Source organism: Wohlfahrtiimonas chitiniclastica DSM 18708 (assembly GCF_000375345.1).
Lineage (GTDB): Bacteria > Pseudomonadota > Gammaproteobacteria > Cardiobacteriales > Wohlfahrtiimonadaceae > Wohlfahrtiimonas > Wohlfahrtiimonas chitiniclastica.
The window spans coordinates 1-57,671 of the sequence record NZ_AQXD01000001.1 but is presented as its reverse complement, the minus strand read 5'-3'; the positions used below and the strand labels follow the sequence as shown (position 1 = coordinate 57,671).

Below are 57,671 nucleotides of genomic sequence, written 5' to 3'. Positions count from 1 at the left end.
GCAATTGCCCTTCAATGTAGACCAAAGAGCCTTTACGCAAATATTGTCCTGCAATGTCTGCCAATTTACCGAAGATCACCACACGGTGCCATTCGGTGCGTTCTTGTGGCTGACCTGAGTTGCGATCTTTCCAGCTCTCAGATGTTGCAATTGTCATGTTCGCAACTGCATTGCCATTTGGCATATATTTTACTTCAGGATCACGACCTAAATGACCTAACAAAATGACCTTATTAATTCCGCGCGCCATAATCTTTCCTTCACTCTGAAAACTAATTGACTACTATACTTGATTTTGTGCTAAATCTCACGTTGCTTTGATTTATTTTACTTCAAAGTAACTGATCTTTAATGACCCTAAACGCTCTTTAATCGCATTCAATTCCTTATCTGAAAAGGGACCTAAATGCACACGATAAACGGTTTTTTGGGCATTGTTTTTGCCTTGAATGATGCGAGGGGCAAAGCCATACTGCGACAATTTTGCTTGCTGTTTTTCCGCCTCTTTTTGAGAAATGAAACTACCAATTTGCAAAATACGCGTTTTCTTTGCCGTTTGCTGTGGGGTAGGTTTTTCTTGACGCACACTCACTTTTTGTGTGCTCTCTAGCACCAAAGGCGCCATTTTAACAGGCTGATTATTTTTAGGTGACTCTGGCTTGAGTGCCACTTTCGTATCTGTTTTTGTGGGCTGCACCACACTCTCTAACTGCAACTGCGGTGGTTTATTGACATTATCAATCATGATGCCGCCAAACTTATCTTCCGCCCGCAAATTCAGGGAGCGCTCTTCAAGCTGCGTATAAAAGTTATACTCTTTTGCCCCTTCAAAATCTTCATCCGATAAAGGCTTGATCACCTTTTTCTTGGCGGCTTTTTGCTCTTTAAGCAGTTGAGCTGCCGCTTCTTTGGCCTGTTTTTTCTCAGCACGATGCGCCTGCCAAGCTGAAAATCCCCCCGGACCTAACGTCATCGCGGCAAGGATCACTGTGACAATAATCAAGCGTCGATTCGCCTGCGCCCGTGGACTTTTCTCCCCGGGCGAAAGCGGATTGTGACTCAGTTTTTCAGCTTGTTTTTTCACGTTGAACATCGCAAAACTACATTTTATGAGGCGCTGTTAATCCTAATAGGTGTAAACCATTGGCAATCACTTGTTTTGCCGAGGATAAAAGGTAAAGCTTCGCATCTTGCAATGCTTGATCATCCGTTAAAATACGGATCGCTTTGCCCTCTTCATCTTTTGCATTGTAATAACTGTGCACAGCACCTGCCAATTCTTGCAAATAAGCAGCAATTAAATGCGGTGCATTGTTATTGTTTGCAGAGATCACCATTTCAGGGAAACGAGAAATCACGCGCATCAATTCATAATCTAATTCAGTGTCTAAACGATCAACATGCGCTTTGGCACTGTTGGCATCAAACGCTTGTTGTTTAGAACGCTCATCTAACAATGAACAGATGCGAGCATGAGCATATTGAATGTAGTACACAGGGTTTTCCGAAGATTGGCTGCGGGCTAAATCAATGTCAAACTGCAATTGTGAATCGGGTTTACGCGCCACTAAGAAGTAACGGGTGGCATCTTTGCCCACTTCATCGATCAAATCACGAAGTGTCACATAGCTGCCGGCACGTTTAGAGATTTTCACCTCTTGACCATCACGCATCACAAGCACCATTTGGTGCAATACGTAATCTGGCCAACCTTTTGGCACACCGATTTCTAAGGCTTGTAAACCTGCGCGAACGCGAGCAATCGTACCGTGATGGTCCGCGCCTTGTTCATTGACCACACGTTTAAAGCCGCGTTCCCATTTATTGCGATGGTATGCCACGTCTGGCACAAAGTAGGTGTATCCACCCTCTTTTTTACGCATGACTCGGTCTTTATCATCCCCAAAGTCTGTGGTTCTTAACCACAATGCGCCATCTTGCTCATAGGTAAAGCCATTGTTTGTCAATTCTGTCACTGTTTTTTCAACAGAACCATCTTTATACAAAGAGGATTCTAAGAAAAAGACATCAAAATTCACATCAAAGGCTTTTAAATCCAAATCTTGCTCATGACGCAAATACGCCACGGCAAATTCACGGATGTTTGCTAAATCTTCTTTATCACCAGTTGCTACGATGCTGCGATCATCTGCTTGCACAGTTTTTTTCGCAAGAAAATCGTTGGCAATGTCCATGATGTAATCACCGCGATAACCATCGGCTGGCCAGGATTCATCTTCAGGCGTTTGACCATCGATGCGTGCTTTTACAGACAACGTTAAGTTATCAATTTGTGCACCGGCATCATTGTAGTAAAACTCTTTGGTCACCTCATAACCATTGGCCGCCATAATGCGCGCTAAGGAGTCACCCACAGCGGCACCACGACCGTGCCCAACATGCAAAGGACCGGTGGGATTTGCAGAGACGAACTCCACTTGTACTTTATCCCCTTGCCCAATGGTGTTGTGGCCATAGCGATCTGTCTTAGCATGGACCTCGTTCAATTCATTGAAGTAAGCTTGTTTTGCCAATGTAAAGTTCATAAAGCCTGCGCCAGCGACCGCTACGTTTTCAATCATCGGATTGCTTGGCAATGCGGCAATTAACATATCCGCGATTTGTCGTGGTGACTTTTTAAGGTCACGAGCGAGCATCATGGCTAAGTTACTGGCAAAGTCACCATGCGCCACATCACGTGTGCGCTCGATGCTTAAAGCAATTTTTTCAGAAGGAATGTTGAGATTTTCAGTGCTGTTTAATGTCTCCACAGCACTGTGTAACGCGGATTCTATGATAGTTTTCATTGGTTCTTAATTAATGCTGATTGAATTTAGATAAAAGGCTTTGCATCTTCTCATCGAGATTTTGCGGTGCAGCCTTACTCTCTTCTTGAGCTTTAGGGGCTTTAAACTCTTTTTTCACAAAAGGTTTAGCAGCGCCTTGAGGTTTTGCTCTGTGTCTTGGTTTTTGCGTATTCGCTTGCTTTTTCTCAGCGATTTGCGCTTTCTTTTCAGACAAGCGTTTGGCCTTCTCAGGCTTATTTTTCGCTAACCAAGCTTCGATTTTTGCAATTTCTGCACGCGCCGCTTCTTTTTGCTCTTCGGTGATCTCTTCGGCTTGTGTGCCATCTAAGTTCAAACGATGAGATGCAAACACCAAGGCGTTTTGATAACGCAATTGACGCGTGTAGTTGAACATCGCTGCGCGCAAGGTCATGGAGTTAAAGCCCCATTCAGCCACAATCGGTTGCAATACTTTATGCATACCAATGGCTAAAGGCACCGCTCGACCTTGCCCAGCTTTCGGGAAAATGGCTGGATATTCTGCGGACAAACGCGCTAACAACTCATTCACAGCTTGTTGCTTTTGTTTGAGTTTTTCACGCTTTAATTGCGCTTGATTATCAACTGCCTCTGTTGGCAATTCTACAGCTTCAGTTGTATCCATTAAGTTTTGTTTTTCTTCTGTCATGACATTAAACGATTGTTAAATATAGTAAAAAGTAGATTAAAAAAGGCGTCGTCACGCCCATGCCCCGCCATTTTATAGTATCTATGAAATAATTGCATTACTATTCCATAATTCCTTAGTATAATTATTCGTATTTATCTTATTTCAAACCATAATTAGAAGGATTTTGTATGGCACGTAAAAAGCTGTCGGTCTTATTGCCCTTGTCGCTATTATGCTTCTCTTCCTTTGCAACGATGTCACATGCACAAAAATCAAATACACAATACACAGATCAAATTGCATTAGTGGTTGATAACCAAGCCATCACCCGCAAAGAGTTCAATTCAGCATTAGCACAAGCACGCGCAGAGTTCCGCGGCATGGGGTTAAGTGAGCAAGCCATTAAAGATGAAGTGGTCAAAACCCTTGCCATCAATAAGATCATGGAAAGCATTGCAAACAACGCAGGGATCGAAATTTCGGACATGATGGTGGATGATGCCATCCGCGACATTGCCTCTCGAAATGGCGCAACCGTTGCAGACCTTAAAGCCTATTTGCAATATCAAGGCATTCCTTTTAATCAATTTAGAGAAAACATCCGCAAACAAATCATGTCTGCTGAGCTTCGCAATCAAATGATGCGCTCCATTCGCGTCACGGATGATGAAGTGGACATTTACATGCGCTCTGATGAATTTAAACAATTACAAAAGCAGCTCGCAAACAGCAAAACGCCCAACGTGAAAGTGCGCCACATTTTAGTGCGTGTCGATAACGACACCACTGAAAAAGAGGCCAAATTGCGCATTGATCGCTTACATGAACGTTTAGCGGCAGGCGAAGGTTTTGAAGAGATCGCTAAAGCGCAATCCCAAGATCCTGTGTCTGCGGCTAAAGGTGGTGAAATTGGTTGGGTTGCGCCCGGTCAATTGGTGCCAGAATTTGAAAAAACGATGCTTGCCCTAAAAGTGGGCGAAACCAGTAAACCTGTGCGCACGCCGTTTGGTTATCACATCATTCGCGTTGAGGACAAAAAAGTGGGTTTACCGGATGAATCGCAAATCAAAAACATTGCCAGAGATTATTACTACCGCAAAAAAGCCGGTCAGCAATACAGCCTATGGCAAGACAAAATGCTATCCGACGTATACATAGAGAGACGTTTCTAACCGTGACAAATGAATATCTACAACTTGTGCGCCATCATCAGGCGCGCAAACGTTTTGGTCAAAACTTTTTAATTGACTATCCTTTAATCATCCAATTGTTTCAAAGCATCCGCGCAGAACCTAATGACCATCTCATCGAGATTGGCCCAGGTTTAGGCGCCTTGACGCGCCCTTTATTGACCGTGCTCAATGAACTCACCGTCATCGAACTTGACCGCAATTTGATTCCCATTTTATCTGAGCTCGACAAACTCAACATCATCCATCAAGATGTATTGACGGTGGATTTTCGCACCCTCAAAACCGATGAGCGTAAACTCAGAATTGTGGGCAACTTGCCTTACAATATCTCAACGCCCATCATTTTCCATCTCTTAGCGGTTGCTGATGTCATTCAAGACATGCATTTTATGCTACAAAAAGAGGTGATCGATCGCATGGCCGCCACGCCAGATGACAGTGAATATGGCCGTCTTTCTGTGATGGTGCAGCGTTATTGTCAAGTGATTCCACTTTTGACCATTCCACCAACGGCATTTAACCCTGCCCCAAAAGTGATGAGTCAATTTGTGCGCTTAGTGCCGTATGAAAAAGATCCTTATGGCATTGAGTCGGATGAGTGTTTTTATGATGTGGTCAAATGCGCCTTCACCATGAAGCGCAAAACCCTTCGCAATACTTTAAAGCCGCTCTTTACCCAAGAAGAGATCGAAGCGTGTGGCATTGATGCCTCTTTACGCGCTGAGAAACTCTCTGTGGCAGATTTTGCAACACTCTCTAACCATCTCTTTCATAAACAATCGCAGTCATAATCTATTAAAGGATCGAATATGGATGAAAAAATTTTGGGGGTTGTGGATTTAGGCTCAAACAGTTTTCATTTAGCCATCGTGCAGGAAGATAACGGCCGCTTAGTGGTGATCGACCGCATGAAAAGCATGGTGCAACTGGCTTATGGTTTAACACCCGAGAAATTGATTCATCCAAATACGCGTGAAAAAGCCCTCACTTGTCTTGCTCAATTTGGCGAGCGTTTGGCGGAAATTGATCGCAAAAATATTCGTGTGGTGGGCACAAATACTTTACGCCAACTCAAAGATCCTTCATTCATGCGTGAAGCGGAAGCCGCCCTTGGCGTACCGATTGAGATCATCTCTGGTAAAGAAGAGGCGCGCCTCATCTATCTTGGCGTGATTCAATATGTGGATCTGCATGATCAGCTTGCCCTTGTCATTGACATTGGCGGCGGCAGTACGGAGCTTGTGCTCGGTGATAAAGATAAATTATTGCGCTCTTCAAGCTTAGAAGTGGGCTGTGTTCGCCTGGCTAAGCAGTTCTTTTTTGATGATAAAATCTCCAAAAAACAGGTGCATGCTGCAGCGTTGTATCTCGAAACGGAGTTGCAGCCGCTGCATCCTCATTTAACCTCTGATCCTTGCCAATATTTTGGGGCCTCTGGCACCATTCGCACCCTGCGCGAAATGATTGAGCAAGAAAACTTAGGCGAAGAGGAGATCACAGCCACAGCGCTCAAAAAGCTACTAAAAATCCTCTTATCTCTTGGCACAGTGCGCGCGATCGAACGCCGCTTTGATCTGACCACAGAGCGCGCCCGCGTCATTTGTTCTGGCTTATTAATCCTCAAAGCCGTGATGGAAAAATTCAATTTAGAAGTGGTTCAACCTGTGGATACTGCCCTTCGTGAAGGCATGGTGCTCGATTTACTTGGGCGCATTCATAAAGAAGACATGCGGGATTTAACCATCGAAAGCTTGGTGCACCGCTTTGGCGCGAACATTGAGCAGGCTAAACGCGTTGAAGCCACATCCCTTTATATGGTGGATAAAATTGAGCTAAGTGCGCCCTATTTAACCAGTCCGCGCCGTTATTTAGGCTGGGCATCATTATTGCATGAAATTGGGCTCGCGATCTCTTACCATCGCCATTATAAGCACAGCGCCTATTTGGTGGAACATGCTGATTTAGATGGCTTTAGCCGCACGGATCAAAAGATTTTGGCGGCCATTTTATACAATCATAAGCGCCGCTTTAATCCAGATGATTTTGAGTATCTGCCAGATTTCACCATTCCATTGACGCTGATTTTGCGCATCTCTGTCCTTTTACACCGCAGCCGTGAGCCACAGCCGATGCCAGAGTTTGATTTTCAATATGCTAAAAAGAAAATCACCCTCACCTTCCCACCCCATTGGTTAGATGAGCATCCGCTCATTCAGCAAGATTTACAGCTTGAGCGCGATTGGCTCAAAGAGGCTGGCATTAAGATTGAGTGGGAATAAGAAACCCCAATCCATGATTGGGGCTCGTGATTTATGCAACTTTTTCTAGGCGTATCGGAATGTTTTTATAAGCAGGAATGCCAGATTGTTCATCGATGCTTTCAATCGGTAATAAATTATTAGCCTCAGGAAAATAGGTCGCGGCACAACGATCAGAAATGGCATGAATCACCACTTCTAAATGATCTAACCTGCGATCGGTCGCCTGACCATTAACATCTAACGCAATCACATTGACGCGATCCCCTGCTTTTAGCCCCTGAACTTCTACTTCATGGGCACTTAAAAACAGTACATCCCGCGTACCAAAAACACCGCGATAACGATCATTGTAACTATAAATCGTTGTATTGTATTGATCATGGCTGCGCACTGTTGCCAGCACCAACTCACTGTTAAAGGCAGATTTTGGATCCTCAATGATGCCATCGGTGGGAATAAAGTTCGCTTTACCACTTTTGGTGTGCCACACGCGACGCGCTGCAGCATTGTCTAAATGAAAACCGCCTGACACTTTGATCTTTTCATTATAATCCGTGAATAGATTGGGGAATACTGCACCCATTGCATCGCGAATTTTGCTGTAATCCGCCACAAACTCATCCCATTCGACTTTTGTGTTTGGCAAGGTTGCCTTCGCCATGCCTGCCACAACAGCACACTCACTCATCACATCATCACTGACCGGTTTTAACACTCCACGCGATGCATGCACCATGGACATTGAATCCTCCACCGTCACCGCTTGTGCCCCAGTGGCTTGTACATCCACTTCCGTACGGCCAAGCACAGGGAAAAGATACGTATGTTTTGCCGTCAATAAGTGCGAGCGATTGAGTTTCGTTGCCACATGCACTGCAAGATCTAAACCTTTCATGCCTGCATACGTTTTATCATGATCCGCCATCGCCACAGCTAAATTGCCGCCCATGCTGATTAACGCTTTAGATCGACCTTCATAAATGGCTTGCATACTCGCCACAACGGCATGCCCCCAATCTTTAGGTGGTTTAAAACCAAAGCGTTTCTCAATGTTCGCTAAAAACTCGGCACTCGGTTTTTCCGTAATGCCCACCGTGCGATCACCTTGCACATTTGAATGCCCACGAAGCGGACACAATCCTGCACCGGGTTTGCCGATATTACCTTTCAATAACAATAGATTAATGAGCTGCTGAATATTATGGGTGCCATGCTGATGCTGCGTAATGCCCATACCATAACAAATGATGGTGCGCTCAGATTGTATGTAGAGTTCTGCAATCTCATTCATCACCGCTTTTGACAAACCTGCGATCCGCTCTAAATCCACCCAATCACTGTTTAACACATCGGCTTTGACCGCATCATAACCCATTGTATGTTCTGCAATAAAATCTAGATCTAAAATGGCAGGCTCACCTTTTGCCATCGCCGCATCATGTTTTTCAATCACAAGGCGCATGATGCCTTTCATTAATGCAGTGTCACCACCGACGCGCACTTGATAATAGTGAGGCGGCGTGGCTAAAGGGACTGCGTGATCTGTCAACATTTCGACAGGATTTTGTGGATAGATGAATTTTTCAAGCCCACGTTCTCGCATGGGATTGATCGCGACAATGGTGGCACCGCGTTCTGACACTTTTCGCAATGTATTGAGCATTCTTGGGTGATTCGTGCCGGGATTGTGCCCGATGCACATCACTAAATCTGCTTGTTCAAAATCTTCTAACAGCACTGTGCCTTTACCTACGCCAATGGATGCTGCAACGCCAACGCTTGTCGGTTCATGGCACATGTTAGAACAATCAGGAAAATTATTGGTGCCATATTCACGGGCATACAATTGAAATAAGAATGCGGCTTCATTTGAGGTGCGCCCTGAGGTGTAAAATTCCACCACATTTGGATCATCATAACCACGCATGATGGCGCCAATCTCTTCAAATGCCGTTTGCCACTCTATGGCTTGATAAGTATCGGTTTGGGCATCATATTTCATCGGATGCACCAAACGGCCAGCATCTTCTAATTGATAATCTGACCACGTTAATAATTCTGTAATTGTGTGCGCTTTAAAAAAATCGAGCGTGGCGCGTTTAGAGGTTGCCTCCCAAGAAACGGCCTTGGCACCATTTTCACAAATATTAAAAATTGGGGATTTTTTCGGATCTGGCCATGCACATCCTGGGCAATCAAAGCCTTGCGGTTTATTCATCTCAAACATTGCTTTGGCATCCTCACGGATCTCCATTTGCCCTTCAAGCGCTTTAACCACCGCTTTTAATGCACCCCAACCGCCGGCTGCGCCTGTATAGTTTTCTATTTTCTCTTTCATATCCAAACTCCCTAGCACCATTCAATCGGATGCTGATCTAGATAAATTAAAAATAAAACTTATATATAATTAGACACTATTTATTAAAATATTAACAATATAATTATTTAATCAGTTATCAAAGATAACAGGCACAAAAAAAGCGATCCGAAGATCGCTTTTGTCTGAATGATCAATGCATTATAGTGCTTTAATCTTCGCTAATTGTTGATTGAGTTCCGTCAATGTGTTTTCCATGTCTGCCAATTTCTCACGCTCTTTAGCCACCACAGCCGCTGGCGCTTTCGCAGTGAAGCCTTCATTAGACAATTTACCCGCCAATTGTTTGATGCTTGGCTCAAGCTTACCAATTTCGCGCGTTAAACGTGCCAACTCTTGCTCTTTGTCAATTAAACCTGCCAAAGGAATCAACAAGCGCATTTTACCCACAACCGCCACAGCTGATTCCGGCGCATTGCCTTCACAGGCTGTCAATGATTCTAAGCGGCCAATTTTAAGGGCAAACAACTCATTTTGTGCCAAACGGCGTACATCTTCTTCTGTGGCATTTTCATACAAGACTGGCAAGGGTTTACCTGGGGCAATGTTCATTTCTGCACGAATGCGGCGCACTTCAAGCAACACATTTTGTAACCATTCAATATCTGCTTCAAGCGCTTCATTGCGGGCATTAAAGCTTGGGAAACTTGCCGTCATGATGCTGTCAGAATCTTTAAAGACTGGCGCGATGGTCACCAATTTTTGCCAAATCTCTTCAGTGATGTATGGCATGAATGGGTGCAACATTTTGAGGATGCCATCTAACACGGACAACAATGTATAACGGGTTGCAGCTTTTTGCTCATCACTGAAATCGCCGTTTAACACAGGTTTTGTGAGCTCTAAATACCAATCACAGAACTCATTCCAGATGAAGTCGTACAATGCTTGTGTCGCTAAGTCAAAACGGTACTGAGCCACATGGCGCTCAACTTCTTCATTCACATGAGTGATGCGCGATAAAATCCAATCATCAATGTGTGAACGTGCTTCTGGTTGATCCGCAATCGCTTGACCTTCAGTGTTCATGAACACAAAGCGCGCCGCATTCCAGATTTTATTACAGAAGTTTGAATAACCTTCAACGCGACCGACATCAAAAATCACATCGCGGCCATTTGTGGCAAGTGCTGTGAATGTGAAACGAAGGGCATCTGTCCCGTAAGCTTTAATGCCATCTGGGAAGTTTTTGCGTGTGGATTTTTCAATGCGCTCTGCCATTTGTGGCTGCATTAAACCGGTGGTGCGTTTTTTCACCAATGTTTCTAAATCAATGCCATCGATCAAATCAATTGGATCGAGCACATTGCCTTTAGATTTACTCATTTTTTGACCATCTTGGTCACGCACTAAACCGTGGATGTAAATCTCTTTAAATGGAATCTCTTCCATAAAGTGCATTCCCATCATGATCATGCGTGCCACCCAGAAGAAAATGATGTCAAAACCCGTCACCAACACAGATGTTGGGTAGAAAGTTTTGAGCTCTTCAGTGTTTTCAGGCCAGCCCAATGTGGTAAATGGCCACAAAGCAGAGGAGAACCATGTGTCTAACACATCTTCATCTTGACGAAGATTGATGTCACCTAAATTGTATTTAGCACGCACTTCTGCTTCATCGTGCCCAACATAGACATTGCCGTCTTCATCGTACCAAGCCGGAATCTGATGCCCCCACCACAATTGACGAGAAATGCACCAATCTTGAATGTTATTCATCCATTCATAATACGTTTTGTCCCAGTTTTCTGGCACAAACTTAATCTTGCCGGACTTAACCACTTCAATGGCAGGTTTTGCCAATGTTTTTGCATCCACATACCATTGATCCGTTAAGTACGGTTCGATCACTTGACCAGTGCGATCCCCACGAGGAATTTTTAATGTGTGTGGTTCAATTTTTTCTAGTAAGCCTGCGGCTTCAAAATCTGCCACCACTTTTTTACGTGCCTCAAAGCGATCTAAACCACGATACGCTTCTGGCGCTTCATCGTTAATTTTCGCATCGGGCGTTAAAATGTTAATGAGCGGTAAATCATGGCGTTTACCCATTTCATAGTCATTAAAGTCGTGCGCTGGCGTGATTTTTACACAACCTGTCCCGAATTCTTGATCCACGTAATCATCTGCAATGATCGGAATTTGACGATCACACAAAGGCAAGTTGATCATTTTGCCCACTAAATGAGTATAACGCTCATCGTTTGGATTGACGGCAACAGCGCTGTCACCAAGCATCGTTTCAGGGCGCGTTGTGGCAACAATCATCACCTCATCCGTGCCATCGATTGGGTAACGCAAATGCCATAAAGAACCTTGCTCTTCGACAGATTCCACTTCAATGTCAGAGACTGCTGTTTTTAACACAGGATCCCAGTTCACTAAGCGCTGACCACGATAAATCAAACCTTGATCATAGAGATCCACAAACGTTTTCTTCACCGCTTCTGATAAACCCTCATCCATCGTAAAGCGCTCGCGTGACCAGTCGGCACTTGCGCCCATGCGACGTAATTGTTTGGTGATCATGCCACCGGATTGTTCTTTCCATTCCCAGATTTTTTCCACAAACTTGTTGCGGCCTAAATCATGACGTGTCAAACCTTGTTGGTTCAATTGGCGCTCAACCACCATTTGTGTGGCGATCCCTGCGTGATCCGTACCCGGTTGCCATAAGGTATTATCGCCTTTCATGCGATGATAACGGATCAAAAAATCCATGATCGTATCTTGGAAAGCATGCCCCATGTGCAAAGTACCCGTGACGTTTGGCGGCGGGATCACGATACAGTAAGCAGGTTTTGCAGTATCTCCTGACGCTTTAAATAATCCATTGGATTCCCAAAAATCGTACCACTTCGATTCAATTGCACTTGGCTGATATGTCTTTTCCATAATATCCCGATAAAATCGTTAATTAAAACCCTAAAAATCATTCATTCTAGCATTTTACACGCATAAAAAAACCCACTTACGTGGGCTTTTCTCAAATTATCCCAAAGGATTATTTTTCTAAAATGGTTTGGATCTTTTGTGCAACACCCATGCCCCATTGTTGGCCGATCATCATTGACTCTTGCATGATCACAGGTTGCTTTTCAATCATTTTCTTACCTGCTGGCGATTGATAGAACTCTAAGAATGCTTTAACGTCCGCTTCTGTGAACTCTTTTTGATACACAGGTACCAATAAATCAATCAATTGATCCACATTGAACTCTTTTTTCACTTCAGCGATTTGTGCATCCGTTGCGCCCATTTGTTTCAATTGGCCAATCAATTGTTCTAAAACCATTGTGCCCATATCCGCAGCACCTGTATCTGTGATCAATTGTTTAACGCTTTGTACAGAGGCGTCTTGAGCGAAAACAACAGGAGAGAACATTAATGATGAACCTAAACATACTGATAATAATAGTTTTTTCACGGTTTTATCCTTATATAAATGCCACAGGGCAGTTTTTATTGTAGCAAACAACTGCGACAAAATGACAACAATCCCATGAAAAAAATTCTCAATATTTTAACGGTTGTCCACTTTCTCTGGATAAAGATCATGATTCACAAGGCGCGTTTGGGCAAACTCAGCCCAAGAGGTATTAGGCTTGCCATAATTAACATAAGGATCAATGGAGATGCCGCCGCGTGGCGTAAATTTACCCCAGATTTCCATATAACGTGGATCTAATAAATCCACCAAATCATTGAGCATTTTATTGACGCAATCTTCATGAAAACTGCCGGTATTGCGAAAGCTAAAGAGATACAATTTTAAAGATTTACTTTCCACCATTTTTGTATCTGGAATGTAACTGATGTAGATCGTGGCAAAATCAGGCTGCCCCGTCATTGGACAAAGGGCTGTGAACTCTGGACAATTGAACTTCACAAACGTATTGCGATCCGGATGCGAGTTTGGAAAAGCCTCAAGCACCTTTGGATTGTATTGATCAGCATACTCAGTTTTTTGATTGCCAAGTAACGTTAAACCTTCTGTATTAGACATAAAAACTCCTTAGTTTTTTTGTGTGGGAGGATTGCGAACCACGGGAAAAATCACTCGGTATCCTAAACAATCACGCCATTAAAAGCAAAATTATTGGTGTGGTGATTGCGGAGAAAATTGTCGTTAACACGATGCTAGAAGCCACGGCATCTTCAATCACTTCAAATTTAATCGCCATCAAGTAAACATTCATGCCAACGGCAATTGAACCTAACAGTACAATGGCTTTAGTTTCAAAGGCAGGCAAACCAAGGGCTAATGCGCAAAGCCAAATGATGAGCGGATGCAAAATCAGTTTAAAAATCGTGATGCCAATACCAATCTTAAGCTTTGCGCCCAAACGATATTCCGCAAGCCCCATGCCAATTGATAGCAACGACAATGGCGCCACCATGTTCGAAAACATCGTGATGGTGCGACCCATAAAGTCCGGCATGGGCACTCTAAAATAGCTCACCAATAAGCCAAGCATGATGCCAATCACCACAGGATTACGCAGCACACCTTTTGTGGTGGCAATGATGCCACCTAAGGAAAATGAGCCATGTTCCACCCATTCAATGGAAAAAGAGACCAAACTCCAAAGGAGCAAGGCATTAAAAGTGATGATGAGGGCAGAAACGGCAATCGCATCGTCCCCCATAAACAGCATAATGATGGGAATGCCCACCATCACATTGTTAGAAAAAATGCCGCCAATGCCAAATACGGATGCTTCTTTAGCATTGAGCTTGAGAAATTTGCGCGACACAATCATCGCAATGAAATAGAGAATGAATGATCCGCCAAAGTACGCCAAAATGAGCTTAGGATCGACCTCTTGCTGCGTATGAAAGCGGCTCATCACACCAAAGAGCATGATGGGAATGGCAAGGTTGAATAAAAAACGCGTCAAACCACGCGTGAACTCTTTGGGCCATTTGCGCACACGCACTAAAAAATAGCCCGTTCCCATCAAAATGAAAAACGGCAGCAATGCATACACTTGCTGAAAAAAGGCAGTAATGAAGGCAGACATGAAAAGCCACTTAGAAAAAATAGAGGCTTTTACTCTAAACAAAGAATGGTCAAAAGCAAAATTTTAATCGCATCAAATTCATGACACCGCTGGCCATTAACACTTAATGACACAGCTTGACACTTCCCTGCACACGAAAAATACAAAGCATTATATAATCGCGACCGGCAGTTGATGCCCATAAACAACAATGATTAAACGAAACCATAGAATAGAGATTATTATGACAAAACTCATCCTTGCTTTAAGCCTCACAGGCGTTCTTTGTGCCTGTTCAACCATGAATACTAATCATATTAAACATTCAACACAAACAGATGCAATACAAACCAGCTATATGGTTGAGCCGAGCGGTGGCACAGAATATGACTTATATTTTGAAGAAGCGTTAAAAACAGCCTTAAAAAATGCACACATCGATGAACAAAGCATCACCTATGACACCATTATCAAATATGATATCAATATGGATGAAGGCAGTCGCGCCCTTCGCTATTTTGTGGGTTTTGGCACAGGCAAAGCACGTGCTTTGATAGAAGTTAAAATCATTAATCGCAAAGATCATAAAGAACTTGCCACACTTCATTCAGAAGCGACATTATCCATGGGCGCATTCGGCGGTGATACTAAAGGGATTTTAAATGATGCTGCCATCGACATCGTACAAAAAATTAAACTCATGAATATTTTCAAACGTGCAGGTGCAAAAATTTAATCCTATCATTTAAATGATGTGGCAACTGCCACATCATCCCATAATCTCTTGGCGGAACATAAAAAAGACTGCGCCCAATAAACACAAGCCCGCCCAAATGTAATCTAAGCGAAACGGCTCTTTGAGCACAAAGAGCGAAAACGGAATGAAGACCGATAAACTCAACACTTCTTGGATGATTTTAAGTTGCCCGGCGCTTGCCACTTCATAGCCAATGCGGTTTGCGGGCACTTGTAGAAGATACTCAAAAAGCGCAATCCCCCAACTGACAAACGCCGCAAATACCCATGCGCGCGAGTGCATAAATTTTAAATGCCCATACCAAGCAAACGTCATAAAAACATTGCTCAATGTTAATAAGCCAATGGTGATGGCTAAAGGGTGAATCGTCATGGTGACCTCTTTCATTACGCTTTGGACGTGTTATGATTTCACATCCATCATCTTTAGGAGGTACTGTATGTCCATTGAAGAAAATATTCAAACCCTTTGGTCACAAAAATTTCCCACACAACATGGCGAGGTGTCACTGTCTGACATTGCAGCAACCCATGACAAAATCGTGCTCTATTTTTATCCCAAAGATAATACGCCGGGCTGCACCACAGAAGCGGGCGACTTTGAGGCCAATTTAGCGGCTTTCACAGCGCTCAATGCCGCAGTTATTGGGGTATCACGCGATTCTGTCGGCTCACATCAAAAATTTGTGGATAAATTGAACCTCACATTTACACTCATTTCTGATAAAGAGAGCATCATTTGCAATGCCTTTGATGTGATCAAAGAGAAAAATCTCTATGGCAAAATTGGCTTTGGCGTTGAACGCAGCACCTTTGTGCTCGATCAAACAGGCAACATTCTCCATGAATGGCGCAAAGTCAAAGTTCCTGAACATGTGCAAACCGTTTTAAAAACCTTACAAGGTTAAGCACTCAAAGCCTCGCAAATGCGAGGTTTTTTAATGCAAATGCCTGCACAATGATTAGGCATTGAAAATTGAGTTAATGATTAAATCATTAAGTTAGCATCATTTTCAGCCAAAGCGCTGCATGATCCTGAGAATTATCGGCAAATCAACGCAATAGAATTTAATAATAACGCCGCATACATTATACTAGTGAGCAGAATCATGAGGGTGGTTCAAGGAATTATTTGTAAAAATAAATTACGCTTTTAGACAAATATCGACTACAATTGTAGTCGATAGTTTTTGTATGGTGGACAATGTCTCATATTAAAATTACCAAAACTGAATGGGAAGTGATGCGCGTGCTCTGGACTCAAGGCGAGTGCTTGAGCAATGAGGTGATCTCAGTGTTGTCAGAAAAACATGACTGGAAACCGTCAACGGTTAAAACTTTGATCTCTCGTTTAGCGAAAAAAGGGTACGTCGGTAAACATGCTGATGGCAATCGTTACCGCTATTACCCCACCATCTCTGAAAAAGAGTCCCTTCAGAGAACCCGAGCGGAACTCGCTCACCACATTTGCTCCACAAAAATGGGCAAATACATTGCGGCGCTGATTGAGGAGAATCCTCTCTCTCACCAAGATGTGGAATTAATCGCTGCGGCGGTGCAACAAAAACGCAAATTTGCTTTATGCAAAGTGCCTTGTAACTGTGTGAAAGGACAATGCCAATGCTCTGATGCTTGTTGCCCGAATAAGTAGCCTTAAGAATTTTTTAAGGAGTTGATATGCAAAACATCACATTGTCAGTGCCAGATATTAGCTGTGGCCACTGCACTTCATCCATTGAAAATGGTTTATCAAAACTTACGGGCGTTGATGCCGTCAGCGCAGATGTTGCCACAAAAACCACCCATGTCACTTTTGATGATGCCACCCTCTCCATCAATGACATCCTTGACGCCCTTGATGATCTTGGGTTTGAAGCAACGGTGATCTAATCATGACGGCAAATGAATCCATCCACCAAGTGACATTTGCCATCACAGGAATGACCTGCACCAATTGCTCAGGACGCATCGAAAAGATTCTCAATAAAAAAGCAGGCATCCACCATGCATATGTCAATTTCGCCAGTGAAAAGGCCATCGTTGCATTTGATCCCACCCTCATTTCCCCTAAAGAGATCGGCACATTCATAGAAAATGCTGGCTTTGGGGCAATTGTGGATCTTAAAGAGAATCATGCTGAAGTTGAGGCAATGCATCAAGCGTCCCTCAATCAACTTAAACGTGAGCTCATCATCAGTGCCCTATTGTCTGCCCCAATGGTGATCGGCATGATCGCGATGATGTTCAATCATCATGCGCCGTGGGTGAGCTTTGTGCACAATCCTTGGATGCAACTCATTTTAACAACCCCCATCCAATTCTTCATTGGCGCACGCTTTTACAAAGGCGCTTATGAATCCTTGGTCAATGGTTCTGCCACGATGGATGTTTTGGTCGCCACCGGCACCACCAGCGCCTATTTACTGAGCGTGTATAACGGATTTTTTGGCAACGCCAATCATCTCTATTTTGAGGCCAGTGCCGTGGTCATCACCCTCATTTTGATGGGCAAATATTTAGAGAACATTGCCAAATCTAAAACCAATTCTGCCCTTAAAAAATTACTGGATTTACAGCCTAAAACGGCGCTGTTACTCATTGATGGGCAGACAAAAGAAATGCCCATTGAGCTCATTAAAGTCAATGATCAGATCCTCATTCAACCGGGGCGCAATATTCCTGCCGATGGCGTTGTCATCGCTGGGCAATCAGCCATTGATGAGAGCATGCTCACGGGCGAAAGTTTACCGGTGGATAAAGTCATTGGCAGTCCGCTTTATAGCGGCACCATCAACCAAACAGGCACATTAACCGCACAAGTCACTAAACCAAGTGGGGACAGCACCTTAGCGCGCATCATTGCTTTAGTGGAAGCGGCTCAAGGCAGCCGCGCACCCATTCAAAAATTAGCCGATCGCATCTCTGCCATTTTTGTACCTGCTGTGGTCACAATAGCACTCATTGCCCTACTCATCACTTGGCTCATCACGCAAGATATTTCCACTGCCATCATTCATGCTGTGTCTGTATTGGTGATTGCTTGCCCATGTGCGCTAGGTTTAGCAACACCCACCGCGATTATGGTGGGCACAGGCGTCGGCGCACGCCACGGCATTTTGATCAAAAATGGCGAAGCCCTCGAAACGGCTGCCCATGTCAATGCCGTTGTGCTCGATAAAACAGGCACTCTAACGGAAGGTAAACCTGTGGTGATAAGTTTTAAAGACTTCACAAGCGATGGTTCTGCCTTACAAATTCTGGCGGTTTTAGAGGCGCTCTCTGAGCATCCTTTAGCCACCGCGATGGTCAATTATGCCAAAGCGCAAGGCATTGAACCTGTCAATGTGAATGCATTTGAATCCTTAACAGGCTTTGGTTTGACTGGCATCATTGATGGCACACGCTATTATGTGGGTGCAAAGCGCCTGATGACGCAGCAGCGCATCGATGTTTCCGAACATATTGACGCCATTACCGCCTTAGAGCATCAAGGCAAAACAGTGATGATGCTGAGCTCAGAAACAACGCTCCTTGCCATCATTGCGGTGGCTGATGCGTTAAAAGCCACAACGCCTGATGCGATTGCGCGTTTACAATCTCGCGGCATTGCCGTTTATATGATGACCGGTGACAATGCCCGCACTGCGCGTTACATTGGCGCAAAAATTCAGTTGGATGAGGCACACATTTTTGCAGAAGTTTTGCCGGAAGATAAAGCCAATTATGTGAAAAAATTGCAGGATCAAGGACTCACCGTTGCGATGATTGGCGATGGTATGAACGATGCGCCTGCCCTTGCTCAAGCAGACATTGGCATTGCCATGGGCACAGGCACAGACATTGCGATGGAGAGCGCGGACATCACCATCATGAATGGGGATCTTACGAACATTGATCGCACCTTACAACTCTCGCAAGCAACCATGCACAAAATTCGTCAAAACCTCTTTTGGGCATTTTTATATAACACCATCGGCATTCCATTTGCGGCGCTTGGTTTACTCACGCCCATCATTGCAGGCGCTGCCATGGCGATGAGTTCTGTGTGTGTGCTGACCAACTCATTGCTGCTCAATCGTAAAAAGCTATGATTCACTCATCAAAAAAGCGGTCTATTGACCGCTTTTTTAATACCATAATGTTACTTATGATCTTTCAATTCAAAGGTCAATTGTGTTTTGCCTTCAGATAACACTAAGCGCTGACCATCATTGTGCAATGTCGCCGTTGCGCCTTTTTCAAGCAATTGCCCAATGGTTTGATCTAATTGATTTAACGTGGCATCTGCACAGAATTTACGCGTCATGCCCACGCCTTTAGCCGTCAATACGCCCTCTTTAATGGCGCCTTGCCCAAAGAAGTTATTGCACATTGCACCCGATAGATGCATTTTCTCACCAAACTCAATGTTCGGCGCCATTTCATTGGCGGCGGTTTTGTACGCTTTACCATCGATGGCAACCAATACATAATTGTGGTGCTCTAAATCTTGTGCGGTGGCAATTTTGCCGTCATGATCTGTCATTGTGTGTGAACATCCTGCGGTTAAAAGAAGAACTGCGGCTGAAAGTAATAATTTTTTCATACGAACCTCTATTTTCTATGGGCTTCAATCACAAATGGCAATTGACTCAAGCGATCAATCAAACGGCTCAATTGATTCAAATGGTTCAATTCCAACGTTACAAAAATCTGGGCAATGCCATTGCCTTCACTTTTCATATTGATGTCAATGATGCGCAGTTGCTCATTGGTGATGAGGTTATTGACCTCTTTCAACAAATCTTGATGGGAATGGGCTTTGATCATCAAATCAGATGTGACGCGCTGCTCTGCATCATAGCCCCAATCCACATCAATTTCGCGGGCAGGCGACTGCTCAATCATATTGATAAAGTTTGAACACGTTTTACGATGGATCACCACGCCACGATTGATCGTCACAAAGCCGCCAATCAATTCAGGGGGTGCAGGTTTACAGCACGCAGCCATCTGCACCAATAGATTGCCCACACCTTGCACACGCACGCCGGCATCATTGCCTTTAGCTTGCGTTTGAGGACGAATGAGCGAATCTGGCGTAATGGCAGGTTCTTCCACCTGTTGTGCATTTGGCAAACGCGTCAAGAACTGGTTAATGGTGACTTCGCCCGCACCTAATTGCGCATGCAATTCATTGATGGAATTACAGTTTAAACGCTTGGCAATTTTAAGGAGCGCATCGGGTGATAAGTTTAAATTCAAGCGCGAAAATTCACGATCAAGGAGCTGCTTGCCGGCGGCAATGTTCTTCTCTTGCGCTTGCTGCTTGAACCATGAACGGATTTTGGCGCGCGTGCGGTTTGATTTCACATACGCTAAATGGGGCGAGAGCCAATCGCGGCTGGGCGCTGCATTTTTACCCGTTAAAATCTCCACTTCATCACCATTATTGAGCACATACGTCAATGGCACAATGCGCCCATTCACCTTTGCTCCGCGGCAGCGATGCCCTAAGTTGGTGTGAATTTGATACGCAAAATCGAGCGGCGTTGCCCCTGCCACAAGCTCAATGGCTTCACGGTTTGGCGTTAACACATAAACATTTTCACCAAAGAGATCTTTATCTAACAACTCTTTAGAAGATTCACTGTTCGCCTCTTGATCGAGCAATTGGCGCACGCGATTGAGTTTCGCTTGCTGGCTGAGGGATGCATCCGACTCTTTATAGTGCCAATGAGCGGCAACACCGAGCTCTGCATGTTCATGCATTTTTCGGGTGCGAATTTGCACTTCAATGGCTTTATTTTGCGGCCCAAGTACAGCAGTGTGCAGGGATTGATAACCATTGGGTTTAGGGTTGGCGATGTAATCATCAAACTCTCTTGGCAATGGCGGCCATTTTTCATGCACCATACCAAGGACGCGATAACAATCGGATAAGTTTTTCACAATGACGCGCACCGCACGCACATCGAGCAACTCTTCAAAAGATTTACCTTTTGTGGTCATCTTTTTCCAAATGCTGTAGATGTGTTTGACGCGCCCAGAGACTTCCCCTTCAATCCCTTCAGCGGCGATTAAATCCTCCACTTCTTTAATGATGGATTGAATGTAGACTTCTCTATCAATGCGCTTTTCATTGAGATTTTTAGAGATGAGTTTATAATCCTGCGGCTTTAAATAGTGCAGCACTTCATCTTCTAATTCCCATTTAAAACGGCTGAGCCCTAATCGATTGGCCAATGGCGCAAATACATCACGCGTTTGCTCTGCCACCAGAATTTTAATCTCATCGGGCTCATATTTGAGGTGGCGCATGCGCACCACTTGATTCGCTAGAATGATGACCAGAGTTTGCACATCTTCCACAATGGCGAGCAGCATTTTACGAAGGATCTCTTTCGTTTTCTCCTGCGCACCGGATAGATTGCTTGTCTCTTTTAAAAGATTCAATTGACGCAAAAAGCTGTGATAGCCTTCTGGCACTTGCTCAAGAGGAATTTCAAGCACAAAGAGCATCGCAATGATGCGAAGCTGAATCCCAGAAACTTGCCCCAATAAATAAGCAGTTTCAAGGGCACGCTTGAAACTTGGATCATTTTGGTGCTCAAGAAAGAGCTGATACTCTGCCTGAGGCCAACTCTCTTGGCATTGTGCAAACCAATCTCTTAATGTTGTTTCATCAACGACTCTAGACATCCGTTCCTTCTTTTGTAGTTAAGGTTCGTGATAAAAGTTATCCCTTGCGTGTTTCGCACGGCTGAAGATCTCTAAAATGGTTTCGCGGTCTTCTTTGTCTAACGCCTCTTCCACCAAAGCAATTTTCTTCAAATATGCACGCAACACTTGCAACACGGCTTCGCGGTTCTCTAAACAAATGTCCGTCCACATTTCAGGATTTGAGGTGGAAATGCGTGTAAAGTCACGAAAGCCACCTGCCGCAAAGCGGAAAATCTCCGCGCGATCATCCAAATTTGCCAACGTATCCACAGTGCTGTACGCCAACAAATGGGGAATGTGGGATGTCGCCGCAAGCACCTGATCATGATGCACCACGCCCATCTCTTCGACAATCGAGCCCACCGACTCCCACATTTTTGTCAATGTGGTCACCGCGCTATGATTGTTATTGATGTGGGGAATGATCAAAGTACGGCGCTTTTCAAAGAGCTCTGCAAATGAGTTCTCAACGCCATGCTTTTCCGTCCCTGCAATCGGATGTGCAGGCACAAAGCGTTTAGGCAAATAACCCACCGCTTCTGTAATCGTACGAATCACAGAGCCTTTCGTCGAGCCCACATCACTGACAATGGCATCCTCTTTTAAATGCGGCAACATCTCTTTGACCAAACGCCCCATCACCGTGATGGGGGTTGCCATGATGATGATGTCTGAATCTTTCACCGCTTCTGCTAAATCCGTGGTGACTTCATCAGCAACGCCCAATGCTTTTGCTTTTTCGAGCGCATCGACATTGACATCATAAGCCACCACTGTGCCCACAGCGTTGTTTTTCTTCAAGGCGCGTGCTAAAGATCCACCAATGAGACCAATGCCCACAATGGTGACGCGATCCACATAAAACGGCTTACTCAATTCAATTTTCATGGGTTACACCATTTCAATCACATCAAATTCAACGATCGGGGAAACGTCTGCTTCATAATCCACACCCGCTAAACCAAAGCCAAATAAACGCTCAAAGTTCTCTTTGTAGCCTTTATAGTCCGTTAAGCTGTCGATGCTCTCTGTTTCCACTTCTTTGAGGATCAACTCACAAGCGCTTTGCACTTCTGGTTTCAATTCCCAATCATCTAAACGAAAACGGCCGGATTCATCCACTTCGCCGCCTTCGCCATACATGCATGTGGCAAATAAGCGTTGAATTTGCTCAATACAATCTTCGTGTAAATCCAACTCTTTCATCACACGAAACGCCGCAGAAATGTAAAGTGGCATCACAGGAATGGCAGAAGAGGCTTGTGTCACCACAGATTTTAAAACCGCAACGGCAGCATGACCTTGATATTTCTCTTCAAGCATTGCGTTGATTTCACGTGCTGCGCGCTCAACATCTTCTTTCGCTTTTCCTAAAGTGCCATGCCAATACATTGGCCATGTGATCGCAGTCCCAATGTATGAATATGCCACAGTTTGCACATTTTCAGCCAAGACGCCAGCTTCATCCAGGGCTTTCATCCAAAGCTCCCAATCTTGGCCGCCCATTACTGTCACTGTATCACTGATTTCTTCAGCGGTTGCAGGCTCAACAGAAGCTTCAATCACTTCATTTTTATTGGTATCTAAAGATGGCGCTGTGTATGTTTCACCGATGGTTTTTAAGGCAGAGCGCACCACTTCGCCAGTCTCTGGCAATTTACGCACAGGTGATGCCAATGAATACACAACGCAATCGACTGTGCCTAAATCTTCTTTAATGAGCTCAATCACTTTTGCGCGCACTTCATTTGAGAAGGCATCGCCATTGATGCTTTTTGCGTATAAACCCGCTGCTTTGGCATATTTATCAAACGCCGCTGAGTTGTACCAACCGGCGGTGCCCGTTTTCTTTTCTGTGCCAGGTTTTTCAAAGAACACACCAATTGTTGCCGCATCACTGCCAAAAGCCGCTTCAATGCGTGAGGCTAAACCATAACCTGTGGATGCACCAATCACCAATACGCGTTTTGGACCATCTTTGAGTGGACCTTTTGCGCGAATGTAGTCAATTTGTGCTTTCACATGTGCATCACAACCTGTCGGGTGTGCTGTTGTACAAATGAATCCGCGAATTTTAGGTTTAATAATCATAACTTTTCTCTTTCTAAACAGTTGATAACTTTTCGTTAATGGTCATCATCATAGCATTAAACGCTGCTGTAAATTGCTCGATGCCATTTTTTTCTAAGGTTTGTGTGACTGATTCTAGATCAATATTGTGTGCGCTCAATGCGCGTAAATTCGCCTCTGCTGCGGCTAAATCATCCTCTAAACGCACGTTTGGCTTGCCATGATCTTTATACGCAGCATAAGTCGCGGGCGGCATTGTATTAATGGTGTGCGCGCCAATCAATGCATCCACATATAATGTATCAGAATAAGTAGCATTTTTGGTGCCCGTTGATGCCCACAGCAAACGCTGAATGCGCCCGCCTTTACGGGACAATGCATCAAAGCGTGCATGCCCAAAATGTTTCAATAACTCAGCGTGTGCCATTTTGGCATTGCTGATGGCAATGGTGCCTTGTAATTCTGGGGCAATGTCTGCCAATTTTGGATCAATCGCCGCATCAATGCGGGAGATGAAAAAGCTTGCCACAGAAGCCACATTCGCAATCGGTCGCCCTGCCGCAACGCGCGCTTCTAAACCCGATAAATATCCCTCAATCACTCGTAAATAGCGTTTGATGGAGAAAATCAGCGTCATATTGATGTTGATCCCCTCAGAGATCAAATGGCTCATCGCCTCAATCCCTGCAATCGTTGCAGGAATCTTAATCATGGCATTTTTTCGATTAATGCGGCGCCACAAAGCTTTGGCTTCTGTGATGGTGCCAATCACATCAAAAGCCAAATTCGGTGACACTTCTAAGCTCACATAACCATCTAACCCTTCGGTTTTTTGATAGACGGGCAGCATAAGGTCACAGGCTTTTTGGATATCGGCAATTGCCAAATCATAAAAGATCGTCTCAGCAGACTTTGAGGCTTTTTGTAAATCACGAATGCTCTGATCATAATGCCCAGAGCAAATCGCTTGATCATAGATCACAGGATTAGAGGTCACGCCCCTTAAATCATCCTCTTTAATCAAAGTGGACAATAAACCGCCTGCGGCTAACATCTCGCAGGAAATATTGTCATACCATACACTTTGCCCTAACTGATTCAACTGCTCTAATGGATTCATGGCCACCTCAAAAAAGTCAATGCTGTGTTATCCTAGCGCTTATCGTAGACTCTGCCAATATCTTGGGGCATTCTTTTCGCAGTGCCTTTAGGTAACCAAACCGGAATATTCGCAGGAATCGCCGCTTGGTTGATTTGAATGTTTTTTAGCCATGCAGGATTGAGCTCAATTAAATCAATCTCTGAAATCATCAATGCATTGGCTAGATCACGTACTTTAATCGGTGCATTTAAAGTGATGGCATCCACTTTACGTGGCTTTTGGGGATGAAGCCCTGGAAAATAGCTGTCACTATTATCCGCAATGCGTTTAGCGGCTAAGAATTCAGCGTAAAAGTTACGTGAGGCAAAACCAAAACGATCGCCTTGATACTGCCAAACGATTTTGCCAATGTCATCGGTGCCCAATTGATTTTTCGCGCGCACCATGCCGCCCACGCCATGATTGTATCCCGTCAATGCCAATGGCCAAGCTTGCGTGCGTTGATTTGCAGCACCTAAATAACGCGCTGCACCTTCTGCCGCCATAAAAGGATCTAAACGACCATCAATCACATTGCGCTGCATGGGCATATAATCACGCGCCGTGCTTGGCATAAATTGCCACATGCCTGCCGCCCCAACGTGTGAATACGCGCGCCCTTGGAATGAAGATTCCACATGCGGCAAATAGGCAATCTCTTCAGGCACATTGTGACGCTTCATGATGGCTTTGAATTCAGGCAAATAACGCCCGCTGATCTCTAAACCTTTACGGAAATTATTTTTTAAACCTGTTTGATAACGCAAGCGCTCTGGCGCACCATAAATGGCCGCTTCTCCACCGGCTTTTTTAAGCAATTTCACCCAATGGCGCTGATTACGCGTGAGCTTTTCTTTATTTTGATAACGCGCCACCATGTCCACAAGTTCTTCACGCAGAATGTTTTCATTCGCGCGCAAAAAGTCGCGGCGATCTTGATTCGGCACGGGCACCACATCATAGATCACACTTAAATAGCGATTGTCATGATAAACCGCTTGATTTTCATTCCATTCACTATAAACGCGCTCCCAAAATTCCACCATCGGTTCCATCGATTTAGGTTCAGGGAAATGATTGGTCGAACAGCCGGCAAGCACCATGACGCCAAAAAGCGTCATGCGTGTGATCAATGTTTTCATAGAGTTCTCGTGCGTTAAAAATTATGCGTGATCTGAGGCTTGACCCACAATGGCAGACACAAAGCTTTCTGCTTCAAAGGGGCGCAAGTCATCAATGGCTTCACCGACGCCAATAAAGCGCACAGGCACATTGAGCTTATCGGCAATGGCAAAAATGATCCCGCCTTTGGCCGTGCCATCTAATTTGGTAAAAGTAATGCCGGAGAGTTTGACAATCTCATTAAATTGCGTGGCTTGATTTAAGGCATTTTGCCCAGTAGATGCATCCACCACAAGCATCACTTCATGTGGCGCAGATTCATCAACGCGCCCCATCACACGATGAATTTTCGCCAACTCTTGCATTAAGCCTGCTTGCGTGTGTAAACGCCCTGCAGTATCTGCAATTAAAATGTCCACTTTACGGGCTTTGGCTGATTCCATCGCATCAAACATCACAGACGCAGGATCTGCCCCTTCTTTTTGTGCCACCACAGGAATGTTATTGCGCTCGCCCCACACTTTCAATTGTTCAACGGCCGCAGCACGGAAGGTATCGCCAGCGGCAAGCATCACGCTTTTACCTTCAGATTGGAATTTTTTTGCCAATTTACCAATGGTGGTGGTTTTACCCACACCATTGACGCCCACCATCAAAATCACATAAGGCGAATGTTCTGTATTGTCCACCACCAGCGGTTTTTCCACAGGCTTGAGAATTTCCACCATCTCTTTATTTAAGGCTGCAAGTAGCTCATCAACATTTGATAAATTCTTACGGGACACTTCGGCCGTGATGTTGGCGATCAATTTTTGCGTCACTTCAACGCCGACATCCGCCATCAAAAGGCGCGTTTCTAACTCTTCTAAAATGTCATCATCGATGGATTTTTTACCAATGAAAAGATCCGCTAAACCTGCGGTGATGCCATCACGCGTTTTACCTAAGCGCTCTTTTAAACGTTTAAAGAATCCTGTTTTGGGCTTTTCTTGCAACACAGCTTCAGGCGCTTTAATCGTTTCTTCAACGGTATGCGCGATCTCTTCTACATGTGCCGTTTCGATCGTTTCAGCAATTTTCTCTTCAGTATCGGCAATGGTTTGCGCGGCTTCTGGCGCTGATGTTAAGACAGTTTCACCGGTTTCAACCGATTGCGCCACCACATTTTCAGCCACAGCTTCAAAGATCTCTTCGGCTTCGATCTCTGCAATGGTTTCATGGTGATGCGGTTTATTTGGTGCAATGTCTAACGTTGCTGATTCACTCAATGCCGCGGTATTGACGGAAATGGCAGATTCAACCGCCGCTAAAGATGCCTCAGAGGTTGCTTTTTCCTCGGCAACAACAGGTTCGACCGTCTCAACCGGTGCTTCAATCACCTCGTCAACTTTTTCAACTTGTTCTTCTTTTTTTGATCTAAAAAGACGGGAAAACCAAGAGCCTTTCTTTTCTGACATGCCAATAACCTTCAATCCAAATAGGGGAACATAAAATGGTGCTATATTATCAAAAAATAGCGCTCACCACCTGACTTTCCAATTTTGCGCCCATTTTCTAGTTAAGCAATTCATTTTGTGTCAATAAATGGTGGCTGACAAAGTCACGAATCGCCCCATAATTGCCACGAAATAGAACGCGATCTTGCTTTTGTGATAATTGATATTCATACATCGGATCATAGTATGTGGTCAATAAGGGTTCAAGCCAATTCAAATGCGCGCTGATGTCGCCCGTATTGCATTGTACCTGTAAAGCATGCGTGAGGGCAGCATCTAAATCACGATATCGCTCAAGCCCTAGGCGCTTTTGCACGGCAAATAAACCATGGTGTAAATAAGCTTCATACTGCTGCCAACCCTTTGCCTCACCATATTGCTGCTGATATTGTGCGGACATCTCTGAAAAATAGAGCTGACTGATGCGCGCTAAACGATGATCAAGCGGTTCATCAATGATCACAAGTGGCGCTTGCTTCATGGATTGATGGAAGCATTCTGGCAGATACAATTTACCAATATTGCGGCTTTCATCTTCGATCAGCCACAGCGGCTCTTTCTCTTTAAGCACACAACATGCAGCCAGCTCATTTTCAAATAGAGCTTGTGAGGGTTGCGCCGTTAAGGTTTTCCCAAAGGCAGAGCCATGATGATTCGCCAGTCCTTCTAAATCAATCGATGCTGAAAATTCATGGAGTAAATCTGTTTTGCCAGTGCCTGTATTGCCGCTGATCATGAGCATTGCATGATTAGGGGCATTGTCTAAAACTGATAATAAATAGCGGCGCAGCCCTTTATAACCTAAATACACGCGGGGAATGTCCATGCCCATCTCTGAGAGCCAATGCTGCGTGATTTTAGAGCGCATGCCGCCACGGGCACAATAAATCACTGCATTAGGATGCGCATGATAAAAATCTTGCCACGCGGCCATTTTATGGGCTTTATTCGCACCACTGACCAATTGATGCCCAAGCGCAACCGCTGCGGCGCTGCCTTTTTCTTTATAACATGTACCCACTTGTGCTCGTTCATCATCATTCATGATGGGCAAATTGATGGCGGTGGGCAGATGTCCTGTGACATACTCAATCGGTGCACGCACATCCATCATCGGCACACGATTGAGGATCAGAGAATGATAATCCTCAATGTCTTGTGTTTTCATTTATTCAACAACTTCTTGTTCCACGGCCATATCGTACACCCAGCGTTCTTCTTTCGTACCTTTGTCGTACGCTTTTAAACGAAGGCGATACGCAATGCCAGGCTCTGCAGAAAATCCTTCAATCGTCCCTTCATAAGGCTGCCACGCAGATTCTTTATTCTCACGGATTTGTAAACACTTGGCATTTGGATCATTTGGGCAAGGCACTTTTTCATTCGAAACATAAATAAAAATGCGCTCATACGCTTCTGCTTTCACATCCTTAAAGCTGCCTTGATCGAGCGTTAAAGGCATGTATACGCTTCGAACTTCGCCTTCAATGGTGCCGACTAAAAAAAGTTGGTTGCCTTCACGCACCACTTTAGGCTGATTGTTTAAAAAGCTTTGAATGCGTAAGCTCATCAATTCTAAGGGTTCGCTGCATGCCATTAAAGTTGATGCTAAATTACGCTCTGCGATGAACGTATCGTATTGATTGATGTCCATGCCGCCCATGACCGTGTTGCAGCCACCTGTGATGGCAAAGCTTTTATTGTCCATATCCACAGTTGCGGTGACTGAATGATCAGTTGAGATATTATCTAATGTGAGTCCTGCAAAGCTTGGCGCCATCAACAGTGATGCCATCAATGCTGATACAGCTAAGGTTTTCGTTTTCATAATGATTTCCTTATCGATTCGATCATGACCATTAATATTAGCAGATAACCAAAATTAGTTGGAGAGATTGGCCACATAATCCCGCGCAGGCTGCCAATTGAGCGCGGTTTGTGCATATTGACCATTCACTACATAACTTCCCCACAATTCATCAAAGCTACGCGCGCGCCCTGTTAATTTCATGCTGGCTTTGGCCATAATTTTAGGCAGATAAAAGAGCTGCAACGGCACTTCAGCAGAAACCGCAATGCCTTTAAAGATCTCCGTGGTGCTTAACGCAAAGCCATCGGCAATGATAAAAGTGTCACTGCCCTTTTCTGGTTGCATTAATACCGCGTTCAGTGCAGATTCAAAATTACACAGTGCCAGCATTGTGCGCTGATTGTCCATTTTATCAAACGGCAACGAACGCCCTTCTTTCACCATGGCAATGTAATGCCCAAATTGATTGACTGCATCGATGTGATAAATCAATGGCAAACGCAAAATCACCAAATCAATGCGATCTTTTGCCGCTTGTTGCAATGCCATTTCAGCGGCAAGCTTTGAGCGCGCATAAGCTGTTGCTGGCGCAAATGGACTGTTCTCTGTAATGTCCATGCCTGATTCACCATGCACCTTTGTGGTGCTGATGAAAATAAAGCGCCGCACACCTGCTGCCATGGCAGATTCTAATAATTTCACGCTGTGATCCACATTTGCGGTGTGATAGTCAACATCTGTTGCATTCGCCGTTTCATTTAAACCTGCCAAATGAATCACAGTATCCACATTTTGGGCAATTTCCGCGGTGACATTGGCAAGATCACGCACCAAATGATTCGGATAACTCTCTTGTTGTCGGCTCGTGGTGATCAAATAAGCATCGGTTCTTTGTAAAAAGCGCGCAATGCGACGCCCTAAAAAACCAGAAGCCCCCGTCAATAAAATGGTTTCATTCATCCATTTCACCTTTTTCATACAAAAAATATAGTTTACGCCTTTTTTATAGAAAATATTGTTTTCAAACTATTTTTTATCCTAATTCAGAGATTTATTGGCAACACCGAAACATTAAATTGACTGATTATTGAGCTAATCGTAAAAAAGATGTGACAAAGCATTTTTCTTATGTATAATGCAACTCCTCTGAAGTTGAAGAGATTNCGGAGCGGTAGTTCAGCTGGTTAGAATACCTGCCTGTCACGCAGGGGGTCGCGGGTTCGAGTCCCGTCCGCTCCGCCATTTTTTGGCTNNTTCNGTCAATATCTAAATTTCCAAATCCCATTGTATTTACCATCTGAAGATTGCTACACTCTCACTGTGTTTAATCGATCTATTTGGAATCCATCAATGTATAAAAAATTCATGATTCTCATCGCCGCCCTTGCTTGTCTGACCGCGTGTACTTCTCCTTATAGCGAAGCTGAGCGTTTAGAGCAATGCGTATTGCATGGCAATACCAATAACAACTGTGAAATCTCAACGTTAGACGATGATGAATAAAACAAAAGCTGGTGAAAACCAGCTTTTTTTGTGGACCATTTATTTGTGATGCGCGCGACTCACCACAAAGTCTGGTGTGATGCCAGAAGCTTCAATATATGGATAAGGATCCTGCCCCCTTAAAAAGCCATAATCTGCCATCAATGCCGTTTTCATGCCGCAAGTGTTGCCCCCTAGAATATCCGTGTGCAAGGTATCACCCACCATCAAAATACGGTCAATCGGTACATTTCCTGCAATGTCACGAATGCGCTCATAACTCAATGAATAGCAAAGCTGAAAGGGCTTGCCAAAAAATTGCACCTCCACACCATCAATTGCTTTAAAGTCTAAAGCATATTGCCCAGGTTCCACCGTAAAGCCTGTGGCTAAAGGTGCGCACACATCAGGATTACCAATCAAAATGGGGCGCGGACGTTTCTTTAAATGCTCAACAAGCCACGCTTGTTTCTCAGGACTCCATTCCATCGTACCTAAAAAGAGAATGCCATCGACTTTATCAATGTTCTCTTCTGTTAAATAGACCGTTCTTGCATCAATCGTAGAAGAATCATAATGAGGCGAACCCACCACGCCCCACAATTGATCAAGGGCTGTTAATGGGTGCGCCGCGATCGCATGTTCTGCCGCCATGCGTGATGAAATCACTTGCGCCAATGGAATCGGATAACCCCATTTAGGATAACGCGCCGCATTAATGGCCACAGGAAATGTTGCGCCATTCGTTAAGACAAACGCCTGTTTGCCCTTTGCCATTAAGGCATTGATCACCTCTGGCATGCCATCGATGGGATTAGGTCCCACATTCAACACGCCAAAGCCATCGAGCAGCATGACATCAAATTCATCTGCAATCTCTAAAAGCGAGGCAATCGGACGCGCAGCTTTCACAGGCTGAGGCATTTCGGGAAAGAGGACATCCGGGCGATAATGGTTTAAATAAATCGCCCAGTTACGATCAAAGTCTGACATGGCATATCCTTTTTTAGTTTAATGGATCGGTGCGCTCAGTTTACTATAAATCCATATTTTTATTTGCCATCAATGGCGACAAATCATGTAAAATGGTTGGTTTATCGAATTTTTAATTAGGCAACAGACATTTATGGCAGGAATGATTCAAGAGATGCAACGCAGACGCACGTTTGCGATTATTGCTCACCCTGACGCAGGTAAAACCACAATGACCGAAAAGCTCCTTCTCTTTGGGGGTGCGATCAGCTTAGCCGGTACGGTCAAAGGTCGTAAAGCGGCGCGTCACGCAACGTCAGACTGGATGGAACTCGAAAAACAACGCGGGATTTCCATCACTTCATCTGTGATGCAGTTTCCGTATAAAGATAAAATGATCAACCTGCTTGATACGCCGGGGCATGAAGACTTCTCTGAAGATACGTATCGCACACTCACAGCGGTGGATTCTGCCTTAATGGTGATCGACTGTGCAAAAGGTGTTGAAGAGCGAACCATTAAACTCATGGAAGTTTGCCGCCTGCGCGATACGCCCATCATGACTTTCATCAACAAATTAGATCGCGAAGGTAAAGACCCGATTGATCTATTAGATGAAGTGGAAGATGTGTTAAAAATCCAATGCGCGCCCATCACTTGGCCAATTGGCATGGGTAAAGAGCTCAAAGGTGTTTACCACTTAATTGATGATTATGTGGCGCTCTATGAAGTGCATAAAGATGGTAAAAAACATGACAGCCGCATCATTCAAGGTTTAGACAATCCAGAGCTCGACGAAGTATTGGGCGAGAAAGCCAATGAGTTCCGCGAGGAATTAGAATTGGTGCGTGGGGCAAGTAACGAGTTTAATTTAGAGGATTACTTAGCCGGTCAATTAACGCCTGTCTACTTTGGCTCTGCCGTCACCAACTTTGGTGTACAAGAGATGCTCGATGGCTTTGTGAAAATCGCCCCGCCGCCAAAAGGTCATGCCACCACAACCCGCATTGTGGAACCTTCAGAAGAGAAATTCACAGGCTTTGTGTTTAAAATCCAAGCGAACATGGACCCGAAACACCGTGACCGCATTGCATTCATGCGCATTTGCTCTGGTAAATATTCACCGGGCATGTCCGCTCGCCACGCACGCATCAACAAAAACATCAAAATTCCAGATGCTTTAACCTTCATGGCCTCAGAACGTGAACACTTAACAGAAGCTTATGCCGGCGACATCATTGGTATTCATAACCATGGCACCATCCGCATTGGCGACACCTTTACAGAAGGCGAGGATTTAGTGTTCACAGGGATTCCGGACTTTGCCCCTGAATTGTTCCGCCGTGCGCGCTTACGTGATCCGCTTAAAATGAAGCAGCTTCAAAAAGGCTTAGAAGAGCTCTGCGAAGAAGGGGCAACCCAGCTCTTTAAACCGCTCAACAGCAATGATTTGATCATTGGCGCGGTGGGTATTTTGCAATTTGACGTCGTCATGCATCGCCTAAAAACCGACTACAATGTTGATTGCATCTTTGAAGCGGTGAATGTTTCCACCGCTCGCTGGGTCTCTTGTAAAGATGGCAAAACCTTTGAGAACTTCATCAATAAATGCTATGACAACTTAGCCATTGACCATTCGGGCGAATATGTTTACATCGCACCAACGCGTGTGAACTTAACGCTTGCTCAAGAGCGCCATCCGGACATTAAATTCACGGCCACCCGTGAACATGGCGTCAATTAAGTCACACATGAAAAATCCCTCACATTGAGGGATTTTTTTTGCATCATCCAATATTTATTAAATGTGCGCAAACTGCCCTAAGCCATAAGTGATCAACATCGTCAGCATGCCCACCACCACATTGCGAATCAGTGCTTTTAAACGCGGTGCTCCACCTAATGCAGCGCTCACATAACCGGTTAAGGCAAGCGCGACAGAGACCACGGCAAATGTTCCCACAATCTTAATGTGCACAGGCAACAGAAAAATAAAAATGAGCGGAATCACCGCGCCCACAGTGAAAGAAAACATCGAAGAAATTGCTGCATTCCACGGGCTCACATAATCGCCAAGCGTGATGTTAGATGCGGTTTTTAACTTAACCCCCAAAGGATTCACCTTCATCAATTCCGCGGCGACTTGTGTTGCCAATGCATGACTTAAACCTTTATCCTCATAATATTGCACAAGTTCCGCCGATTCCCCTTTAAAGTCATTCGCTAAGCGAATGCGCTCTTTGGCCTCCTCTGCTTGCTCCACGTCTTTTTGTGTGCTCACAGATGCATATTCACCGCCCGCCATGGATAAAGCCCCTGCCAATAATCCTGCAATGCCTGCCACCAAAATGGTCATAATGTTATTCGTTGCACTCGCCACCCCAATCACGAGCCCCGCCGTTGAGATGATGCCATCATTGGCACCGAGCACGCCTGCGCGTAAAATATTGAGGCGATTCTCAATCGCCCCTTGATGTTTTTGATCTGTCTTCTTTTTCATAGAATCCTTATCTTTTCTCATTGTATTCACCATTAACGACCGCTGCCGCCACCGCCGCCTGAACCACCACCCGCTGATCCACCGCCGCCCGAGCCAGAAGCCCCGCCACCACTATTATTTGAACCGCCAAAACCCTTGTCATTATCAACATTACGAAAAGGTGCATGATATAAATTGGCTTGATTCGCTGCGGCCAAAAAAGCGCCACTGCCCACCACGTCACTGTCTGCATAATTTTGTGGATAAGCTGCTTGATACAGGTTCAGCCAATCATTGTCCACGCCCAATAAAATGGCATGCGGCAAATAATGCTCAAACAGATCCGGCGTTAAATTAAAGCCCGTAGGATTGCGCTCTGCTAAAAAGCGCTGAAATCCCTTCACTGCGCGGGCTGCCTCCGCATATTGTGGGCGCAGCACATAACGGCGTTCATAAATGAATAACAGCATCATCATGATGAGCACAATCGGGATCAACACGCATAGATACATCAAAATAAACTCAGCATCCGTTAAAGGCTTAGGCAGCCAATCTTCTTGCGTTGCATAGAGCGGCAAGCCGCCAAAAATCGCCCCAAAGCCACATAAAATCCACGATGCTTGTTCATCGTCGTCATCCCTTTGATCACGCATTAAAAAATCCATGATCACAGGACGAATCAATTTAACCGCCGCAATCGCCATGAAGATCAAACTCATGAAGATTTCTAATTGCAAATACAAGGTTGCCAGCGCCATCACACCTGCAATGATGGCAAGCCCAAAGCCCACATAAAACTTCATTTTTGGCGTATAAAAATAGTCAAACCCATGAATCAAATGACCGCGTAAACTCTGAATGGCACTGCGTAATCCTTTGGCATCTTGATCGTGCCAATCATGGAGCAACTGCTGCTCTGCCGCTTCTAAACGCCCATGAATGTTCGATTCAGGCAAACGCTCAATGTTGCCATAGCCATCCATGGTTAATGCACCTTTTTGATGCAAATCCACAAGGAATGCCAACGCGGCGCGATCTAACGGCGGATCAATGGGATCATTGCCTAAATAAAACATCTCTTCCAACGTCAGGCCATCGGGCGGTGCATAACGAATGTTGTCATCTTGCTGCCCTCGCCACATTTTTAACAGCAAACGCCCACCCATAAACCAAGCGCTCATGAGCACCAGTAAAATCAAAAACACCACATTCACAGGTTGCATAAAATTCGGTAGATAATGGAGGGCACGCGCCATGATTAAATCTGTCCAATCAGGCTCCACACCATGAATGATGCCTGCGGTAAAGCCTGTGGCAATCGTCAATCCTTCATGCGGTTTTAAAGGCACGGGCACAGAAAAATTGATTTCATGCGGCGAGATCACCTCAACATCCGCGGCATTGTGGCTGCCAAGCCCGCCATAATACGCTGCCGATTGAATCTCAGACACTGACCGCGGCAAATATAACGTGGCGCTCGCATGCGTGATGGGGAGCGTCCATTGCTGACCGATGACATTTAAATACAGCTCATCATAATCTTTAAGGCTACGCACATGATGATCACTGCGCCACTCAATCACAAAGGTGTGCTTGCCCTTTGGCAAATAATGGCTAGGGTCATCGATGGCTGCACCCGTTAAAATTCTGAGCCCGCCATCATAATGTTCAAGGGTATAAGGCTCAGAGCGGCCATCACGCAGCACATGGCGCACTTTGACAGGTGTTTCAACGGATTTTTGTAACAACTGAAAGCCTGTAGGGATGTCCCGAACGATGCCGCGGCGCACCTCTTCATGATCCGTTTCGATCGTAATGGTCTCTTTGACATCAATGTTGCCTTTATTCGTCAAATGCACAGTGACATGATAATTCTCAATGTGATCGCCATACGCCACAGCGAGCAAACATACGATCATCCATGCACTTTGAAAAATCTTTCTAATCACTCATCAACCTTTTCTAACACCCATCGTGAGCAATGATTATACAGAGCTCATCTCAAAGGTAAAAAAATACCCCGATGATTTGCATCATCAGGGCATGATATCCATCGATCAGCGACTTATTCAGTCCCTTGACCTAAGATTTTACCATTCACTTCAACACCATAGAGATTCACACCATCATTGGCATGATATTTCTCTTTGGTTTTCTCAACAGAACCGTCCACTAAACGCGGATCTTGTGGGCGCTCATGGCTATTCATGAAAGCTGCAACGTCCCAAGCTTCTTGATCTGTCAATGTGTTGCCTTTACCCAATGGCATGTTCGCTTTAATGAAGGTGGCTGCAGTGTTGATGCGGTGCATCCCTGCGCCCCAGTTAAAGGAATCTTTGCCCCAAAGTGGTGGGAACACATAGTTATCCCCAACTTTTTGACCCATACCATCGGCACCGTGACAGAATGAACAGTTTTCTGCATACACTTTTGCACCATTTTCGATGCTGTAGCCACCTTCTGGTTTTGGCACATCAGGATACGCGCGACCTGGCAATGATTTACCTGTCGGTGCACCTGTGGCTAACCAGTAAGAATAAGTGATGAGTGCTGTCATTGCATCGCTGTCTGCCGCAGGTGGTTGACCATCCATACTGAATTGGAAACAACCTTGAATGCGTTCTGCAAATGTATTCACTTTGTTATTTTTGCTGCGGTATGCAGGATACATCGGATATGCACCCCACATTGGCGCTGCATTCGCTAAACGACCTTGATCCATGTGACAGTTCACACAGTTCATGCCATTGCCCACATATTCAGGCAATTGATTTTTCGTATCCACGAAAATTGCATGCCCTTTTCTCACCATGTCGCCAAATGCGTTGTCTGGGAGATCTTTTTCTGAAGGCGGCTTGTGATATTCTTCACCATGCGCAATCTCTGGCGCTTGTTTTAACTGGGATTGATCTTCCATTTTAATGGGATTATCCGCAAGTGCCACAGGAGAGATGAATGCTGCCGCTAAAGATGCCACTAATAGCTTTTTCATAATTATTTCTCCACTTGTTGATCGTTAATGGTGGCAAAATACTCTGCCACTGCCTTCATTTCATCTTCTGTCAATGCGCGTGCAATGTGACCCATTAAATCATCTTGGTCATTGTGGCGCGTGCCATTTTGCCAAGCTTTTAATTGGTTCACGATGTACACAGAGCTTTGATCCGCTAAACGTGGGAAAGATTCACCCACGCCCACGCCGCTTGGACCATGACAAGCCACACATTCAGGAACATTGCGACTCCAATCTCCACGAAGTGCCAACCAGCTGCCTTCATCAGTTGGCGTGGCTGCACGTGTAATCATTGGCACTTCTTTCACATCGAAAGATTCCATGTATTCTGTCACTGAATCGATTTCATCATCACTCAATGCACGTGCAATGGGATCCATGATGGGATGGCTGCGTGTGCCATCCTGAAAATCACGCAACTGTTTTGCTAAATATTCAGCGGACATCCCTGTGACATTTGGATAACCTGCTGCTGGCAAGCCTAAACCTTGCGCACCATGACACGTTGTACATGCCAAGGCTTGAGGTTTTTCACCGCCTTTTGTATAAACTGCTTCACCTTCATCCGCATGACCGATGAAAGGCAATAGCCCTAAAAGAGACAAAGCCCCGAACTTCTTAATCTGTCTCATATGCCCTCCTCACTACCACTGTATAAAACTCAAGTGGTTAAGGATATCAAGTCTATATGGCAAAGAAAACAGAGCCACAGGCGACTTCATACCTCTGCGGTATGTTTTTGCATGCTAAATGTGCACATAAAATGATCTTAGGCAAACTTTTATAAAAATATCAACGAATGACAAAAGATCACAATCCATCGCTTAGGATCACTTATTTTGTCATTCGCCATGGCCAAAAAATTGACGCAATCAAATATTATGTATATTCGTCAAGTTTTTAGCATTTAACCCCGTAAAATGGTTAAAGGTGAGGCTTGTGTGACTGATCGGGCACTCAACATTCCCATTGCAGTGATCAGCATAGCACCCATCAATGGCAATAGCCACAAACGAATGTGCGGTTGCCAGGATAAATCGAGCAAATAGTGATAGAGCAAATAACTGATGAGTTCGCTCCCTAATACTGCCAATAAACCAGATAAACCGCCCATCAATGCAAATTCGATGCCTTGGCTTTTCAATAATACGCGCCGATTCGCCCCAAGCACTCGCAATATTGCCCCTTGTTTTAAGCGCTCTGCCAGTGTGGTTTGTAACCCTGCAAGGAGCACCACAATGCCGGCTGCAAGCACCAAAACTAAAATGTATTCGATCGCCAATGTCACTTGCTGCAAAATGTCATTAAGTTGCGTGATCAAAGCTTGTAAATCGAGCAGCGTCACCGTAGGAAAATCTTTCATCAACTCGATCAATGCGCGTGTCTGTGCTTCTGGCCAATAAAAGCTCGTTAAATAGCTCACCGGAGCATCCTTCATAGAATCAGGCGCAAAGATCACAAAAAAGTTGGGTTCAATGGTTTGCCAATCGATCGAGCGTAAACTCGTCACGGTATAATCCTTCGCTTGCCCTGCAATCACAAAGGTTAAAGTATCATTGAGCGCAACGCCTAAACCTTTAGCCAAATCTGCATCTAACGACACACCATGATCTTCAGAAGCAGCTTGCCACCATTGCCCTGCCACCACTTCATTGCCTTTAGGCAAATGCTCGCTCCATGTGAGGTTTAAATCGCGATCAATCGCATTTTTCGCCCGATCACTGACCAACTCAACCGCCTTCACACTCTGCCCATTGACAGCCGTCAAGCGCCCCATCACCACCGGATAAAATGGTGAAACATTACTGGCCTCTCTATGTAGCGCGTTGGCAAAATCCTCTTTTTGCATCGGGGAGATGTTCAATGCAAAATGGTTCGCGGCATCTTTTGGCAGTTGTTCTCGCCAATCTTGCAACAACTCACTTCTGAGCATCAACACCAATGCCATCGTCATCAAAATGATGCCAAACGCCACCATTTGCCCCATTGAGCGCCTTGGGTGACGCAATGTTTCTCCAAGCGCCATTCGCCAAATAAACGATGCAGATTGTAAGCTTTTTCGCAGTAAACGCACCACGCCGTACAACATAAAACCGAGCACCAACACCATCAATAAAGCGCCGCCTAATAAAGAGAGCGTCAAGGTTAGATTCAAGCTCAATTGCCACATGATGAGAAAGAGCGCGGCAACCGCTAAACCATACACCACAAAATTTTTAAAGGGCACGGGCGCTGCATCTTCACGCAAAACACGTAAGGGCGGCGTTCGCCCGAGCGCTGCAATCGGTGGCAACGCAAAGCCAAGGAGCACAATAAAACCTGTGCTCATGCCCGCAAAGGCAGGCACAATGCCACCTGCAGGCAAATCACCTTTAATCACATTCGACAGTAACGCCAATAAGCCCAATTGCACGCCATAACCAAGCACCGCACCGATGATGGCACCGATCACACCTAAATAAATGAGCATCATGCCATATAAGGCAATGACCGTATTTTGCTGCATACCAAGGGCGCGCAGTAAAGCACTGTCATCATAACGGCGCGCCGCAAACTGATTCGCTGCCAAAGCAATGGCAACACTCGACAACAAAATGCCCACCAAACTTGCCAAATTCAGGTACGTTTGTGCCCGCGACAATGCACCGTTGATCTGTTCATTGCCATCTTTTGGCGTTAATAACGCTTGATGCGGCTCAAGGGTTGGCAATAATGCCTGCTGAAGGCGCTCGATGGCCGCAGAATCACCTGCCCAAAGATCACGATGCGTCACACGGCTACCGGGCTGCACCGCGCCTGTTGCCTCTAAATCTTCAATATTCATCAAACCAAATGGATTCAAACTGTAAAAGCCACCGGCGCGATCAGGTGTATCCACTAAAATGTTGCTGATCCGTAGGGGCAACTGACCAATCTCTATCGTTTGCCCAAGCGTCAAATTGAGCGCATAGAGTAAACGATTTTCCACCCAAATTTCCCCGCGGGCAGGTCCTTGATCAATGGCAACGGGCGTTGAAGACTCAACCGACTCAATCGTCAATGTGCCACGAAGCGGATAATGTGAATCCGCAGCTTTAATACTCACGAGCTGCATCTCATCATCATTGAATACAACTGTTGAGAAATTCACCGTGTGCGCATGGGTTAAACCTTCTGTATTCATGGCAACTTGTGCAGCATTTAAAGGCATTGAGCCACGCACCACAAGGTCGGCGGCTAAAAACTCCCCAGCGCGCGCATTCATTGAGCCTTGTAAACGCGCCCCAAAGTAACCGATCGCCGTACTGATGGTGACAGTCAGCATCAATGCAATCCATAAAATGCGTAGCTCTCCTGCCTTAAATTCACGCCACAATTGACGCCAAGCGAGGATGCACAATTCGCTCAAACCCATTTTATGCATGATCAAATTCCTCGTGGACTAAGCGCCCGGCTTCGATCTGTATCCGGTGTTCGCACCGCTCAGCTAACCGCGCTTCATGGGTCACTAAAATCAAAGTCGTGCCTAAAGAATCGTTGAGTTCAAACAGCAACTCAATGATGGATGCCCCTGTTTTGGTGTCTAAATTACCGGTGGGTTCATCGGCAAATAATATGGCGGGCTCAGCGGCAAAGGCTCTGGCAATCGCCACGCGCTGTTGCTCACCGCCGGAAAGCTGTTTAGGATAATGATTGAGCCTTGCTTTAAGCCCCACACGCTCTAATAACTGCGCTGCCTTTGCACGCGCATCTTTTTGTCCCTTTAATTCTAAAGGCAGCATCACATTTTCAAGCGCCGCCAGCGAATCTAATAACTGAAAAGATTGAAACACAAAGCCCACATGCTGTGCACGAAGGGCGGCGCGCTCATCCTCATTGAGGGTTTGCAGTTCAACACCAGCGAGCGTAATTGATCCTGTGCTGGCTGTGTCTAAACCTGCCAATAATCCGAGCAATGTGGATTTACCAGAGCCTGAACTCCCCACGATCGCCAAGCTCTCGCCTTGCTGCACACGAAACGTAATGTCTTGTAAAATGGTGAGGGGCTCTGTGGTTTGTACGGTTTTACTCACGTCTACTACATCTAAAATGATGGGTGTCATATGGTGTCCATGATCATGTTATATTGCCCCATCATAACATTTAGACGGAGATTATCATGCAATCTATCCTAAGACTCTGTTTCATTCTTTTATTGTTCATCCCTGTTCAGGCACGTACCCTATTGATTGTTGGCGACAGCATCAGCGCCGCGTTTGGTATCCAGCCAGAAGAAGGTTATGTGGCGCAATTACACAATCGTTTGACCGAAGAAGGTTACGATTATACCGTGATCAATGCCTCGATTTCAGGGGATACCACCAGTAATGGCCTCTCGCGTTTACCTCATTTACTGAGCACTCATCAACCAGACATCACCGTGATTGAACTTGGCGGCAATGATGGTTTACGGGCAACACCGCCTAAGCAAATTGCCGAGAATCTCACACAAATGGTGCGCATGGCCAAAGATGCTGGCAGCGATGTGGTGCTTGTGGGCATTCAATTGCCGCCCAATTATGGGCAAGCGTATCTCAAGCGCTTTTTAGCCATTTATCCTGACATTGCCGCGGCGGAAAATATTGCCCTGCTCCCTTCGATTGTGGCAGAGACTGGCGGTAATCCTGAGCTGATGCAAAATGATGGCATCCATCCGAATGCCAAAGCGCAACCGTTATTGATGAAAGCCATGTACGAGGTGCTTCTACCGCTCCTTAAAAAGGATGTGCCATAATTTTTTGTGCCGCCACAACGCCCCACCAACAGGCTTCTTCAAAAATGGAGTAACCCGATAAATCACTGTGGGCAAAGAGTAAACGCGAATCATGGGCTCGTAAATTTAATAAGCCTTGATTGTGCAAAAATCCCGGTCGCGGGCTTGCCATGGCATGCCCGCGCACGGTGAGATCAATGTGTTCAATGCGATGGCTGAACTCTTTGCCATACAATTCTGATAAATCCTCTGCTGCCAATGCAATCAACTCATCTTCAGACGCATTGATGAGCCATTTACGCATCACATCTGGCGTTGCTTCCGATAAAACGCGATAACTTGTGAACACCGTTTTTTCTGGCATCGCCACATAAATGTGCTGATGCGTGCTGTTCACATAACCGAGCGTTGGGCCTTGATAAACCACATTGTCCCACGCTAAGCGCTCAGAGGTATGCTCTTTAGGAAAGCCCTTTAACACAAAATTGCCAATGATCCACGGCGCATAAATGGGCAAATGTTTTGCAACATCAAAGCCATATGCTGCCATATTTTTAACAATGCGGGAGGCCATATATAAAGGCGCAGCACAAATCACATTTCGCGCTTTGATGCGATAACGCTGCCCATCCTGCACATAATCCACCGTGACATAATCCTCCTGCTCTTCGATCGCAACCGCGCTCCCTGCCATGGCATAGCGATATTCATCGGGCAGATCCGTAGGCAATTGAGGCACCGTCGCAATGTCAATCCATGCCCGCATTTTATCCACCAATGTGCCCAATCCACCATCCCAAGTGAGCAATTGATTGTGATCATCGCTGTGCGTGCGCGCTGCAAAATATTGCAAACCTGCCCATGCAGAGACATCCTCAATGCCCTGCCCATAATCATCTAAACAGCAATAATTGAGATACCACAATAAACTCTCTGAACGGTAATTTTGCATCTCAAGCCACGTGGCAAACGTGATTTGATCGAGCATCGTAAAAGCTTCATCGTTTGAAGCAAGCGCCACAGGAATCACAAAAGCACGCTTGCCGTCATTGCCATAACTATTTTTCAGGACTTGAATGTGCTCAAAAAATCGGCGACCCTCTTCATCTAACGTTGGCAATAATTCAGGCTGCCATTTGTGATCCCGCCATAAGCGCTCAGCCGGTGCATGCACCGTTGCCATTTCATCATATTGCCCATCTTTGAGTAAGCCTAAATCCTTCAATAAGGCTTTAACATGGATAGATTCTGCACTTGGCTCCGCTAAATAATGGGCGCCGGTGGGAAATGTCATCCCTTCATATTGCCCGCTTGCGCTGTTGCCACTGGTTTCTGGGCCATTGAGGATCACGAAATTGCGCTGCCCTTTTTTTAATTGCCATGCTGCAGAAATCGCCGCAACACCACTGCCCACAATCAATGTGTCTAACATCATGGGCAATTCAATGGCAGCGCCATCCATCGCATCACGCACAGCGTGCCCTGCTGCTAGGCCAGCATATTGCACATGGACGGTGGGCGATTTTGGCATCACGTTAAAATAAGTGTAACCCCCAATGCCAATGGCAGAGGCTAAACCAACGCCATTGACCATAAATTCTCGGCGACTCCACTTCATTGACTGATCGCCTTGCGCCAATCTTCCTCAAAATATTTCACGAGGATTTGTGTATTGAGGTGATTCGGCTCAACATTCGTGCGCAGCGGCATATCCTTTGGGAAATTGAACATTTGCGCGGTGGTGATCTCATCTAAATAGCGCGTAGGGATTTGAAAGGACGTGGGCACATGAAACGCATCCTCACGGCTCGCTAAAATATAACCCCATTCCCCAAACGATGGCACATAGGCATGATATGGCAATGTGTATAAATTCGCTGCTTTCAACGTGGCATTGATGCTGCCATAAGCATTCGGTGCAAAATATGGCGAGGTGGACTGCACCACCATCATGCCTTTTGGGGACAAATGCTGCGCCACTAAACGATACATGGGCACAGAATAAAGTTTGCCTAAGGAAAAATTAGAGGGATCTGGGAGATCAATGATGATCACATCAAATAATTCTGTGGATTGCTCGAGCCACTTTGCCGCATCTTGATTGATGATGGTCACATTTGGATGATTGAGTGCGTTGTCATTTAAGCGCGTTAATTCCGCAGACGTTCGAAAGAGCTCCGTCATCTTTGGGTCTAAATCCACCAACGTAATGCGCTCAACCTTTGGGTATTTTAAAACATCGCGCGTAGCCAACCCATCGCCGCCACCTAAAATGAGAATGTTTTTAGCCTCTGGCACATTTTCCATCACTGGCAATACAAGCGCTTCATGATAGCGAGCTTCATCGAGTGAAGAAAACTGCAAGTTACCATTGATGAAAAGGCGCACATCATCTTTATATTTTGTAAGCACAAGACGCTGATAAGGTGAGTTGTACTGATAAACAATCGGGTCACCAAAATAGTGTTGCTCCGCCTTTTCTGTCCAATCATTGGCAAAGAAAAATGCCGTCAATAAAATCAGCAAAACACCATGACCACGCCATTTGAGGCTTTTATAATTGGGCAATTCTGCCCTAAACACACGGCTGGTTAAAATGGCCACAAGCACATTTAAAATGCCAAAGAGCAAAGCACTTCTGGCCATGCCAAGCTTTGGCGCTAGCACTAAAGGAAACAGAAGCGAAACCGCAAGCGCTCCGAGATAATCAAAGGTTAAAACTTTACTGACAAGCTCCTTAAAATCCGTTTTGTATTGATTCATCACACGCATCACCAAAGGAATTTCCATCCCGACAATGATGCCAATGACCAACACAAACGAATAGACAATCACTCTAAAGGGCGATGAGGATAAGCCAAACAAAATAAAGAGCAGCAATGCACACACACCGCCAATGAGCCCCACCAATAATTCAATCTCAATGAAGCGATGCAACGCATCTTCATCCTTAATGTAACGGGTTAAATGGGCGCCAATGCCCATCGCAAAGAGATAGCCGCCAATGATGGTGGAAAACTGCAAAATAGAATCGCCCAGTAAATAACTGGCGAGCGCGGCAATGATGAGTTCATAGGCAAGCCCACAACTGGCCACCACAAAAACAGAAATGATCAGGGTACGATTAAACATTATGATTTTTAAGATGATCGTGAAAGAGCCTGTGATCTTAGCATGAAATGGTGTAACATTCTGCCATTACTATACCAAATCTGATGAAGGGTTCTTTTATGAATGAACTGGTTACTCAATACGTTTTATATTTACAATACATTGGCGTTGCCATCGTCATGACCGTCGTTTTTGGCTTCATTTATCTCAAACTTACGCCCTTAAAAGAGATCAAGCTCATCAAAGAGGGTAACATTGCGTGTGCCATCTCCTTTGGCGGTGCGCTCATTGGCTTTTGTTTAACCATCACCTCAAGCATGAGCACCACTTTAACCTTAGTGGGCTTTTTGATTTGGTCATTGCTCGCCACCATCATTCAGTTATTGGTCTATTTTGTGGCCACGCGCATCGTGAAAAATGCCAGCATCAAATTGGCGAACAATAACATCGCTGTGGGGATTTTATTTGGCGCATTTTCCATCTCAATTGGCTTAATCAATGCGGCGGCATTGAGTTAATTCACCGATCATTTAAGGAGTTTACATGGGCTTAGGACGTTTTATTAGAAAGCAATTCATCGATGTCATTCAGTGGCCAGAACCGGATCCTGCCCTGTTGATGTGGCAATTTCCAGTGGATGATCAAGAGATTCAAAATGGCGCTTCCCTCATTGTGCGTGAGTCGCAAGTGGCGCTCTTTGTCAATGAAGGCAGATTGGCCGATGCATTTCCGGCGGGCTCTTATCAGCTCACCACCAATAACTTGCCAATTTTGACGAATCTACAAAATTGGAGTCGCTTTTTTGAGTCGCCCTTTAAGTCAGATGTTTACTTTTTCAACACCAAGCAACAAATGGCGCGCGGTTGGGGTACAGCGCAACCGATCACCATTCGTGACAATGAATTTGGTTTAGTCTCCATCCGAAGCTTTGGCACTTATAGTTATCGCATTGTGGATGTGAAAAAATTCTTCACAGAGATTGCAGGCATCACCGATGCTTTTTATGCCCATAAACTCGATGATCAATTGCGCAATGTGTGTGTCACTACGCTCTCTTCGATCCTTGGCAATAAAAATATCCCCTTCATTGACATGGCGGCGAATCTCTCTGCCCTCTCACAACTCATTGAAGAGTCACTACAAGCAAACTTTGCCGCCCTTGGTCTACAATTGGAAGGCTTTTTGATTGAAAGCATCACATTGCCACCTGCCCTACAAAAAACATTGGATGAACGCATTTCCATGGGCATCATTGGCGATCTTTCTAAATATACGCAATATCAAATGGCTTCAAGCATTCCATTGGCCGCGCAAAATGAAGGCGGCGCCGCTGGCGTTGGCATGAGCATGGGCGCAGGGCTTTCCATGGGGCAAATGATGGCAGAAGCCATGAGCACTCCGAAAAGTGCACCACAAACAAACGCCGCACCTAGCAATCCTCACACCGCTAAGCTCAGCCAGCTCAATGAATTGTTGCAGCAAGGCTTAATCACCGCTGAAGATTATGAAAAAGCCAAAGCGGAAGTGTTAAAACAACTGATCGGATAATCATTCATGGCCATTGTCTTCTCTGCTGCATGCCCAAGTTGTGGCGGGCAAGTTTCCATTCACTCAAAAACCGCAGTGATGGCAGCCTGCCCTTATTGCCAATCGAACTTGATCCTAGGGGATCAAGGCTTAACGTTATCGGGCGTGCATTCAGCGATTTTAGAAGACTTCAGCGCCATTCAGATTGGCGCGCGCGGCACCATCAAAAATCAATCCTTTACCGTCATTGGCCGCTTACAAGTGCAATATCAAGGCGGCACATGGAATGAATGGTACATTCAATTAAGCGATGGCAGAACCGGCTGGCTCTCGGACAGCAATGGCCATTATGTTTACTTAGAATCTGTCGAGATTCCGAGCAATCATCGTTTGCCAGATTTTGAGGATGTTTCTGTGGGCTCCGTGATCCGCATCACGCAAGCTTCTGACATTTTTTATGCCTGTGACATTCGCACCGCTCACATCCTCAAAAGTGCTGTGCAAGGCGAACTGCCCTTCATTCCTAAACAAAATGAAGTGATTAGCGTGGTGGATGCCCGCACCACACATCAATTTTTAACCCTTGATTATAAAACCGATCACATTGAGCTTTTTATGGGGCATGCGGTGGATTTCACCAAACTCAATTGGCAAAATCTTCGCACTGAGCGAGAGATGCAAGAGAGCAGCGGCAAAATCAAAGGCTCCACCGAAGAGAGCAAATGCCCAAATTGTGGTGGCACTGTGCAATGGCTCAATGGCGTGGCTGAACACATCAACTGTCGTTATTGTGGCTCTGAGCTGACGATTGATGACAACATCGCCAAAATCATCAAAGCCCACAACATCCGCAATCTACAAGCCAAACGCATGGCGCTACAAATTGGGCAAACAGCGAACATCAATGGGCAAACATGGACTGTGATCGGCATGATGAGCCAAACAGAACTTGATGGCGATGCCACAGAGCTCTATGTGCAAAATAAAATGAAAAAGGAGTTCATCCCCTTCACCCATGATGAATGGCATGAATACCTGCTCTTTTCTTTCCCGGATCAATTCATGTGGTTGGTGCAAAGCTCGGATGATGATTGGGCAATGGCCAAAACAGAAAACACATGGCCAAAACTCAATACACGCTTGCAACCTTTAACACCATCGGGTCGCACGCTGGATAAACTCTACACTTATGGCGGCGCGGTACAATATGCGGTGGGCGCGTTTTATTATCAAGTGAGCCCACAAGACACCACTTTTTATGCCGATTATGGCACAGAGCACAATAAACTTTCGCTGGAGATGACGCCCGATGAAATGAGTTTTAGCAGCGCACGCAAACTATCGAATGCCACATTAGAGAGCTGGTTTAAAGCCTCCGGCGGCGTACAAAAGCTAAAATTACCGAAAAATACTGGCACTCACAGCAATCGAGAGAATATTCGCAATACGTTATTGGCCATCTTTGGGGTGCTCAACATCCCCATATTTTTCAGCAGCCCTTTTCAATTTTTCATCTCGATCTTCATTGTGATGATTTTACTCAATGCCATTGACCGAGATGAGGATTAATTCATTATGAAAACTTTATATTTTTGGTATGGCGTGATCATCATCATTGTGGCCACTTTGATTAACTATGGCACCGTCAGCAGCAGCCGCAGCTACTCCTCCGGCGGATTTAGCACCTACTCCACCGGCAGCTGGCACAAATAATGAGCACACATTCTCCCCATGGGCAGCATGCCATTTTAGATTTATATGGTGTCATCGCTGATGATTTAATGGATGCTGTGATGATTGAGGCTGCCCTTCTCAATGCGGCGCAAATCCTCAATGCCACTGTTTTGCAGTGCCACATGCACACATTTGGTGAAGGCATGGGCGTTACGGGTGTTTTGCTACTCGCAGAATCTCACATGAGCATTCACACATGGCCAGAAGCGGGCTATTGCGCCATTGATGTTTTTATGTGTGGGCGCATTCAACTCAATGATGCCATTGAGGCATTGCTTCATGCCTTTGCCCCAACGCATCATCAATTGCATATTTTACAACGTGGTCATTCTGGTTGATGACTGTCCCATGCTTTTTGCCAAAAGTCGGCATGATCCACAATGTCCGAGGATTCAAATGCATCTTTACGCAGCAATAGAAAATCAAAAGCGGCTTTAAAACGAGGATGATGCAAAATTTTATTCACGCCGCCACGATTTTTACGAGCTTTAACATGAGTTAAGCGGAATTGGAACTTCCATAAATCCGTCATCTGTGCACTGATGCGCTTAGGAATCATGGTGAATTCCTGCTGTTTACGAATGATCTTATCGGCAGCAATCGTACTCGCTTCATTCGGCGCAATGTCATCGGCGAGCAACACATGATATTCATCTAAAAACGGTTCCCACAATAATGCAGAATAGAGGAAATATGTGGATGCACCAAAGCCATCATTGATGCGATTGTCAGAGTTGTGTAACGCCGCGATCAATAGATGATCCTCAGGGTTGCCAAGCTCGATCAATGCGCGCTCCGTTTGCGGGAAAATCTGGCTGAATAAATGATAATGACGCAAACGTAAATAGACTTGATGCCCATAACCGTTGAGCATGAGTTTGACCACTTCATCAAACATACGTGCCGCAGAGACCGTTTGCAATAAATAACCCATGTCATTGATGGCATTGATGAGGGTCTCTGGCATGGTAAAACCGAGCTTGACCTCAAAGCGCACTGCACGCAACATGCGCACCGGATCTTCACGAAAACGCTTAGCAGGATCGCCAATTAAATTTAATTGACCCTGCAATAAATCTTCATAACCATTGGTAAAATCAATCACCTCATTACGAATGGGATCATAATAGAGTGCATTGATGGTAAAGTCGCGACGCACTGCATCATCTTCGATGGTGCCATAGACATTGTCACGAATCAAAAAGCCATCATCGCCCACTTTGCGATCTTTGTGTTCTTCGTCATCGTCTGAATTGGCACGAAAAGTGGCCACTTCAATGATGTCGCGCCCAAATAAAATGTGCGCTAAACGAAATCGTCTGCCCACAAGGCGACAATTTCTAAATAATCTTTTGATTTGTTCTGGGTGTGCATTGGTGGCAATATCAAAATCTTTGGGAGATTTTTTCAATAAAATATCGCGCACAGCACCGCCGACGATGTAGGCTTCATAACCTGCATCCACTAAAGTTTGGACGACCGAAAGGGCTTGCTTTGAAATGAAGCGTCTTGTCAATCCATGTTCTTGCGCTGTATATATTTTTTTATTCACACTGAAGACTAATAATAAGAAAGCCTTTCTGCAATAGAAAGGCTTGTAAATTGTACAACTTTGGTAATAAAACGATTAACGTTTTGAGAACTGAGTTGCGCGACGTGCTTTGCGTAAGCCAACTTTTTTACGTTCAACTTCACGCGCATCACGAGTTACATAACCTGCTTTACGCAATGCAGAACGGTTCACTTCATCATACTCAATCAATGCACGAGTTAAACCGTGACGGATTGCGCCAGATTGACCTGTTTGACCGCCACCGACAACAGTAACGTAAACGTCAAACTGTTCAGTTGCATCTAACAATTCAAGCGGCTGACGTACAACCATGCAAGCTGTTTTACGGCCGAAATATTCGTCTAATGGCTTGCCATTGACAACGATATTGCCTGTGCCTTTACGTAAGAAAACGCGAGCTGCTGAGGTCTTTCTACGACCTGTACCATAATTTTGGTTCACTGCCATGATTTATCTTCCTTAAATTAAATGTCTAAAACTTTAGGTTGCTGTGCAGCATGAGTATGTTCAGGACCAACAAAGATCTTGAGTTTACGGAACATATCTCTACCTAAAACGTTTTTCGGCAACATCCCTTTAACAGCGAATTCTAAAACGCGCTCAGGGTTATTTTCTAACATTTTTTCCAAAGAAGTTTGTTTTAAATGTCCGACATAACCTGTGTGCTTGTAATAAATTTTTTGTTTCATTTTATTACCAGTCACACGTACTTTTTCAGCATTCACAACAACAATATAATCACCTGTATCAACGTGAGGTGTATATTCTGCTTTATGTTTGCCACGTAAACGCTTAGCAATTTCAGCTGCTAAACGACCAAGTGTTTTACCTTCTGCATCGATCACATACCATTCACGAACAACGTCAGCAGGTTTTGCACTAAATGTTTTCATTGAAAACTCCAAATAAAAATTAATCTCTAACTAAAAGTTATCTTCTAATATCTTTAGGATGAAAGAACCGAAGTTCTCATCCCGTTCACCCCAAAGCCTTTCTGAAAGACAACCACCGTTAGGGGTCGCTGGTAAACGATCGCAACATTTTACTGTAATTGAGGGATTTTTCAAGCCCTATTACACCTTTTGCGCGGGAAACTCTGTGGCATTGTTCATGGCAATGGCAAGTTCATCACGCATGCGCGCCTCTGTTTGGGCATCCCAGGCAAAGAAATCTTTCATGTACGCAATGACCCCTTCTTGCTCTTTAATCGCTTCATTGATGTTAAAGAAGAGATGTCCGGTGCGACGAATGATGAAATCGCACGGCGTCATCACGCCTTCATGGTTCAATGCATACCATAAACGCAATTGTGTCAAGCGGCTCAAAGCTTCTGTATCTTCCACAGGATGCGCTTTAAACTCATCGATCATGACATCAGAGTTTGTGCCATAAAACTGAGCTAAAAATGCACCTTCTGATTGCGTTAAACCGGCTTCTTCTGCCTTTTTCGCTTGAGATTGAATGAAGGCCTGAAAATGGCTTGAGCCGCCCACATCACCGCCAGAGATTGGCTGATTTTTTGTCATGCATGGCTTGAAGTTCAAACCATAATCTTTTTGCAATAACTCAGCCACTTTATCCACAATCTCTTCTGCCATGTGGCGATAACCCGTTAATTTACCCCCAGCAATGGTGAGTAAACCTGTCTCAGATTCCCAAATCTCATCTTTACGGGAAATTTCAGAAGGATTTTTCCCCTCTTCCCAAATCAACGGACGAATGCCCGCCCAAGACGATTCCACTTTATCCTTCGTCAGTTGCACCGTCGGGAACATATAATTGACAGCTTTAATGATGTAATCACGATCCTCTGCCGTGGCCACAGGATGCACTTTATCCGCCTCATAAACCGTATCTGTGGTGCCAATGTAGGTTTTGCCATTTCTTGGCACTGCAAAAATCATGCGTTTATCTTTTTCTGTATCAAAATACACCGCTTGTTTTAATGGAAAATGGGCTTGATCCACCACCAAGTGAATTCCTTTAGTTAAGCGTAAATGCTTGTTATTTGGCTTTGATTTATCCTTTTTGCGGTTTTCATCCACCCAAGGCCCTGTGGCATTGATCACTTTTTTCGAGCGAATCGGGAATGTTTCACCGCTCATCACATCTTCGATCATCATGCCATTGACTTGATCTTTCTGATTGTAGGTAAATTCCACACCTTTGGCATAATTGAGGACCGTTGCGCCCAATTCCACCGCTTTTTTCATCACTTCGATGGTTAATCGTGCATCATCTGTTCGATATTCCACATAATAACCTGCGCCCACTAAGCCATCTTGCTTCACAAGTGGTGCTTTTTGAATGGTTTGCGCGCGGTTTAACATGGACTTTTGCTCATCTTTTTTCACGCCGGCTAATAAGTCATACACGCGTAAACCAATGGAGGTGGATAAAGGTCCAAATGTGCCACCTTTATGCATGGGCAAGAGCATCCATTCTGGCGTTGTCACATGGGGTCCATTTTCATACACCACCGCGCGTTCACGCCCTGAATGCATCACAACGCCAATTTGTAACTGTTTTAAATAGCGCAAACCACCATGAATCAACTTAGTGGAACGACTGCTTGTGCCGGCTGCAAAATCTTGCATCTCCACCAACGCAACTTTCATGCCGCGCTTTGTGGCATCTAAAGCAATTCCCGCACCGGTGATTCCGCCGCCGATGACTAAAACGTCAAATGAATCGCTGCGCAGTTTTTGAATGGTCTCTGGGCGATTTTTACCTGAAAATGACATGAATTGCTCCTTATAAATCTGGTTTAAATGCTTGTGTTGCATGAATTGCGCACTGCCAACCATGATACAACTTCTTGCGGTCGTTGTCGGACATTGTTGGGGTGTATTTTTGATCAAGGGACCAATTTTGCTCAATTTCTGCCTGTGATTCCCAATAGCCCACCGCTAATCCTGCTAAATAAGCAGCACCTAATGCGGTGGTTTCGCTGATCTGTGGGCGATCCACTTCCACACCTAAAATGTCACTTTGAAATTGCATGAGGAAATTGTTCATCGATGCCCCGCCATCTACACGCAATTTTGCCAAGGATAAGCCTGAATCTTTTTCCATCGCATGTAAAACATCACACGCTTGATACGCAATCGCCTCTAGCGTTGCACGAATGAAATGCTCTTTTTGCGTGCCACGCGTTAAGCCAAACACAGCACCGCGCGCTTCTGAATCCCAATATGGCGTGCCAAGTCCCACAAATGCTGGCACCACATAGACGCCTTCAGCAGAAGCAATGCGGCTTGCGTAATCTTCGGACAAATGGGCATGTTGAAACATGCGTAAACCATCACGCAGCCATTGAATGGCAGAACCCGCCACAAAAATAGAGCCTTCCAATGCGTATTGCACTTTGCCATCAATGCCCCATGCTAAGGTGGTCAATAATCCGCTATCGGATTTCACTTGGTTTTCACCCGTATTCATCAACATAAAGCAGCCAGTGCCATATGTGCTTTTTGCCATGCCTTCAGAAAAACAGGCTTGGCCAAAGAGTGCCGCTTGCTGATCCCCAGCCGCGCCTGAGATCGTCACTTGATGCCCAAAGAAGTGTTGCGGCGCTGTTGTGCCATACACTTCAGAGGATGAACACACCTTTGGCAACATATTGCGCGGAATGTTCAAGATTTCTAATAACTCATCGTCCCACTGTAAATCATAAATGTTGTACATAAGAGTACGACTGGCGTTGGAATAATCCGTCACATGGGATTGTCCACCCGTTAATTTCCAAATGAGCCAAGTATCGATGGTGCCAAACAACAATTCGCCTTTTTCAGCGCGGCGTCTTGCCCCTTCCACGCGATCTAAAATCCAAGAAACTTTTGTGCCAGAGAAATATGGATCTAACAATAAGCCTGTTTTCTCTTTAAACAATGGTTCATGGCCAGCTGCTTTTAAAGATTGGCAGATTTTATCCGTTTGGCGTGATTGCCAAACCAATGCATTATAAATGGGTAAGCCGGTTGTTTTATCCCACACTACGGTGGTTTCACGCTGATTGGTGATTCCGATGGTGGCGATCTGTTCTGGCGTGATGCTATTTTCTGCCATCACTTCTGTGACAACGGACAACACAGAGGCCCAAATTTCTGTCGGATCATGCTCAACCCAACCTGGCTGAGGGAAAATTTGGTGGAACTCTTTTTGTGCCACACCCTTAATGTTTCCCGATTTATCAAAGACAATGGCACGCGTACTGGTGGTGCCTTGATCAATTGCCATCACAAATTTTTGCATACTAACTCCTGTTGTTCCTAAAATTTTTGAGTTTTTTCGGCTTGCTTGCGCTGAGCAAAACGCAATAAATAAACGAGCGCAATGCCGCCTAATGCCAACCACACAAGGCTGCCTAAAAAGCTCATGGTATTGTCCGCCCCTTCGCGGTACAACACACCATATAAAGCAGCGCCAATCACCGTGCCCACCAAAGGACCGAGCACGGGGACAAAGGCATACCGCCAGTTTGAATCTGTTTTGCCTGCAATCGGTAAAATTGCATGCATTAAACGTGGACCTAAATCACGGGCAGGATTGATGGCATAACCTGTTGTTCCGCCTAAACTTAAGCCAATGGCCATGATTAAAAAACCCACCACTACCGGTAATAAGCCACCGGTAAACTCATTGATGCCAATGAATAAAATCGCAAACATCAAAATGGCAGTGCCGATCACCTCGCTCATGACATTATCGCGATAACTTTCAATTGCAGGTGACGTACAAAAAATGTCACGCTTTGCCGCTGCATTGTCCGTCACAGCAAAATGCGGTTTAAAATGTAACCACACAAGGAATGCGCCCAGCATCGCACCTAAAATTTGCGCAATGACATAACCGATCACATGCACCCATGGAAATTTATTGGCAATCGCAAGTCCAAGGGTCACCGCAGGGTTAAAATGCCCACCGCTATATTGTCCAACGGCATAAATGGCAAGCATCACCGCAAAGCCCCAGCCCATCGTGATGACAATCCAACCACCACCCGCCGCTTTTGAACGATTGAGCACCACATTCGCCACCACGCCACCGCCAAAAAGAATCATAATCGCGGTTCCAATAAATTCTGCAATATAACTCGGCATATGCACTCCTTATAAGATATATTTATCAACATCATAAACGATACTTATAACATGAAGTGGCAAAAATTCCGGTGCTTTTTTTATTCACTGACTGACTTCTGGCAAATAATTTGTCATCTTAAGGCAGCATTACTACAATGTCAATCTTTGAGTATAGGACGCTTGCATGAGATTTGTTTATGACACCCTGTGCGATGACCCCTTGACCGCGCAATTTTTACCCGCAAAAGATTTAACTTGCGGCAGCACGCTCATCTATCTTCATGGCGGCGGATTGATTTTAGGGGATAAAAATGATCTGCCACAAAGTTATCGTGACCAAATTCATGCCGCGGGCCACCATTTATTATTGCTCGATTATCCCTTAGCGCCAGAGGCTGATTTAACTCTGATTCATGCAACACTTGCTGAAGCCCTCGATTGGTTTTTAACCCATTATCACAGTGTGCTTAAACTCTCATCCCCAAATTATTATCTCTTTGGGCGATCTGCAGGCGCTTATTTAGCATTGCTTTTGTCCCATAAATATCCATCAATGCATCAAAAAGGCATCATCAGCTTTTATGGTTTCAGTGATTTAACACTGCCTGAACTGTCTGCACCGAGCTCTTATTATCAATCTTTCCCGACTCAAAGTGATCCCTCGTCTTATTTATCGAATGTACCTTTGGTCAGTGCTTCGGTTAAATCCCGTTATCCTTTATACATTCATTATCGGCAAACGGGCACATGGTTTGAGTCAATCTTAAAACGACCACATTTAATGGCGCAGTATTCCCTATCAAAAGATGATTTAGCACGTTTACCGAGAACCTTCATCACGGCAAGCACCACAGATAAAGATGTGCCCTTTAGTGCCTCAGAACATTTAGCGGCGCACATTCTTGATGCCACCTTTCATCCGGTTGAAAATCAATATCATGATTTTGACCGTGATGACAATAATCCCATCGCCAAAGAGGTGTATGCACATCTCATCGATTGGCTAACCCTTTCATAACCCTAGGACACACCATGCACGCAACACCTTGCCCCTGTCAATCTAAACTGACCTATGCCAAATGCTGCCTCCCTTTCCATGATGGCAGCGATTACCCTACGGATGCCGAAACCCTAATGCGCAGCCGCTATAGCGCTTATGTCTTCAATTTATGGGATTATTTAACATTGACTTGGCATTCTAGTACTTGCCCAACGGATTTTGAAGGCTCTGAAGTGATTCAATGGTTGGGTCTTAAAGTCACCAAAAGTTATCACGATGATGCTTTGAATGAAGCGTTTGTGGAGTTTGTAGCGCGTTATAAAGACCCTGTCAATCACGGGCGTGCCGATAAAATTCATGAACTCAGCCGCTTTGTGCATGAACATGAACGCTTGGTGTACATCGATGGCATTTTCTTAAAATAGCTACTCCATCGCACTGTTACGAACTCGCTTAAAACGGGCAAATCTTGGTTTTCCATGCTTTGTCAAACCGTTGTAAATAAATGCGATCGTTGTGCCAATCGCTGGTGGATGCGCTCTAAGTTCATCTGTCAGCCCCGAGCCAACATAAATTTCTGAGCCATCATTGAGCTTCACTCGTAGCGATCCCACAAGCCCTGTATATTTGCCTTTACCAGGTTTATAGCCAACTACAATGCCTTTACCTTCATCATATGGTTTCACTTTTAATAAGTGATTCACACGCCCAACGCCATATAGGGCATCTTGATGATGCAACATCAAGCCTTCTCCGCCTTTTGCCACCACCTCTTTTAAACGCTGCATTAACGCATCTTTTGAATCAACTTTTTCTTGTTCGATCATATGAACATGCGGCGCATTGAGGGTAGGAATGTATTCACGCATTTTGATCACCCGATCATGAAAGGATGCTTTCATGCTTGGTAAATCAAAAATCATGTATTGAATGTTCCGCCAACCTTCCGGATTTGAGGTGCCGTTTAAAACACTGGCCAACTCATCAAAACGGCCACGTCCCATCCACAATTCGCCATCTAAGGGCTCTGTGCCCAATGCTTCAGTGAACCAATCAGGCGCTTGATAGGCATAACCTGTTTTACTTTTAAGAGTTTGTCCATCCCAATATCCACGAAAACCATCAAGTTTTTCACTGACATAATAATTTGCCAGATCAATCTCCATATCATCTTGATAATATTGGCCATGCTGCAAGGGTTGCACGGCAAAGATAACATTAGCGAATACAATCAATAGACTGAGTAGAAATTGTGAAAATAGTGATCGATTCATCCATAAAACTCCCTAACGTTGACCAATGTGATCATAACGAGAATTTTGAGGCTGAAAAATTAATAATTTTTATCTTAGATTCAACCATCATCAAACAAATGCATATAATGATGCTATTTTTTTCAGACAAATGAAAAAGCCCTCTTCGCTTGAAGAGGGCCATTCATGTTAGGCCCTGGAGATGACCTACTTTCACATGGGGAGGCCCCACACTATCATCGGCGCAGCTACGTTTCACTTCTGAGTTCGGAATGGGATCAGGTGGTTCCATAGCGCTATTGTCTCCAGGAAAACTGGTGGTTG

At 45.0% G+C, this 57,671-nt stretch carries 54 protein-coding genes, 1 tRNA gene, 1 rRNA gene and 1 riboswitch (1 of these 57 running past the window's edge); of the genes, 19 read left to right on the top strand and 37 right to left on the bottom strand.

Annotated elements, in window-relative coordinates; translation table 11 throughout:
* The 4 genes from ssb to B143_RS0100265 form a co-directional block, all read right to left on the bottom strand.
* Positions 1–253: the start of a single-stranded DNA-binding protein gene (gene ssb / locus B143_RS0100280; RefSeq protein ID WP_026165637.1), read on the bottom strand. 308 nt of this gene lie to the left of the window's left edge; only the first 253 of its 561 coding nucleotides appear in the window; its start codon is at positions 251–253; the stop codon falls past the left edge of the window.
* Between the two features lie 69 nt (positions 254–322).
* Positions 323–1,093, bottom strand: coding sequence for an SPOR domain-containing protein (locus tag B143_RS0100275; protein WP_018121707.1), 771 nt, complete (start codon positions 1,091–1,093; stop codon positions 323–325).
* A gap of 7 nt (positions 1,094–1,100) precedes the next feature.
* Positions 1,101–2,807: an arginine--tRNA ligase gene (gene argS / locus B143_RS0100270; RefSeq protein ID WP_008316458.1), complete on the bottom strand. Its 1,707-nt coding sequence runs from the start codon at positions 2,805–2,807 to the stop codon at positions 1,101–1,103.
* Between the two features lie 10 nt (positions 2,808–2,817).
* Positions 2,818–3,474, bottom strand: coding sequence for a ProQ/FinO family protein (locus B143_RS0100265; protein ID WP_008316455.1), 657 nt, complete (start codon positions 3,472–3,474; stop codon positions 2,818–2,820).
* 170 nt (positions 3,475–3,644) lie between these two features.
* On the opposite strand from B143_RS0100265, the gene B143_RS0100260 reads away from it, so the two are divergent.
* From B143_RS0100260 to B143_RS0100250, 3 genes are read left to right on the top strand one after another with little or no spacing between them, the layout of a single operon-like run.
* On the top strand, positions 3,645–4,628 hold the full coding sequence (locus B143_RS0100260; RefSeq protein WP_018121706.1) for a peptidylprolyl isomerase: 984 nt from the start codon (positions 3,645–3,647) through the stop codon (positions 4,626–4,628).
* Positions 4,629–4,630: 2 nt separating this feature from the next.
* Complete coding sequence (gene rsmA, locus B143_RS0100255) at positions 4,631–5,440, top strand: 16S rRNA (adenine(1518)-N(6)/adenine(1519)-N(6))-dimethyltransferase RsmA (protein ID WP_018121705.1); 810 nt, start codon at positions 4,631–4,633, stop codon at positions 5,438–5,440.
* Positions 5,441–5,458: 18 nt separating this feature from the next.
* Positions 5,459–6,928, top strand: a complete 1,470-nt coding sequence (locus B143_RS0100250) for a Ppx/GppA phosphatase family protein (RefSeq protein WP_008316450.1) — start codon at positions 5,459–5,461, stop codon at positions 6,926–6,928.
* A gap of 31 nt (positions 6,929–6,959) precedes the next feature.
* Here B143_RS0100250 and B143_RS0100245 read toward each other — a convergent pair whose 3' ends face one another.
* From B143_RS0100245 to B143_RS0100225, 5 genes are all read right to left on the bottom strand, one after another.
* Positions 6,960–9,248: an FdhF/YdeP family oxidoreductase gene (locus B143_RS0100245; protein ID WP_018121704.1), complete on the bottom strand. Its 2,289-nt coding sequence runs from the start codon at positions 9,246–9,248 to the stop codon at positions 6,960–6,962.
* 180 nt (positions 9,249–9,428) lie between these two features.
* A complete protein-coding gene (locus B143_RS0100240; RefSeq protein WP_018121703.1) occupies positions 9,429–12,182 on the bottom strand; it encodes a valine--tRNA ligase in 2,754 nt (917 codons plus the stop codon).
* Positions 12,183–12,291: 109 nt separating this feature from the next.
* The gene (locus B143_RS0100235; RefSeq protein WP_008316447.1) at positions 12,292–12,714 is read right to left on the bottom strand and encodes a DUF2059 domain-containing protein; all 423 of its coding nucleotides are present in this window, start codon (positions 12,712–12,714) and stop codon (positions 12,292–12,294) included.
* A gap of 96 nt (positions 12,715–12,810) precedes the next feature.
* Positions 12,811–13,293 (bottom strand): preQ(1) synthase, encoded by a 483-nt coding sequence (gene queF, locus B143_RS0100230; protein ID WP_008316446.1) that lies wholly within the window; start codon positions 13,291–13,293, stop codon positions 12,811–12,813.
* Positions 13,294–13,296: 3 nt separating this feature from the next.
* Positions 13,297–13,341: riboswitch (PreQ1 riboswitch) on the bottom strand.
* Between the two features lie 22 nt (positions 13,342–13,363).
* Entirely contained in the window at positions 13,364–14,311 is a 948-nt protein-coding gene (locus tag B143_RS0100225) for an AEC family transporter (protein WP_018121702.1), read from the bottom strand.
* 223 nt (positions 14,312–14,534) lie between these two features.
* Here B143_RS0100225 and B143_RS0100220 point away from each other — a divergent pair, with 223 nt between their 5' ends.
* The gene (locus B143_RS0100220; RefSeq protein ID WP_018121701.1) at positions 14,535–15,026 is read left to right on the top strand and encodes a DUF4410 domain-containing protein; all 492 of its coding nucleotides are present in this window, start codon (positions 14,535–14,537) and stop codon (positions 15,024–15,026) included.
* 33 nt (positions 15,027–15,059) lie between these two features.
* Here the strand turns inward: B143_RS0100220 and B143_RS0100215 are convergent, their stop codons facing one another.
* Positions 15,060–15,413, bottom strand: a complete 354-nt coding sequence (locus B143_RS0100215) for a DMT family protein (protein WP_026165636.1) — start codon at positions 15,411–15,413, stop codon at positions 15,060–15,062.
* Between the two features lie 73 nt (positions 15,414–15,486).
* Here B143_RS0100215 and B143_RS0100210 point away from each other — a divergent pair, with 73 nt between their 5' ends.
* The 4 genes from B143_RS0100210 (at position 15,487) to B143_RS0100195 (ending at position 19,137) form a co-directional block, all read left to right on the top strand.
* The gene (locus B143_RS0100210; protein ID WP_018121699.1) at positions 15,487–15,954 is read left to right on the top strand and encodes a peroxiredoxin; all 468 of its coding nucleotides are present in this window, start codon (positions 15,487–15,489) and stop codon (positions 15,952–15,954) included.
* Between the two features lie 296 nt (positions 15,955–16,250).
* Positions 16,251–16,697: a CopY/TcrY family copper transport repressor gene (locus tag B143_RS0100205; protein ID WP_008316438.1), complete on the top strand. Its 447-nt coding sequence runs from the start codon at positions 16,251–16,253 to the stop codon at positions 16,695–16,697.
* 26 nt (positions 16,698–16,723) lie between these two features.
* Positions 16,724–16,936: a heavy-metal-associated domain-containing protein gene (locus B143_RS0100200; RefSeq protein ID WP_018121698.1), complete on the top strand. Its 213-nt coding sequence runs from the start codon at positions 16,724–16,726 to the stop codon at positions 16,934–16,936.
* A 2-nt stretch (positions 16,937–16,938) separates the two neighbouring features.
* The gene (locus B143_RS0100195) at positions 16,939–19,137 is read left to right on the top strand and encodes a heavy metal translocating P-type ATPase (protein WP_018121697.1); all 2,199 of its coding nucleotides are present in this window, start codon (positions 16,939–16,941) and stop codon (positions 19,135–19,137) included.
* Between the two features lie 50 nt (positions 19,138–19,187).
* Here B143_RS0100195 and B143_RS0100190 read toward each other — a convergent pair whose 3' ends face one another.
* The 10 genes from B143_RS0100190 to B143_RS0100145 all read right to left on the bottom strand — a co-directional run bounded on the left by B143_RS0100190 (position 19,188) and on the right by B143_RS0100145 (position 30,347).
* Positions 19,188–19,631, bottom strand: a complete 444-nt coding sequence (locus tag B143_RS0100190; RefSeq protein WP_018121696.1) for an META domain-containing protein — start codon at positions 19,629–19,631, stop codon at positions 19,188–19,190.
* An 8-nt stretch (positions 19,632–19,639) separates the two neighbouring features.
* Positions 19,640–21,727 (bottom strand): RelA/SpoT family protein, encoded by a 2,088-nt coding sequence (locus tag B143_RS0100185; protein WP_018121695.1) that lies wholly within the window; start codon positions 21,725–21,727, stop codon positions 19,640–19,642.
* Between the two features lie 18 nt (positions 21,728–21,745).
* On the bottom strand, positions 21,746–22,636 hold the full coding sequence (locus B143_RS0100180; RefSeq protein WP_008316433.1) for a prephenate dehydrogenase: 891 nt from the start codon (positions 22,634–22,636) through the stop codon (positions 21,746–21,748).
* Positions 22,637–22,639: 3 nt separating this feature from the next.
* Positions 22,640–23,839: an enoyl-ACP reductase FabV gene (gene fabV / locus B143_RS0100175; protein ID WP_018121694.1), complete on the bottom strand. Its 1,200-nt coding sequence runs from the start codon at positions 23,837–23,839 to the stop codon at positions 22,640–22,642.
* A 13-nt stretch (positions 23,840–23,852) separates the two neighbouring features.
* Complete coding sequence (gene tal, locus B143_RS0100170; protein WP_018121693.1) at positions 23,853–24,938, bottom strand: transaldolase; 1,086 nt, start codon at positions 24,936–24,938, stop codon at positions 23,853–23,855.
* A gap of 32 nt (positions 24,939–24,970) precedes the next feature.
* Complete coding sequence (locus B143_RS0100165; RefSeq protein ID WP_008316428.1) at positions 24,971–26,101, bottom strand: lytic transglycosylase domain-containing protein; 1,131 nt, start codon at positions 26,099–26,101, stop codon at positions 24,971–24,973.
* Positions 26,102–26,122: 21 nt separating this feature from the next.
* Positions 26,123–27,538, bottom strand: coding sequence for a signal recognition particle-docking protein FtsY (gene ftsY, locus B143_RS0100160; protein ID WP_018121692.1), 1,416 nt, complete (start codon positions 27,536–27,538; stop codon positions 26,123–26,125).
* A gap of 97 nt (positions 27,539–27,635) precedes the next feature.
* Positions 27,636–28,745, bottom strand: a complete 1,110-nt coding sequence (mnmH, locus tag B143_RS0100155; RefSeq protein ID WP_018121691.1) for a tRNA 2-selenouridine(34) synthase MnmH — start codon at positions 28,743–28,745, stop codon at positions 27,636–27,638.
* Positions 28,746–29,405 carry a DUF4377 domain-containing protein gene (locus tag B143_RS0100150; RefSeq protein WP_018121690.1) on the bottom strand — a complete coding sequence of 220 codons (660 nt, stop codon included), beginning with the start codon at positions 29,403–29,405 and terminating at the stop codon, positions 28,746–28,748.
* 54 nt (positions 29,406–29,459) lie between these two features.
* Positions 29,460–30,347, bottom strand: a complete 888-nt coding sequence (locus B143_RS0100145) for an NAD-dependent epimerase/dehydratase family protein (RefSeq protein WP_018121689.1) — start codon at positions 30,345–30,347, stop codon at positions 29,460–29,462.
* A gap of 205 nt (positions 30,348–30,552) precedes the next feature.
* Here B143_RS0100145 and B143_RS0100140 point away from each other — a divergent pair.
* Both B143_RS0100140 and B143_RS09955 read left to right on the top strand, forming a co-directional pair.
* Positions 30,553–30,629, top strand: a tRNA-Asp gene (locus B143_RS0100140).
* A gap of 108 nt (positions 30,630–30,737) precedes the next feature.
* Complete coding sequence (locus tag B143_RS09955; protein ID WP_008316420.1) at positions 30,738–30,890, top strand: hypothetical protein; 153 nt, start codon at positions 30,738–30,740, stop codon at positions 30,888–30,890.
* A gap of 39 nt (positions 30,891–30,929) precedes the next feature.
* On the opposite strand, the gene B143_RS0100130 is transcribed toward B143_RS09955, so the two are convergent.
* Complete coding sequence (locus tag B143_RS0100130) at positions 30,930–31,862, bottom strand: HAD-IIA family hydrolase (protein ID WP_018121688.1); 933 nt, start codon at positions 31,860–31,862, stop codon at positions 30,930–30,932.
* Between the two features lie 133 nt (positions 31,863–31,995).
* Here B143_RS0100130 and B143_RS0100125 point away from each other — a divergent pair, with 133 nt between their 5' ends.
* A complete protein-coding gene (locus B143_RS0100125; RefSeq protein ID WP_008316418.1) occupies positions 31,996–33,585 on the top strand; it encodes a peptide chain release factor 3 in 1,590 nt (529 codons plus the stop codon).
* A 57-nt stretch (positions 33,586–33,642) separates the two neighbouring features.
* On the opposite strand, the gene B143_RS0100120 is transcribed toward B143_RS0100125, so the two are convergent.
* From B143_RS0100120 to B143_RS0100095, 6 genes are all read right to left on the bottom strand, one after another.
* Positions 33,643–34,341 (bottom strand): VIT1/CCC1 transporter family protein, encoded by a 699-nt coding sequence (locus B143_RS0100120; RefSeq protein ID WP_018121687.1) that lies wholly within the window; start codon positions 34,339–34,341, stop codon positions 33,643–33,645.
* A 32-nt stretch (positions 34,342–34,373) separates the two neighbouring features.
* Entirely contained in the window at positions 34,374–36,269 is a 1,896-nt protein-coding gene (locus B143_RS0100115; RefSeq protein WP_248647487.1) for a DUF2207 domain-containing protein, read from the bottom strand.
* A gap of 116 nt (positions 36,270–36,385) precedes the next feature.
* On the bottom strand, positions 36,386–37,312 hold the full coding sequence (locus B143_RS0100110; RefSeq protein WP_018121685.1) for a c-type cytochrome: 927 nt from the start codon (positions 37,310–37,312) through the stop codon (positions 36,386–36,388).
* 2 nt (positions 37,313–37,314) lie between these two features.
* Complete coding sequence (locus B143_RS0100105) at positions 37,315–37,965, bottom strand: c-type cytochrome (RefSeq protein WP_008316414.1); 651 nt, start codon at positions 37,963–37,965, stop codon at positions 37,315–37,317.
* 275 nt (positions 37,966–38,240) lie between these two features.
* Entirely contained in the window at positions 38,241–40,736 is a 2,496-nt protein-coding gene (locus tag B143_RS0100100) for an ABC transporter permease (protein WP_018121684.1), read from the bottom strand.
* A complete protein-coding gene (locus B143_RS0100095) occupies positions 40,729–41,415 on the bottom strand; it encodes an ABC transporter ATP-binding protein (protein ID WP_018121683.1) in 687 nt (228 codons plus the stop codon). Before B143_RS0100095 ends, B143_RS0100100 begins: the two co-directional genes overlap by 8 nt.
* A 56-nt stretch (positions 41,416–41,471) precedes the next feature.
* On the opposite strand from B143_RS0100095, the gene B143_RS0100090 reads away from it, so the two are divergent.
* Positions 41,472–42,086, top strand: coding sequence for an arylesterase (locus tag B143_RS0100090; RefSeq protein WP_018121682.1), 615 nt, complete (start codon positions 41,472–41,474; stop codon positions 42,084–42,086).
* Here the strand turns inward: B143_RS0100090 and B143_RS0100085 are convergent.
* A complete protein-coding gene (locus B143_RS0100085; RefSeq protein WP_026165634.1) occupies positions 42,067–43,683 on the bottom strand; it encodes an NAD(P)-binding protein in 1,617 nt (538 codons plus the stop codon). The genes B143_RS0100090 and B143_RS0100085 overlap by 20 nt on opposite strands.
* Positions 43,680–45,197 (bottom strand): polyamine aminopropyltransferase, encoded by a 1,518-nt coding sequence (locus tag B143_RS0100080; RefSeq protein ID WP_008316405.1) that lies wholly within the window; start codon positions 45,195–45,197, stop codon positions 43,680–43,682. Before B143_RS0100080 ends, B143_RS0100085 begins: the two co-directional genes overlap by 4 nt.
* A 98-nt stretch (positions 45,198–45,295) precedes the next feature.
* On the opposite strand from B143_RS0100080, the gene B143_RS0100075 reads away from it, so the two are divergent.
* Genes B143_RS0100075 through speD form a run of 5 tightly spaced genes read left to right on the top strand, consistent with a single transcriptional unit; the run spans position 45,296 to position 48,775 of the window.
* A complete protein-coding gene (locus B143_RS0100075; protein ID WP_018121680.1) occupies positions 45,296–45,694 on the top strand; it encodes a DUF350 domain-containing protein in 399 nt (132 codons plus the stop codon).
* 25 nt (positions 45,695–45,719) lie between these two features.
* Entirely contained in the window at positions 45,720–46,724 is a 1,005-nt protein-coding gene (locus tag B143_RS0100070; protein WP_018121679.1) for an SPFH domain-containing protein, read from the top strand.
* Between the two features lie 6 nt (positions 46,725–46,730).
* Positions 46,731–48,272, top strand: coding sequence for a DUF4178 domain-containing protein (locus B143_RS0100065; RefSeq protein WP_018121678.1), 1,542 nt, complete (start codon positions 46,731–46,733; stop codon positions 48,270–48,272).
* Positions 48,273–48,278: 6 nt separating this feature from the next.
* Positions 48,279–48,416 (top strand): hypothetical protein, encoded by a 138-nt coding sequence (locus B143_RS09950; protein ID WP_018121677.1) that lies wholly within the window; start codon positions 48,279–48,281, stop codon positions 48,414–48,416.
* Positions 48,416–48,775: an adenosylmethionine decarboxylase gene (gene speD, locus B143_RS0100055; RefSeq protein WP_008316400.1), complete on the top strand. Its 360-nt coding sequence runs from the start codon at positions 48,416–48,418 to the stop codon at positions 48,773–48,775. The genes B143_RS09950 and speD overlap by 1 nt, the downstream gene beginning before the upstream one ends.
* Here the strand turns inward: speD and pcnB are convergent.
* The 6 genes from pcnB to B143_RS0100025 form a co-directional block, all read right to left on the bottom strand.
* A complete protein-coding gene (pcnB, locus tag B143_RS0100050; RefSeq protein ID WP_008316399.1) occupies positions 48,763–49,989 on the bottom strand; it encodes a polynucleotide adenylyltransferase PcnB in 1,227 nt (408 codons plus the stop codon). The two genes, speD and pcnB, sit on opposite strands and share 13 nt — an antisense overlap.
* Positions 49,990–50,064: 75 nt before the next feature.
* Positions 50,065–50,457 (bottom strand): 30S ribosomal protein S9, encoded by a 393-nt coding sequence (gene rpsI, locus B143_RS0100045; RefSeq protein ID WP_008316398.1) that lies wholly within the window; start codon positions 50,455–50,457, stop codon positions 50,065–50,067.
* A 17-nt stretch (positions 50,458–50,474) separates the two neighbouring features.
* Positions 50,475–50,903: a 50S ribosomal protein L13 gene (rplM, locus tag B143_RS0100040; RefSeq protein ID WP_008316395.1), complete on the bottom strand. Its 429-nt coding sequence runs from the start codon at positions 50,901–50,903 to the stop codon at positions 50,475–50,477.
* 180 nt (positions 50,904–51,083) lie between these two features.
* Complete coding sequence (locus tag B143_RS0100035; RefSeq protein WP_018121675.1) at positions 51,084–52,754, bottom strand: glycerol-3-phosphate dehydrogenase/oxidase; 1,671 nt, start codon at positions 52,752–52,754, stop codon at positions 51,084–51,086.
* Between the two features lie 10 nt (positions 52,755–52,764).
* Positions 52,765–54,264 carry a glycerol kinase GlpK gene (glpK, locus tag B143_RS0100030; RefSeq protein ID WP_018121674.1) on the bottom strand — a complete coding sequence of 500 codons (1,500 nt, stop codon included), beginning with the start codon at positions 54,262–54,264 and terminating at the stop codon, positions 52,765–52,767.
* 17 nt (positions 54,265–54,281) lie between these two features.
* The gene (locus B143_RS0100025; RefSeq protein WP_018121673.1) at positions 54,282–55,112 is read right to left on the bottom strand and encodes an MIP/aquaporin family protein; all 831 of its coding nucleotides are present in this window, start codon (positions 55,110–55,112) and stop codon (positions 54,282–54,284) included.
* A 166-nt stretch (positions 55,113–55,278) separates the two neighbouring features.
* On the opposite strand from B143_RS0100025, the gene B143_RS0100020 reads away from it, so the two are divergent.
* Both B143_RS0100020 and B143_RS0100015 read left to right on the top strand, forming a co-directional pair.
* The gene (locus B143_RS0100020) at positions 55,279–56,112 is read left to right on the top strand and encodes an alpha/beta hydrolase (protein ID WP_018121672.1); all 834 of its coding nucleotides are present in this window, start codon (positions 55,279–55,281) and stop codon (positions 56,110–56,112) included.
* Positions 56,113–56,126: 14 nt separating this feature from the next.
* A complete protein-coding gene (locus tag B143_RS0100015; RefSeq protein WP_081601007.1) occupies positions 56,127–56,519 on the top strand; it encodes a YchJ family protein in 393 nt (130 codons plus the stop codon).
* On the opposite strand, the gene B143_RS0100010 is transcribed toward B143_RS0100015, so the two are convergent.
* Both B143_RS0100010 and rrf read right to left on the bottom strand, forming a co-directional pair.
* Positions 56,520–57,368: a DNA ligase gene (locus tag B143_RS0100010; RefSeq protein ID WP_018121670.1), complete on the bottom strand. Its 849-nt coding sequence runs from the start codon at positions 57,366–57,368 to the stop codon at positions 56,520–56,522.
* Positions 57,369–57,541: 173 nt separating this feature from the next.
* Positions 57,542–57,657 (bottom strand): 5S ribosomal RNA (gene rrf, locus B143_RS0100005).
* Between the last annotated feature and the right edge of the window lie 14 nt (positions 57,658–57,671).

Bases quoted from the DNA above. Each gene is read 5' to 3' on its own strand.
- B143_RS0100275 (WP_018121707.1), bottom strand. From the start codon at position 1,093: ATGTTCAACGTGAAAAAACAAGCTGAAAAACTGAGTCACAATCCGCTT.
- argS (WP_008316458.1), bottom strand. From the start codon at position 2,807: ATGAAAACTATCATAGAATCCGCGTTACACAGTGCTGTGGAGACATTA.
- B143_RS0100265 (WP_008316455.1), bottom strand. From the start codon at position 3,474: ATGACAGAAGAAAAACAAAACTTAATGGATACAACTGAAGCTGTAGAA.
- B143_RS0100260 (WP_018121706.1), top strand. From the start codon at position 3,645: ATGGCACGTAAAAAGCTGTCGGTCTTATTGCCCTTGTCGCTATTATGC.
- B143_RS0100250 (WP_008316450.1), top strand. From the start codon at position 5,459: ATGGATGAAAAAATTTTGGGGGTTGTGGATTTAGGCTCAAACAGTTTT.
- B143_RS0100245 (WP_018121704.1), bottom strand. From the start codon at position 9,248: ATGAAAGAGAAAATAGAAAACTATACAGGCGCAGCCGGCGGTTGGGGT.
- B143_RS0100240 (WP_018121703.1), bottom strand. From the start codon at position 12,182: ATGGAAAAGACATATCAGCCAAGTGCAATTGAATCGAAGTGGTACGAT.
- queF (WP_008316446.1), bottom strand. From the start codon at position 13,293: ATGTCTAATACAGAAGGTTTAACGTTACTTGGCAATCAAAAAACTGAG.
- B143_RS0100225 (WP_018121702.1), bottom strand. From the start codon at position 14,311: ATGTCTGCCTTCATTACTGCCTTTTTTCAGCAAGTGTATGCATTGCTG.
- B143_RS0100220 (WP_018121701.1), top strand. From the start codon at position 14,535: ATGACAAAACTCATCCTTGCTTTAAGCCTCACAGGCGTTCTTTGTGCC.
- B143_RS0100210 (WP_018121699.1), top strand. From the start codon at position 15,487: ATGTCCATTGAAGAAAATATTCAAACCCTTTGGTCACAAAAATTTCCC.
- B143_RS0100205 (WP_008316438.1), top strand. From the start codon at position 16,251: ATGTCTCATATTAAAATTACCAAAACTGAATGGGAAGTGATGCGCGTG.
- B143_RS0100200 (WP_018121698.1), top strand. From the start codon at position 16,724: ATGCAAAACATCACATTGTCAGTGCCAGATATTAGCTGTGGCCACTGC.
- B143_RS0100195 (WP_018121697.1), top strand. From the start codon at position 16,939: ATGACGGCAAATGAATCCATCCACCAAGTGACATTTGCCATCACAGGA.
- B143_RS0100190 (WP_018121696.1), bottom strand. From the start codon at position 19,631: ATGAAAAAATTATTACTTTCAGCCGCAGTTCTTCTTTTAACCGCAGGA.
- B143_RS0100185 (WP_018121695.1), bottom strand. From the start codon at position 21,727: ATGTCTAGAGTCGTTGATGAAACAACATTAAGAGATTGGTTTGCACAA.
- B143_RS0100180 (WP_008316433.1), bottom strand. From the start codon at position 22,636: ATGAAAATTGAATTGAGTAAGCCGTTTTATGTGGATCGCGTCACCATT.
- fabV (WP_018121694.1), bottom strand. From the start codon at position 23,839: ATGATTATTAAACCTAAAATTCGCGGATTCATTTGTACAACAGCACAC.
- tal (WP_018121693.1), bottom strand. From the start codon at position 24,938: ATGAATCCATTAGAGCAGTTGAATCAGTTAGGGCAAAGTGTATGGTAT.
- B143_RS0100165 (WP_008316428.1), bottom strand. From the start codon at position 26,101: ATGAAAACATTGATCACACGCATGACGCTTTTTGGCGTCATGGTGCTT.
- ftsY (WP_018121692.1), bottom strand. From the start codon at position 27,538: ATGTCAGAAAAGAAAGGCTCTTGGTTTTCCCGTCTTTTTAGATCAAAA.
- mnmH (WP_018121691.1), bottom strand. From the start codon at position 28,745: ATGAAAACACAAGACATTGAGGATTATCATTCTCTGATCCTCAATCGT.
- B143_RS0100150 (WP_018121690.1), bottom strand. From the start codon at position 29,405: ATGAAAACGAAAACCTTAGCTGTATCAGCATTGATGGCATCACTGTTG.
- B143_RS0100145 (WP_018121689.1), bottom strand. From the start codon at position 30,347: ATGAATGAAACCATTTTATTGACGGGGGCTTCTGGTTTTTTAGGGCGT.
- B143_RS09955 (WP_008316420.1), top strand. From the start codon at position 30,738: ATGTATAAAAAATTCATGATTCTCATCGCCGCCCTTGCTTGTCTGACC.
- B143_RS0100130 (WP_018121688.1), bottom strand. From the start codon at position 31,862: ATGTCAGACTTTGATCGTAACTGGGCGATTTATTTAAACCATTATCGC.
- B143_RS0100125 (WP_008316418.1), top strand. From the start codon at position 31,996: ATGGCAGGAATGATTCAAGAGATGCAACGCAGACGCACGTTTGCGATT.
- B143_RS0100120 (WP_018121687.1), bottom strand. From the start codon at position 34,341: ATGAAAAAGAAGACAGATCAAAAACATCAAGGGGCGATTGAGAATCGC.
- B143_RS0100110 (WP_018121685.1), bottom strand. From the start codon at position 37,312: ATGAAAAAGCTATTAGTGGCATCTTTAGCGGCAGCATTCATCTCTCCT.
- B143_RS0100105 (WP_008316414.1), bottom strand. From the start codon at position 37,965: ATGAGACAGATTAAGAAGTTCGGGGCTTTGTCTCTTTTAGGGCTATTG.
- B143_RS0100100 (WP_018121684.1), bottom strand. From the start codon at position 40,736: ATGCATAAAATGGGTTTGAGCGAATTGTGCATCCTCGCTTGGCGTCAA.
- B143_RS0100095 (WP_018121683.1), bottom strand. From the start codon at position 41,415: ATGACACCCATCATTTTAGATGTAGTAGACGTGAGTAAAACCGTACAA.
- B143_RS0100090 (WP_018121682.1), top strand. From the start codon at position 41,472: ATGCAATCTATCCTAAGACTCTGTTTCATTCTTTTATTGTTCATCCCT.
- B143_RS0100085 (WP_026165634.1), bottom strand. From the start codon at position 43,683: ATGAAGTGGAGTCGCCGAGAATTTATGGTCAATGGCGTTGGTTTAGCC.
- B143_RS0100080 (WP_008316405.1), bottom strand. From the start codon at position 45,197: ATGTTTAATCGTACCCTGATCATTTCTGTTTTTGTGGTGGCCAGTTGT.
- B143_RS0100075 (WP_018121680.1), top strand. From the start codon at position 45,296: ATGAATGAACTGGTTACTCAATACGTTTTATATTTACAATACATTGGC.
- B143_RS0100070 (WP_018121679.1), top strand. From the start codon at position 45,720: ATGGGCTTAGGACGTTTTATTAGAAAGCAATTCATCGATGTCATTCAG.
- B143_RS0100065 (WP_018121678.1), top strand. From the start codon at position 46,731: ATGGCCATTGTCTTCTCTGCTGCATGCCCAAGTTGTGGCGGGCAAGTT.
- B143_RS09950 (WP_018121677.1), top strand. From the start codon at position 48,279: ATGAAAACTTTATATTTTTGGTATGGCGTGATCATCATCATTGTGGCC.
- speD (WP_008316400.1), top strand. From the start codon at position 48,416: ATGAGCACACATTCTCCCCATGGGCAGCATGCCATTTTAGATTTATAT.
- rpsI (WP_008316398.1), bottom strand. From the start codon at position 50,457: ATGGCAGTGAACCAAAATTATGGTACAGGTCGTAGAAAGACCTCAGCA.
- rplM (WP_008316395.1), bottom strand. From the start codon at position 50,903: ATGAAAACATTTAGTGCAAAACCTGCTGACGTTGTTCGTGAATGGTAT.
- B143_RS0100035 (WP_018121675.1), bottom strand. From the start codon at position 52,754: ATGTCATTTTCAGGTAAAAATCGCCCAGAGACCATTCAAAAACTGCGC.
- glpK (WP_018121674.1), bottom strand. From the start codon at position 54,264: ATGCAAAAATTTGTGATGGCAATTGATCAAGGCACCACCAGTACGCGT.
- B143_RS0100025 (WP_018121673.1), bottom strand. From the start codon at position 55,112: ATGCCGAGTTATATTGCAGAATTTATTGGAACCGCGATTATGATTCTT.
- B143_RS0100020 (WP_018121672.1), top strand. From the start codon at position 55,279: ATGAGATTTGTTTATGACACCCTGTGCGATGACCCCTTGACCGCGCAA.
- B143_RS0100015 (WP_081601007.1), top strand. From the start codon at position 56,127: ATGCACGCAACACCTTGCCCCTGTCAATCTAAACTGACCTATGCCAAA.
- B143_RS0100010 (WP_018121670.1), bottom strand. From the start codon at position 57,368: ATGAATCGATCACTATTTTCACAATTTCTACTCAGTCTATTGATTGTA.